The organism is Pararhizobium sp. DWP3-4, assembly GCF_049898205.1.
Lineage (GTDB): Bacteria > Pseudomonadota > Alphaproteobacteria > Rhizobiales > Rhizobiaceae > Pararhizobium.
Genome location: NZ_JAFCXF010000018.1, coordinates 1 through 53240 on the forward strand (window position 1 = coordinate 1; position 53240 = coordinate 53240).

The 53240-nt window shown below is 60.9% G+C and carries 38 protein-coding genes and 1 pseudogene; 16 read left to right on the top strand and 23 right to left on the bottom strand.

Annotated features, from left to right (window positions below):
* Positions 1 to 478 precede the first annotated feature (478 nt).
* The 5 genes and pseudogenes from fdhF to ACP7E6_RS26975 all read right to left on the bottom strand — a co-directional run bounded on the left by fdhF (position 479) and on the right by ACP7E6_RS26975 (position 7309).
* Complete coding sequence (fdhF, locus tag ACP7E6_RS26955) at positions 479 to 3358, bottom strand: formate dehydrogenase subunit alpha (RefSeq protein ID WP_426232890.1); 2880 nt, start codon at positions 3356 to 3358, stop codon at positions 479 to 481.
* Positions 3359 to 3363: 5 nt separating this feature from the next.
* Entirely contained in the window at positions 3364 to 4935 is a 1572-nt protein-coding gene (locus ACP7E6_RS26960; protein ID WP_426232892.1) for a formate dehydrogenase beta subunit, read from the bottom strand.
* Entirely contained in the window at positions 4932 to 5411 is a 480-nt protein-coding gene (locus ACP7E6_RS26965) for a formate dehydrogenase subunit gamma (RefSeq protein WP_426232894.1), read from the bottom strand. The genes ACP7E6_RS26960 and ACP7E6_RS26965 overlap by 4 nt, the downstream gene beginning before the upstream one ends.
* A 228-nt stretch (positions 5412 to 5639) precedes the next feature.
* A complete protein-coding gene (locus tag ACP7E6_RS26970; RefSeq protein WP_426232896.1) occupies positions 5640 to 6533 on the bottom strand; it encodes a LysR family transcriptional regulator in 894 nt (297 codons plus the stop codon).
* 25 nt (positions 6534 to 6558) lie between these two features.
* Positions 6559 to 7309 (bottom strand): annotated as a pseudogene (locus tag ACP7E6_RS26975) (SDR family NAD(P)-dependent oxidoreductase).
* Positions 7310 to 7500: 191 nt separating this feature from the next.
* Between ACP7E6_RS26975 and ACP7E6_RS26980 the strand changes: the two are divergent.
* The 8 genes from ACP7E6_RS26980 (at position 7501) to ACP7E6_RS27015 (ending at position 16071) form a co-directional block, all read left to right on the top strand.
* Positions 7501 to 8265 (top strand): DeoR/GlpR family DNA-binding transcription regulator, encoded by a 765-nt coding sequence (locus ACP7E6_RS26980; protein WP_426232954.1) that lies wholly within the window; start codon positions 7501 to 7503, stop codon positions 8263 to 8265.
* Between the two features lie 105 nt (positions 8266 to 8370).
* Positions 8371 to 9912: a glycerol-3-phosphate dehydrogenase gene (gene glpD, locus ACP7E6_RS26985; RefSeq protein ID WP_426232898.1), complete on the top strand. Its 1542-nt coding sequence runs from the start codon at positions 8371 to 8373 to the stop codon at positions 9910 to 9912.
* Positions 9913 to 9959: 47 nt separating this feature from the next.
* Entirely contained in the window at positions 9960 to 11042 is a 1083-nt protein-coding gene (locus tag ACP7E6_RS26990; protein WP_426232900.1) for an ABC transporter ATP-binding protein, read from the top strand.
* 10 nt (positions 11043 to 11052) lie between these two features.
* A complete protein-coding gene (locus tag ACP7E6_RS26995; RefSeq protein WP_426232902.1) occupies positions 11053 to 12123 on the top strand; it encodes an ABC transporter ATP-binding protein in 1071 nt (356 codons plus the stop codon).
* Positions 12124 to 12125: 2 nt separating this feature from the next.
* The gene (locus ACP7E6_RS27000; protein ID WP_426232904.1) at positions 12126 to 12992 is read left to right on the top strand and encodes a carbohydrate ABC transporter permease; all 867 of its coding nucleotides are present in this window, start codon (positions 12126 to 12128) and stop codon (positions 12990 to 12992) included.
* A 21-nt stretch (positions 12993 to 13013) separates the two neighbouring features.
* The gene (locus ACP7E6_RS27005) at positions 13014 to 13850 is read left to right on the top strand and encodes a carbohydrate ABC transporter permease (protein ID WP_426232906.1); all 837 of its coding nucleotides are present in this window, start codon (positions 13014 to 13016) and stop codon (positions 13848 to 13850) included.
* A complete protein-coding gene (locus ACP7E6_RS27010) occupies positions 13850 to 14269 on the top strand; it encodes a DUF2160 domain-containing protein (RefSeq protein ID WP_426232908.1) in 420 nt (139 codons plus the stop codon). Before ACP7E6_RS27005 ends, ACP7E6_RS27010 begins: the two co-directional genes overlap by 1 nt.
* Positions 14270 to 14352: 83 nt before the next feature.
* Positions 14353 to 16071 carry a carbohydrate ABC transporter substrate-binding protein gene (locus tag ACP7E6_RS27015; protein WP_426232910.1) on the top strand — a complete coding sequence of 573 codons (1719 nt, stop codon included), beginning with the start codon at positions 14353 to 14355 and terminating at the stop codon, positions 16069 to 16071.
* Between the two features lie 125 nt (positions 16072 to 16196).
* On the opposite strand, the gene ACP7E6_RS27020 is transcribed toward ACP7E6_RS27015, so the two are convergent.
* From ACP7E6_RS27020 to ACP7E6_RS27030, 3 genes are all read right to left on the bottom strand, one after another.
* Positions 16197 to 16943 (bottom strand): sugar transferase, encoded by a 747-nt coding sequence (locus ACP7E6_RS27020; protein WP_426232912.1) that lies wholly within the window; start codon positions 16941 to 16943, stop codon positions 16197 to 16199.
* Positions 16944 to 17277: 334 nt separating this feature from the next.
* On the bottom strand, positions 17278 to 18150 hold the full coding sequence (locus ACP7E6_RS27025; protein ID WP_426232914.1) for a DUF6030 family protein: 873 nt from the start codon (positions 18148 to 18150) through the stop codon (positions 17278 to 17280).
* A 498-nt stretch (positions 18151 to 18648) separates the two neighbouring features.
* Positions 18649 to 19455, bottom strand: a complete 807-nt coding sequence (locus ACP7E6_RS27030; protein ID WP_426232916.1) for a potassium channel family protein — start codon at positions 19453 to 19455, stop codon at positions 18649 to 18651.
* A gap of 224 nt (positions 19456 to 19679) precedes the next feature.
* On the opposite strand from ACP7E6_RS27030, the gene mprF reads away from it, so the two are divergent.
* A complete protein-coding gene (gene mprF / locus ACP7E6_RS27035) occupies positions 19680 to 22280 on the top strand; it encodes a bifunctional lysylphosphatidylglycerol flippase/synthetase MprF (RefSeq protein WP_426232918.1) in 2601 nt (866 codons plus the stop codon).
* Entirely contained in the window at positions 22277 to 23656 is a 1380-nt protein-coding gene (locus ACP7E6_RS27040) for a virulence factor family protein (RefSeq protein ID WP_426232920.1), read from the top strand. Before mprF ends, ACP7E6_RS27040 begins: the two co-directional genes overlap by 4 nt.
* 60 nt (positions 23657 to 23716) lie before the next feature.
* On the opposite strand, the gene ACP7E6_RS27045 is transcribed toward ACP7E6_RS27040, so the two are convergent.
* The 5 genes from ACP7E6_RS27045 to rocF form a co-directional block, all read right to left on the bottom strand.
* Positions 23717 to 24133 carry a hypothetical protein gene (locus ACP7E6_RS27045; protein WP_426232956.1) on the bottom strand — a complete coding sequence of 139 codons (417 nt, stop codon included), beginning with the start codon at positions 24131 to 24133 and terminating at the stop codon, positions 23717 to 23719.
* 154 nt (positions 24134 to 24287) lie between these two features.
* Positions 24288 to 24767, bottom strand: a complete 480-nt coding sequence (locus tag ACP7E6_RS27050) for a chemotaxis protein CheW (protein WP_037097448.1) — start codon at positions 24765 to 24767, stop codon at positions 24288 to 24290.
* Positions 24767 to 26557 (bottom strand): methyl-accepting chemotaxis protein, encoded by a 1791-nt coding sequence (locus ACP7E6_RS27055; protein WP_426232922.1) that lies wholly within the window; start codon positions 26555 to 26557, stop codon positions 24767 to 24769. Before ACP7E6_RS27055 ends, ACP7E6_RS27050 begins: the two co-directional genes overlap by 1 nt.
* A 364-nt stretch (positions 26558 to 26921) precedes the next feature.
* Complete coding sequence (gene rocD / locus ACP7E6_RS27060; protein ID WP_426128189.1) at positions 26922 to 28127, bottom strand: ornithine--oxo-acid transaminase; 1206 nt, start codon at positions 28125 to 28127, stop codon at positions 26922 to 26924.
* A gap of 27 nt (positions 28128 to 28154) precedes the next feature.
* Positions 28155 to 29090, bottom strand: coding sequence for an arginase (gene rocF, locus ACP7E6_RS27065; protein ID WP_426232924.1), 936 nt, complete (start codon positions 29088 to 29090; stop codon positions 28155 to 28157).
* Positions 29091 to 29228: 138 nt separating this feature from the next.
* On the opposite strand from rocF, the gene ACP7E6_RS27070 reads away from it, so the two are divergent.
* Positions 29229 to 29672 (top strand): Lrp/AsnC family transcriptional regulator, encoded by a 444-nt coding sequence (locus ACP7E6_RS27070; protein ID WP_426232957.1) that lies wholly within the window; start codon positions 29229 to 29231, stop codon positions 29670 to 29672.
* 28 nt (positions 29673 to 29700) lie between these two features.
* Here the strand turns inward: ACP7E6_RS27070 and ACP7E6_RS27075 are convergent, their stop codons facing one another.
* The 3 genes from ACP7E6_RS27075 to ACP7E6_RS27085 all read right to left on the bottom strand — a co-directional run bounded on the left by ACP7E6_RS27075 (position 29701) and on the right by ACP7E6_RS27085 (position 37931).
* Entirely contained in the window at positions 29701 to 35412 is a 5712-nt protein-coding gene (locus tag ACP7E6_RS27075) for a translocation/assembly module TamB domain-containing protein (protein ID WP_426232926.1), read from the bottom strand.
* Positions 35413 to 35506: 94 nt separating this feature from the next.
* The gene (locus ACP7E6_RS27080; RefSeq protein ID WP_426232928.1) at positions 35507 to 37417 is read right to left on the bottom strand and encodes an autotransporter assembly complex protein TamA; all 1911 of its coding nucleotides are present in this window, start codon (positions 37415 to 37417) and stop codon (positions 35507 to 35509) included.
* A gap of 256 nt (positions 37418 to 37673) precedes the next feature.
* Positions 37674 to 37931: a YMGG-like glycine zipper-containing protein gene (locus tag ACP7E6_RS27085; protein WP_113313822.1), complete on the bottom strand. Its 258-nt coding sequence runs from the start codon at positions 37929 to 37931 to the stop codon at positions 37674 to 37676.
* A gap of 439 nt (positions 37932 to 38370) precedes the next feature.
* Here ACP7E6_RS27085 and hemA point away from each other — a divergent pair, with 439 nt between their 5' ends.
* Positions 38371 to 39588 (top strand): 5-aminolevulinate synthase, encoded by a 1218-nt coding sequence (gene hemA, locus ACP7E6_RS27090; protein ID WP_426232930.1) that lies wholly within the window; start codon positions 38371 to 38373, stop codon positions 39586 to 39588.
* Between the two features lie 97 nt (positions 39589 to 39685).
* Positions 39686 to 40804, top strand: a complete 1119-nt coding sequence (locus ACP7E6_RS27095; protein WP_426232932.1) for a serine hydrolase domain-containing protein — start codon at positions 39686 to 39688, stop codon at positions 40802 to 40804.
* A gap of 7 nt (positions 40805 to 40811) precedes the next feature.
* Here the strand turns inward: ACP7E6_RS27095 and dxr are convergent, their stop codons facing one another.
* Positions 40812 to 42005: a 1-deoxy-D-xylulose-5-phosphate reductoisomerase gene (dxr, locus tag ACP7E6_RS27100; protein ID WP_426232934.1), complete on the bottom strand. Its 1194-nt coding sequence runs from the start codon at positions 42003 to 42005 to the stop codon at positions 40812 to 40814.
* Positions 42006 to 42171: 166 nt separating this feature from the next.
* Here dxr and ACP7E6_RS27105 point away from each other — a divergent pair, with 166 nt between their 5' ends.
* A complete protein-coding gene (locus tag ACP7E6_RS27105; RefSeq protein ID WP_426232936.1) occupies positions 42172 to 42885 on the top strand; it encodes an META domain-containing protein in 714 nt (237 codons plus the stop codon).
* A gap of 119 nt (positions 42886 to 43004) precedes the next feature.
* Here ACP7E6_RS27105 and ACP7E6_RS27110 read toward each other — a convergent pair whose 3' ends face one another.
* The 6 genes from ACP7E6_RS27110 to ACP7E6_RS27135 form a co-directional block, all read right to left on the bottom strand.
* Complete coding sequence (locus ACP7E6_RS27110) at positions 43005 to 44000, bottom strand: ABC transporter permease (protein ID WP_426232938.1); 996 nt, start codon at positions 43998 to 44000, stop codon at positions 43005 to 43007.
* Positions 44001 to 44002: 2 nt separating this feature from the next.
* Positions 44003 to 45031, bottom strand: coding sequence for an ABC transporter permease (locus ACP7E6_RS27115; protein WP_426232940.1), 1029 nt, complete (start codon positions 45029 to 45031; stop codon positions 44003 to 44005).
* Entirely contained in the window at positions 45021 to 46559 is a 1539-nt protein-coding gene (locus tag ACP7E6_RS27120) for a sugar ABC transporter ATP-binding protein (RefSeq protein WP_426232942.1), read from the bottom strand. The genes ACP7E6_RS27115 and ACP7E6_RS27120 overlap by 11 nt, the downstream gene beginning before the upstream one ends.
* A 77-nt stretch (positions 46560 to 46636) precedes the next feature.
* Positions 46637 to 47644 carry a sugar ABC transporter substrate-binding protein gene (locus tag ACP7E6_RS27125; protein ID WP_426232944.1) on the bottom strand — a complete coding sequence of 336 codons (1008 nt, stop codon included), beginning with the start codon at positions 47642 to 47644 and terminating at the stop codon, positions 46637 to 46639.
* Positions 47645 to 47789: 145 nt separating this feature from the next.
* Entirely contained in the window at positions 47790 to 48851 is a 1062-nt protein-coding gene (locus ACP7E6_RS27130; RefSeq protein ID WP_426232946.1) for an ABC transporter permease, read from the bottom strand.
* Positions 48848 to 50329, bottom strand: coding sequence for a sugar ABC transporter ATP-binding protein (locus tag ACP7E6_RS27135; RefSeq protein ID WP_426232948.1), 1482 nt, complete (start codon positions 50327 to 50329; stop codon positions 48848 to 48850). Before ACP7E6_RS27135 ends, ACP7E6_RS27130 begins: the two co-directional genes overlap by 4 nt.
* Before the next feature lie 361 nt (positions 50330 to 50690).
* Here ACP7E6_RS27135 and ACP7E6_RS27140 point away from each other — a divergent pair, with 361 nt between their 5' ends.
* Positions 50691 to 51737, top strand: coding sequence for a substrate-binding domain-containing protein (locus ACP7E6_RS27140; protein ID WP_426232950.1), 1047 nt, complete (start codon positions 50691 to 50693; stop codon positions 51735 to 51737).
* Positions 51738 to 51808: 71 nt separating this feature from the next.
* Positions 51809 to 53020 carry an acyl-CoA dehydrogenase family protein gene (locus ACP7E6_RS27145; RefSeq protein WP_426232952.1) on the top strand — a complete coding sequence of 404 codons (1212 nt, stop codon included), beginning with the start codon at positions 51809 to 51811 and terminating at the stop codon, positions 53018 to 53020.
* Positions 53021 to 53240 lie beyond the last annotated feature (220 nt).

Below are 53240 nucleotides of genomic sequence, written 5' to 3' on the forward strand. Positions count from 1 at the left end.
GGACGGAGACCCTTGCTCTCCCACGGGCTTGGTGTCCCAAAGGTGCGACGGTCTTCCATCCGCCACCGCAACTGGCATTACAGCGCCAAATGCGGAAGAAGGGAAGTTACAAAGGTGGCGCGCAGCGCCGGATGAGGCGCGCGCAGCCGCTTTGCTTGGGTGAAGCGGTTCGGCTTTGTGGGCCGCAATGGTGAGAAGCAGTGCATGCGGGATTGGCCTGTGGCCCCCCTCTTCTCCCCGCTGGGGAGAAGAGGGGGGGCGGGAGGTTTGCTGGATCGAGCCCCTCCCCCTTGTGGGGAGGGGTTGGGGAGGGGATTTCTTTTCTAAAAAGAAAGAACCCCTCCCCTCCGCTTCGCTCCGACCCTCCCCACAAGGGGGAGGGTTAAACCGCGCACGCCTCAGCCACTCTCCCCCCTTGTGGGGGAGATGCCCGGCAGGGCAAAGGGGGGTGAATGCGGCAAACACGATCATCCGAAAATTACTCCGCAGCCTCCAGCTTGCCGGCGACGCGGCGGGAATGGCGGGCCTGTTCGTCATAGTCGATCTGCCATTGCGAGGGGCCGTTGGAGGGCGAGATCTGGACTGCGGTTACCTTATACTCAGGGCAGTTGGTTGCCCAGTCGGAGAAGTCGGTGGTGATGACGTTGGCCTGCGTCGTCGGGTGGTGGAAGGTGGTGTAGACGACGCCGGTCGCAACGCGGTCGGTGATGAGCGCGCGCAGCGTCGTATCGCCGGAACGGCTTTGCAGCTTTACCCAGTCGCCATCGCGAACGCCGCGCAGTTCGGCGTCATTCGGATGGATTTCCAGCCGGTCTTCCTCATGCCAGACGACATTGTCGGTACGCCGTGTCTGGGCGCCGACATTGTACTGGCTGAGAATACGGCCGGTGGTGAGCAGCAGCGGGAAGCGCGGTCCGGTCTTTTCATCGGTTGCAACATATTCGGTTCGGATAAACTTGCCCTTGCCGCGCACGAAGCCGTCAATGTGCATGATCGGCGAGCCGAGCGGCGCTTTCTCGTTGCACGGCCATTGTACCGAGCCCATTTTCTCCAGATAAGCGTAGGACACCATGGCAAAGCTCGGCGTCGTCGCGGCGATCTCGTCCATGATCTGCGACGGGTGCGTATACGCCCAATCGAGCCCCATGGCCTGCGCCAGCTTCTGCGTCACCTCCCAGTCGGCATAGCCGTTGCGGGGCGTCATCACCTTGCGGACGCGGTTGATGCGGCGCTCGGCATTGGTAAAGGTGCCGTCCTTTTCGAGGAAGGTCGAGCCCGGCAGGAAGACATGGCCGTAGTTGGCGGTTTCGTTGAGGAACAGGTCCTGCACGACGACGCATTCCATCGCGGCAAGGCCAGCCTGCACATGTTTGGTGTCCGGGTCGGACTGCAAAATATCCTCGCCCTGGATGTAGATGCCCTTGAAGGAGCCATCGACGGCGGCGTCCAGCATGTTGGGAATGCGCAGGCCCGGCTCGTTGGAAATGGTCACGCCCCAGAGCTTTTCGAAGGTTTCGCGCGTCGCGTCATCGGAGACGTGGCGGTAGCCTGGAAGCTCATGCGGGAAGGAGCCCATGTCGCAGGCGCCTTGCACATTGTTCTGGCCGCGCAACGGGTTCACGCCGACGCCCGGACGGCCGATATTGCCGGTGACCATGGCGAGATTGGCGATCGCGATGACCGTCGTAGAGCCCTGGCTGTGTTCGGTGACGCCGAGACCGTAATAGATCGAGCCATTGCCGCCGGTGGCAAATAGCCGGGCGGCGCCACGAATGTCCTCGGCCGGAACCCCGGAGAGCTTTTCGACGGCCTCGGGGCTGTGATGCTCCTCTGAGACGAAAGCCGCCCAGTCTTCGAATTCCGACCAGTCGCAGCGCTCGCGGATGAATTTCTCGTCGTAGAGGCCTTCCGTGACGATGACATGCGCCAGCGAGGTCACCACGGCGACATTGGTTCCGGGGCGCAGCGGCAGGTGATGCGATGCCTTGATGTGCGGCGAGGAAACGATGTCGGTGCGGCGCGGATCGACGACGATCAGCTTGGCGCCCTGCCGCAGCCGCTTTTTCAGGCGCGAGGCAAAGACCGGATGACCGTCGGTCGGGTTGGCGCCGATAATGATGACGACGTCGGTGTGCTCGACCGAATCGAAATTCTGCGTGCCGGCGGATGTACCGAAAGTGGCGCCGAGACCGTAGCCGGTCGGCGAGTGGCAGACGCGGGCGCAGGTATCGACATTGTTGTTGCCGAAACCGGCGCGGATCAGCTTCTGGACGAGGTAGGTTTCCTCGTTGGTGCAGCGCGACGAGGTGATGCCGCCGATCGATTCGCGGCCGTACTGATATTGGATGCGGCGGAATTCGGACGCCGTATGGGCAAGGGCTTCCTCCCAGCTGACTTCGCGCCAGGGATCGCTGATCTTCTCACGGATCATCGGGTTGAGGATGCGCTCCTTGTGGGTCGAATAGCCATAGGCGAACCGGCCCTTGACGCAGGAATGGCCGCGATTGGCTTGTCCGTCTTTCCAGGGCACCATGCGCACCAGCTCTTCACCGCGCATTTCGGCCTTGAACGAGCAGCCGACGCCACAATAGGCGCATGTGGTGACGACGGAATGTTCCGGCTGGCCGATGGCGATGACCGACTTTTCGGTCAACGTCGCGGTCGGGCAGGCCTGCACGCAGGCGCCGCAGGAGACGCATTCCGATTCCAGGAAATTCTCGTGCATGCCGGGCGAAACGCGGGAGCCGAAGCCACGACCTTCGATGGTCAGCGCGAACGTGCCCTGAACCTCTTCGCAGGCGCGCACGCAGCGCGAACAGACGATGCATTTCGACGGATCATAAGTGAAATAGGGATTGGATTCGTCCTTCGGCATCCATTTGGCATTGATGTCGCCGTTGCTGCGCGCCTTGACGTGGTTGTCGCCCTCGTAGCCGTAGCGCACATCCCGCAGGCCGACGGCGCCGGCCATGTCCTGCAGCTCACAGTCGCCATTGGCCGCACAGGTCAGACAGTCGAGCGGGTGGTCGGAGATGTAGAGCTCCATCACGCCCTTGCGGATGTCTTTCAGCCGGGACGTCTGGGTATGGACGCTGATGCCGGGCGCGACCGGCGTCGTGCAGGATGCGGGGGTACCGTTGCGGCCTTCGATCTCCACGAGACAGAGCCGGCAGGAACCGAAGGCATCGACCATGTCGGTGGCGCAAAGTTTCGGCACCTTGATGCCGGCCTCCATCGAGGCCCGCATGATCGAGGTGCCCTCCGGCACGGTGATTTCGTTGCCGTCGATGGTCAGCGTCACCATCTTTGCCGAGCGGGAGGCGGGGGTGCCGAAGTCGATTTCAGAGACGAGGGGCATGGAAATTACTCCGCAGCTTCGACAAGGGGAGCCGGGCGAAAATCGTCCGGGAAATGATTCATGGCACTGGTAACCGGATAGGGCGTGAAACCGCCCAGCGCGCAGAGCGAGCCGAATTTCATGGTGTTGCAGAGGTCGGCGAGCAGCGCGAGGTTTTTTTCCGGTTCGATTCCCTGGGCGATCTTGTCGGCTGTTTCGACGCCGCGCGTCGAGCCGATGCGGCAGGGGGTACACTTGCCGCAGCTTTCAACAGCGCAGAATTCCATGGCGAAACGGGCCTGTTTCAGCATGTCGGCGGTGTCGTCGAAGACGGTGATGCCGGCATGGCCGATCAGGCCGTCCTTCGCGGCGAAGGCCTCGTAGTCGAACGGCGTATCGAACAGGGCGCGCGGGAAATAGGCGCCGAGCGGGCCGCCGACCTGCACGGCCTTGACCGGACGTCCGGTTGCGGTGCCGCCGCCGATCTCATCGACGATCTGGCCGAGTGTCAGGCCGAAGGCAGCCTCATAGAGCCCGCCATGCTTGACGTTTCCGGCGATCTGGATCGGGATCGTGCCGCGTGAGCGGCCCATGCCGAAATCCTTGTAATAAACAGGGCCCTTGTCCATGATGATCGGCACGGAGGCGAGGGAGATGACGTTGTTGATGACGGTCGGACAGTTGAACAGGCCCTTGTGGGCCGGCAGCGGTGGCTTGGCGCGGACGATGCCGCGTTTGCCTTCCAGGCTGTTGAGCAGCGCCGTTTCCTCGCCGCACACATAGGCGCCGGCACCGGTGCGGATTTCGATGTCGAAGGCCTTGCCTGACCCGAGCACCGAGCTGCCCAGCACACCCGCCTTGTGGGCGATCTCGACGGCTTGTGTCATCGTTGCGATGGCGTGGGGATATTCCGAGCGGATATAGACGAAGCCCTTTGTCGCCCCCGTCGCGATGCCGGCAATCGCCATGCCCTCGATCAGCACGAAGGGGTCGCCTTCCATGATCATCCGGTCGGCGAATGTACCGCTGTCGCCCTCATCGGCGTTGCAGACGATGTATTTGCGGTCGCCCTTCTCACTATTGATGGGCGTATCGAGAACCGTCTTCCACTTGATCCCTGTCGGGAATCCAGCGCCGCCGCGGCCGCGAAGGCCGCTTTCGGTCACGTGGGTGACGATATCGGCCGGCGACAAGGTCACGGCTCTTTCCAGGCCCTTCAGCCCGTCATGGGCGCGGTAGTCGGCAAGTGACAGCGGATCGACGATGCCGCAACGGGCAAAGGTCAGCCGCGTCTGGTTTTTCAGATAGGGCAGTTCCTCGGTCTTTCCGAGACAAAGTGGGTGGGTTCCGCCGGTGGGGAGGCCTGCGTCCAGCAAAGACGCCACATCGGATGCTTTTACCGGGCCATAGGCAATCCGGCCTTCTGCCGTCTCGACCTCGATCATCGGTTCCAGCCAGTGCAGGCCGCGCGATCCGTTGCGGACGATTGTGGCGTCCAGCCCGCGAATTTCGATTTCACGGGTCAGCGCCGTGGCGACCCGCTCGGAACCGAGCGCCAATGCGGCCGCATCCCTTGGAACGAAAATCCGCACGCTCATGTCCGTACCTCTGCAATGAGGTCCCGCACCGCATCCGCATCGAGCCGCCCGTACACCTCGCCGTCGAGCATCGCGGCGGGTGCGGTGGAACAGAGCCCAAGACAATAGACGGGTTCCAGCGTTACCGCTCCGTCGAGCGTCGTCTGATGGAAATCGATGCCGAGCAGGGATTTTACCCGTTCGGCCAGCGCGTCGCCGCCCATCGACTGGCAGGCCTCGGCGCGACAGAGTTTGAGCACATGCCGGCCCGCCGGGTGGTCGCGGTAGTCGTGATAGAAGGAAACGACGCCATGCACTTCGGCACGAGACAGGTTGAGCTCGCGGGCAATGATCGGCAGGGCTTCCTGCGGCACATAGCCGAACTCGGCCTGAATCTCGTGCAGGATCGGCAGAAGCGGCCCCTCGAGCGACTTCATCTCGCTGACGATATCCAGCGTCCGTTCACCGATATCACGGCTTGATACATGCAGGTTCAACGTTCAGACCTCCCGAACTGAAATGAACAATCGTCGTGGTCTGCGATCCCTTAAATCAAACGAAGCCCCTCCAGAGCATCGTTTCATTCGGATCCTGGGTCAAAAAGAACAGGATCACGCGGTTTCGCAGCTTACGCACTGTAAATACAGCGTGTCAGCAGGCGGAAGGAGGGTCAATAGGCGTATTCCGTTAAGCGATAGATGTTTTCTATCAAAGCGGTCGTTCGCTCAAAGAGCTTGGGCGTCGGCCAGTATGCGCGCCTCATGGAGCAGGGCCGACACGAGCGGCGTAAATGGTTCGCGATGCGTGGCGACCAACCCGACCGTGTGCCGGGCATCCGGCTCGATAATCGGTATGAGCTTTATATCGTCGTGAAAACCGAAGGATTTCCCGACGTTATAGGGCATGATGCTGGCCCAGTGACCGGTGCGGACATGGGAAAACAGCACGATCATGGAGTTCGATTCCAACGTCGGCGAGACGGTTACGCCGGCTTCTGCGAAATGTTGGTTGATGATGCGCCGGTTCTGCATGTCGGCCGTCAATAGACAAAGCCGAAAGCCGCCGACTTCCTTCCAGGTCACAGTTTCGCGATCTGAAAGCTCGGTGCCTGCTGCGGTTACGAGATGATAGCGCTCCACTTGCAGCGGCACGCTGGTAACGCGGCCGAGCGGTTCGTTTTCGAGATAGGTGAGACCCGCGTCGATCTCCAGGTTTTCCAGCAGGCCGAGGATTTTCAGCGATGTGGTGGAGAGGATGGAGAAGGTCACCTCCGGATGCTTCTCCTGGAACGGTGCGGTGATGCGCGGCACCATGGCTAGCGTCGTCGGCACGGCAGCCAGCCTGATATGGCCGACAAGTCCGCGCCGGGCAGCCCGCATTTCCTCGTGCATGGTGCGCGAATCACCGACGATCCGCCGCGCCCATTCCAACACGCGCTGGCCTTCCGGCGTCAGGCTCTGGTAGCGCGAGCCGCGATTGACCAGCATGACACCGAGCTGATCTTCCAACTGTTTGATCGCGGCCGAAAGCGTCGGCTGGGTAATGCCGCAGAGGTCGGCGGCGCGGCCGAAATGCCGCTCCTGGGCGAGTGCGATGAAGAATTCCAGCTTGTCGATCAACCGCTACCCTCCCCAATGCCGATGCTCAGCAGATCAATTGACCGCCATTCACTTCCAGCACCTGTCCGGTGATGTAACCCGAGAGCGCGTTCGAGGCGAGGAACAAATAGGCCGGCGCGCAATCCTCGGCGGTGCCCAGCCGCTGCAGCGGGATGGTCTTGCGGGTGGCTTCGAGCTTTTCGGCGGATGAGTAGCGTTCATGGAAATCGGTGGTGATCGACGCGGATGCCCTCCGGTGCCAGCTCGCGGGCAAGCGCCTTGGAATAGGTCGAGACGAAGGCCTTGGTAGCCGAATAGATCGCCGATCCGGCGCTGCCGCCGGTGAGCGCCGAGATCGACACGGTGTTGATGATGGCCGGATGTGTGCCGCGCCGGATCAGTGGCAAGAGCGCGCGGGTGGTCTGCACCACGGAGGTCTGGTTCAGCTGTACCACGGTCTCATATTGTTCGTCGGTCAGGTCACCGGCGAGAAACCGGCCGACCATCGTGCCGGCATTGTTGACCAGAATGTCGATCGCCTGAAATCGCGCGGCGATGCCGGTGGCCAGAAGCTCGATGCCGCCCGCAGTCGAGAAGTCGGCATAGGAGAGAAAGGCCCGGCCTTCGGTCAGCGCGGCATCGAGAAAGTCAGGCAGCGGCTCGCGCGCCACGCGGCCGCCATGCAGATAGACGGTTGCGCCGCAATCGAGAAACTGGCGTGCGACCTCCAGGCCGATACCGCGACCGGCGCCGGTGACGACGACATTCAAGCCTTTGAACAGCGATGGATGAAACATGGTGACTACCTCCCGCAACAACAGACACGCTGTCGCATGACGACCGGAATTGCAACGCGGCCGGCTTTTCTTCTTTGATGCATCTTCCCTAACAGGGGTTCAATTTGGAGCATTCGCTGCGTTTATGAAATTGCGTTGCTTTCGTTTTTGCATATTATGAAAGAAAACGAAAACGACGGGAGGGACTATTGATGTATCTGACGGGGCGCCAGTCGGAAATCCTTGAGCTTGCCAAGACGGAAGGCCGGGTGCTGGTCGATGAACTTGCCACGCGTTTCTCCGTCACGCCGCAAACCATCCGCAAGGATCTCAACGATTTGTGTGACGGCCGGGTGCTGACGCGTATCCACGGTGGGGCAGTCTTTCCGCGTGGCAACGAGAATGTGAAATACGAGGCCCGCCGCTCGATCGCAGCCCTGGAAAAGCAGGCAATCGGCCAGGCTGCTGCCGCGATGATCCCGAACAATTCCTCTCTTTTCATCAATATCGGTACGACGACGGAAGCGGTCGGCGAAGCGCTGCTTGACCATACGGAACTGATGGTCATTACAAATAACATCAACGTTGCCAATCGCTTGCGAGTTTTCCCATCGATCGAAGTGGTGATTGCCGGTGGCGTCGTGCGCGGTGCCGATGGCGGTATCGTCGGTGAGGCGGCGGTGGATTTCATCCGCCAGTTCAAGGTGGATTATGCCGTTATCGGTGCATCCGCGATCGATCATGATGGTGCGCTTCTGGATTTCGATTACCGTGAAGTGAAAGTGGCGCAGGCGATCATCGCCAATGCCAGGCATGTTATTCTCGTGTCGGACTCGACCAAATTCGAGCGCACGGCGCCGGTCCGGATCGGCCATATCACCCAGGTTCACACCTTCATTACCGACATTTGTCCCATCGAGAACGTCCGCAATATCTGCCAGGAGCAGGATGTCCGGCTGATCGAAACTGCGCGCTGACATTGCTGATTTTAGCGGCTGCTTGTTTTCCAAAAACATTCGTTTGACATTCGTAAGGTTTTCGCTTTAATTATTTTTACTTTCGCATCTGCGCAAAATTGTGCAATGCGAAATGTGGGAGGGGAAGCAGTGCCTGCGCAGGATGTACTCGACATTTTCGTGATCGGTGGCGGTATCAACGGGTGTGGCATCGCAAGAGATGCTGCCGGCCGCGGATATTCGGTTGCGCTGGCCGAAATGGACGATTTCGCCTCCGGCACCTCCTCGCGCGCTACCAAGCTCATTCATGGTGGTCTGCGCTATCTCGAGCATTACGAATTCCGGCTGGTGCGTGAATCGCTGATGGAGCGCGAAGTGCTCTGGGCGATGGCGCCGCATATCATCTGGCCGATGCGCTTCGTTCTGCCGTTCCACAAAGGCGGCATCCGCCCGGCCTGGCTGATCCGTCTCGGCTTGTTCCTCTATGACCATATCGGCGGCCGCAAGCTTCTGCCCGCTACTCGCACGCTCGACATGCGGCGCGATCCGGCTGCCAAGCCGTTGAAGGCGCTATTTACCAAGGCATTCGAATATTCCGACGGCTGGGTCGATGATGCCCGCCTCGTAGTGCTGAACGCCAAGGATGCTGCACTCAAGGGCGCGCGCATCATGACGCGCAGCCGCGTCGTCTCGGCGGAGCGTGAAGGCGGCCTCTGGTCTGTGAGCGTGGAGGATGCGGCGACCGGCGCCGTCAGCACCTTCAAGGCGCGGATGCTGGTCAATGCGGCAGGCCCCTGGGTCGACGTGGTTTTGTCGGGTGCCGTGCGCAAGAACGATGTCCACAATGTTCGTCTGGTTCAGGGCAGCCATATCGTCGTGAAGAAGAAGTTCGACGATAGCCGTGCCTATTTCTTCCAGAACCCGGACAACCGCATCATCTTCGCGATCCCCTATGAGACCGATTTCACCCTGATCGGCACGACCGACAACGATTTCACCGGCGACCCGAAGAACATCCAGATCACCGAGGGCGAGATTACCTATCTCTGCAATGCGGCGAGCGAGTATTTCTCCGAACCGGTCAAGCCGGCCGATGTGGTCTGGACCTATTCCGGCGTGCGGCCACTGTTCGACGACGGCGCTTCGAAGGCGCAGGAAGCGACGCGCGATTATGTGCTGAAGATCGATGGCGGCAACAGTGATGCACCCCTGCTCAACGTCTTCGGCGGCAAGCTGACCACCTATCGGCGGCTCGGCGAGCATGCGCTGGAAAAGATCGCCGGCGCAATCGGTGCCAAGGGCAATCCGTGGACCGCGAAAAGCGTGCTTCCGGGCGGCGATTTTCCGGCGACCGGCTACGAGGCCGAAGTGGAAAAACTCACGAGCCGCTATCCCTTTCTGGCCAAGCGTTACGCGCGCCGCCTGGTGCGGCTTTATGGGACACTGGCAGCAAGCCTGCTCGGTAGTGCCGCCAAGACGGACGATCTCGGCCGGCATTTCGGCGCTGATCTCTATGAGGTCGAGGTGCAGTGGCTGATCACCCAGGAATGGGCGCGGCACGCCGAGGACATCCTCTGGCGCCGCACCAAGCTGGGCTTGACATTGACCCAGGCGCAAGCCGCCAGGTTGGAAGAATACATGCGGGAGACTATCCGCAACGTTGCCTGACGGCCGCGCCTGCATGGCGCTGCCGATGGCTGGGAGGAAGCCTGAGAATGCTTGAACTGAAAAACATAACCAAGGTTGTCGGGGCGGATACGCATATCCATTCGACCGATCTTGTGCTGGAGCGGGGCTCGCTGAATGTGCTGCTGGGCCCGACGCTGTCTGGCAAGACGTCGCTGATGCGGCTGATGGCGGGCCTCGACAAGCCGACGACCGGAACCATCTCGTTTGATGGCAAGGACGTGACCGGCGTGCGGGTGCAGGACCGCTCGGTCGCCATGGTCTACCAGCAATTCATCAATTATCCGGCGATGACGGTCTACGAAAACATCGCCTCGCCGATGCGCATTTCCGGCAAGGATGCGGCAACGATCGATCGCGAAGTCCGCAAGGCGGCCGAGCTGATGAAGCTGACGCCCTTCCTGGAGCGGACCCCGCTCAACCTGTCGGGCGGCCAGCAGCAGCGCACGGCGCTGGCGCGTGCCATCGTCAAGAATGCCAGCCTCGTTCTGCTCGACGAGCCGCTCGCCAATCTCGACTACAAGCTGCGCGAGGAATTGCGCGAAGAATTGCCGAAGCTGTTTGCCGCTGCCGGTTCGATCTTCGTCTATGCGACGACCGAACCGCAGGAAGCGCTGCTTCTCGGAGGCAATACGGCAACGCTTAGCCAAGGCCGCATCAGTCAGTTCGGGTCCACCATCTCGGTCTACCGCAAACCGGCCGATCTGGCGACCGCAAAAACCTTTGCCGACCCGCCGCTCAATACGCTCGACGTGGTGAAGTCCGGCACCGCTTTCGAGCACGCTGGCCTCAGCGTCCTGACGGTGCCGGCGCACCTCGCCGATATTGCCGACGGCGCCTATACCATCGCCTTTCATCCCCACCATTTGTCGCTTGCGCGTCCGCACGACACGGCGGCAACGCTGAAGGCGCGCATCATCATTTCGGAAATCGCCGGCTCGGAAAGCTTCATCCATGTCGATTGCGTGGGATCGCGCTGGGTCATGCTCGAACACGGCATCCACGACATCGAGCCGGATACGGCGATCGAGCTTTTCGTCGATACCCGCCACCTGATGGCCTTCGGGGCGGATGGACGCGCGATCGGCGGCCCTGCCGCTCGGGGAGCGTGAGGAGAAAACCATGGCACGCATCAATCTCGACCATATCCGCCACGCCTACGGCCCGAAACCGACGAAGCCTTCCGACTATTCGCTGAAGGAAGTTCACCACGAATGGAACGACGGCGGCGCCTATGCGCTGCTCGGTCCGTCCGGCTGCGGCAAGACCACGCTGCTCAACATTATTTCCGGACTGCTGCAGCCCTCCGAAGGCAAGATCCTGTTCGACGGCAAGGATGTCACCAACCTGTCGACGCAGGAGCGCAACATCGCCCAGGTGTTCCAGTTCCCGGTGATCTACGACACGATGACCGTTTACGACAACCTGGCCTTTCCGTTGCGCAACCGCCGCGTTCCGGAGACGGAAGTCGATCGCCGCGTCACGGAAATCCTCGAAATGATCGGCCTCTCGGACCGTGCAAAGAAAAAGGCGCAGGGGCTGACCGCCGACCAGAAGCAGAAGATCTCGCTTGGCCGCGGTCTCGTCCGCTCCGATGTCAGCGCAATCCTATTCGACGAGCCGCTGACCGTCATCGATCCGCATATGAAATGGGTGCTGCGTTCGCAACTGAAGCGGCTGCACAAGCAGTTCGGCTTCACCATGGTCTATGTAACCCATGACCAGACCGAGGCACTCACCTTCGCCGACAAGGTCGTCGTCATGTATGACGGCGAGATCGTCCAGATCGGCACGCCGGCGGAGCTATTCGAGAAGCCGAAACATACGTTCGTCGGGTACTTCATCGGCTCTCCGGGCATGAACGTCCTGCCGGCAAAGATCGATGGCTCGTCGGTCGATCTCGATGGCCAGAAGGTTGCGTTGTCTTTTGCGCCGAAGTTTGCTGCCGGTGCCAAGACGGAGCTGGGCATCCGCCCGGAATTCGTCCGCCTTGGCCGCGAAGGCATGCCGGTTGTGATTTCCAAGGTCGAGGATATCGGCCGCCAGAAGATCGTCCGCGCCACCTTCGCCAACAAGCCGATCGCCATCGTCGTGCATGAGGACGGCGACATCCCGGCGGAACCGAAGATTACCTTCGATCCCGCAGCCATCAATATCTACGCCGATTCATGGCGTGTGGGCGGGGAGGCCTGATCATGGAAAAGACCTGGAACAACAAGGCCTGGTTCATGGTCCTGCCGGTGCTGGTGCTGGTCGCCTTCTCGGCGGTCATCCCGCTGATGACGGTGGTCAACTATTCGGTACAGGACACGTTCGGCAACAATGAATTCTTCTGGGCAGGCACCGACTGGTTCATCCAGGTGCTGCAGTCCGACCGCTTCTGGGATGCGCTGACCCGCAACCTGATCTTCTCCGGCATCATCCTGGCGATCGAGATTCCGCTCGGTATCCTGATCGCGCTCAACATGCCGAAGACGGGTTTTGGCGTTCCCGTCTGCCTCGTCCTGATGTCGCTGCCGCTGCTCATTCCGTGGAACGTCGTCGGCACCATCTGGCAGGTGTTCGGCCGCGTCGATATCGGCCTGCTCGGCTACACGCTGGCAGCGCTCGGGATCAACTACAACTATGTCAACAATGTCTTCGACGCCTGGGTGACGCTGATCGTCATGGACATCTGGCATTGGACGAGCCTTGTGGTTCTGCTCTGCTATGCCGGCCTCGTGTCGATCCCGGATGCCTATTACCAGGCGGCGAAGATCGATGGCGCGTCCCGTTGGGCGGTGTTCCGCTACATCCAGCTGCCGAAGATGAAGCGCGTGCTTCTGATCGCCTTCCTGCTGCGCTTCATGGACAGTTTCATGATCTATACCGAGCCTTTCGTCATCACCGGCGGCGGGCCTGGAAATGCCACAACATTCCTGTCGATCGATCTCGTCAAGACGGCCATCGGCCAGTTCGACCTCGGCCCGGCAGCAGCACTTTCGCTCATCTACTTCCTGATCATCCTGTTGCTCTCATGGATATTCTACACCGTGATGACCAATAGCGATGCGCAGAGCTGACGGACGGAGGGAGGAAAAACAATGACCACCGCGACACAATCTGCACCCTCGGCATCCGGCCGCAGCTTCTCCTGGCTCGTGCCCACGATCTACATCATCTTCCTGTTGTTGCCGATCTATTGGCTCGTCAACATGAGCTTCAAAACGAACACCGAGATCACCGGCACGTTCTCGCTCTATCCGCATGCGCCGACGCTCCGGAACTATGCGGTGATCTTCACCGATCCGTCCTGGTACAAGGGTTACATCAACTCGATCATCTACGTGGTGATGAACACCGTCATCTCGGTTTCGGTGGCACTGCCGGCAGCTTATGCCTTCTCGCGCTACCGGTTCCTTGGCGACAAGCACCTGTTCTTCTGGCTCTTGACCAACCGTATGGCACCGCCGGCCGTTTTCGCGCTGCCGTTCTTCCAGCTCTATTCCGCCTTCGGCCTCATCGATACGCATATCGCCGTGGCGCTGGCGCATTGCCTGTTCAACGTGCCGCTGGCGGTGTGGATCCTCGAAGGCTTCATGTCGGGCGTGCCGAAGGAAATCGACGAAACCGCCTATATCGATGGTTATTCCTTCCCGCGCTTCTTCATCCGGATCTTCATCCCGCTGATCGCATCCGGCATCGGTGTCGCCGCCTTCTTCAACTTCATGTTCTCCTGGGTGGAACTGCTGATCGCCCGCACATTGACGACGACGGATGCCAAGCCGATCGCCGCGATCATGACGCGCACGGTGTCTGCTTCCGGCATGGACTGGGGTGTTCTAGCCGCTGCCGGCGTGCTCACCATCATTCCGGGCGCGATCGTCATCTATTTCGTCAGAAACTACATTGCCAAGGGCTTTGCCCTGGGGAGGGTCTAATGGCCACGCTGTCCCACCGCAACAATCACTGGCCCCTGGCGCTGGCTGCCGTTCTCGTCGTCTATGCCGCCCTGACCGGGCTGCTCATCATGGCGCTGCCGATCAAGGACGGCGTGCGCGACTGGTTCGCCCCGCTGATACGGGGCGGCTGGATGGCCTGGTCGTTCCCAGGCGCGATGTTCTTCCTCACCATCTTTGCGCTGCTCTCGCTGATGGCGGTCTGGGAGTACGCGCGGCCCGGTGGCAGCCCGCGCGTCGGCATCCTGCGGTTCGAGACGACGCGCGGCGACCGCCTGTTCGTCTCGCTGCTCGGCAGCGCCTTCATTCATCTCGCATGGCTGGGACTTGTCGGTCCCAACGTGTGGTGGGCTCTTGCTCTTTCCGTTGTCTACGCCGTCGGCGTGTTCAAGCTGGTTTGAGGCAAGATTACTGAAACGGATGGCTCGGGGGAGGTTCCAGGGCATCCGAAAATGCAATCGCAAACCTTTAAGGGAGGACAATTATGCGACGGCACCTTTTAACATCGACAGCAGTTCTGCTGCTGGCCTTTACCGGGTCCGCATTCGCGGGCATGGACGAGGCAAAGCAGTTCCTCGATAAGGAAATCGGCGATGTCTCGACGCTCGATCGCGCCGGCCAGGAAGCCGAAATGCAGTGGTTCATCGATGCGGCAAAGCCTTTTGCCGGCATGGATATCAAGGTCGCTTCCGAAACGCTGACGACGCATGAATACGAATCCAAGACCCTTGCCGCGGCGTTTACCGCGATCACGGGCATCAAGGTCACGCATGACCTGATCGGCGAAGGCGACGTGGTTGAAAAGCTGCAGACCCAGATGCAGACCGGCGAGAACATCTACGACGCCTATGTCAACGACTCTGACCTTATCGGCACCCATTGGCGTTACCAGCAGGCCCGCTCGCTGACCAAGTGGATGGCCAATGAAGGCAAGGACGTGACCAATCCCGGTCTCGACCTCGCTGATTTCATCGGCACGAAATTCACGACAGCCCCGGACGGCGACCTCTACCAGCTGCCCGACCAGCAGTTCGCGAACCTCTACTGGTTCCGCTATGACTGGTTCAACGACGAGAAGAACAAGGCCGATTTCAAGGCGAAATACGGCTACGATCTCGGTGTTCCGGTCAACTGGTCTGCTTATGAGGACATCGCCGAATTCTTCACCGGTCGCGAAATCGACGGTAAGAAGGTCTATGGCCACATGGACTACGGCAAGAAGGACCCGTCGCTCGGCTGGCGCTTCACCGACGCCTGGCTTTCCATGGCCGGCAACGGCGACAAGGGCCTGCCGAACGGCCTTCCGGTCGACGAATGGGGCATCAAGGTCAACGAGAAGTCCCAGCCGGTCGGCTCCTGCGTTGCCCGCGGTGGCGACACCAACGGTCCTGCAGCGGTCTATTCGATCCAGAAGTACCTGGACTGGATCAAGGCTTATGCGCCGGCGTCCGCCGAAGGCATGACCTTCTCGGAATCCGGTCCGGTTCCATCGCAGGGCGAAGTCGCCCAGCAGATGTTCACGTATACGGCGTTCACCGCCGACTTCGTGAAGGAAGGTCTGCCGGTGGTCAACGCTGACGGTACGCCGAAGTGGCGCTTTGCTCCAAGCCCGCACGGCGTCTACTGGAAGGACGGCATGAAGCTCGGTTATCAGGACGTGGGTGCCTGGACACTTATGAAGTCCACGCCGGAAGACCGCGCCAAGGCCGCATGGCTCTATGCGCAGTTCGTCACCTCCAAGACCGTCGACCTTAAGAAAAGCCATGTCGGCCTGACGCTGACCCGCGAGTCGACGATCCAGCACAAGAGCTTCACGGATCGTGCGCCGAAGCTCGGCGGTCTGATCGAGTTCTACCGCTCGCCGGCCCGCGTTCAGTGGTCGCCGACCGGTACCAACATCCCTGACTATCCGAAGCTGGCACAGCTTTGGTGGCAGGCGATCGGTGACGCGTCCTCGGGTGCGAAGACCGCGCAGGAAGCCATGGATTCGCTGTGCGCCGAGCAGGAAAAGGTTCTGCAGCGCCTGGAACGCGCCGGCATCCAGGGTGAAATGGGTCCGAAGCTCGCCGAAGAGCACGATCTCGAATATTGGAACAAGGATGCCGTCTCGAAGGGCCACCTTGCACCGCAGCTGAAGATCGAGAACGAAAAAGAAAAGCCGCAGACCATCAACTACGACGAACTGGTCAAGAGCTGGCAGTAAGACAGGAACCCGGTGCCGGATAACACTGGCGCCGGAGCCTCCTCTCGGATTTGGCTAACGAACAAAACCGTCCGAAGAGATGATCTTCGGGCGGTTTTTTCATTTCGGGGCTGGTCGTGTGTTTGCTAACGGCGTTTGAAAGCGCTGATTGCGGTGCGCATCATGACCTTCAGGTCCAGAAGCAGCGAGAACTGCCTGATGTAATCGATATCGGAGGCAATCTGGCGGACCGCCATCCAGCGATGCCCGGCAGGATCGTGGGGGCCGTGGGTCTGGGTAAGCCCTGTCAAGCCCGGCCTCATCAGGTTGCGGTACTCGTAACCCTGCACGAGATCGCTGTAGCTGCGCCCGGTGATCAGCATGTCGGGAACATGCGGGCGAGGGCCGACCAGCGACAAGTCGCCAACCAGCACGTTCCACAATCGCGGCAAAACGTCGAGCCTGGTCCTGTCCAGGAACCGTCCGAGCGGCGTGATCTGCTGATCGCCGGCGATCGGCTGACGGGTGCTGTTGACCTCATCGAGGCCGGTGGGCCTGCAGCGGAACGCCAAAAGCGCGAAGGGAGCTCCGTTGAGGCCGGTGTGCAGTTGCCGGGCGAAAACCGGCCCCTTGCTGCCCAGCTTGATGAGGACGGCAATGATGACAATAGCGGGAGCAAGAACGAGCAGCCCCAAAAATGCACCGGCAGCGTCGATGCTGCGTTTGATTGCAAACTGAACGGGAAAGTCGGGTACGCGAACCGGATGGAGGTAAAATTGGCGGGCGCCAGTCAGCGATCGCCGACCGGGAAGCGTTGCAGCACCGCCTCTGCCACAACCATTTTCCGTTGCCCGAAAGGGAACTGTTCGCTGCGGCCGTGTTTTCTCCGTCATGGACTTACTTCTCTCCGCTTGTGACAGGCAGACCCGCTTTCCTGTGATCGTTAACAGGAAGTACCTCGCCCGGAGATTTGGAGTTGCTGCCGATTACAATCGCGGAATCCCGATATCGGCCATCGCTGCAAGCTGCTTCCGGGTAAGCTTCATCTGCGCAGTGAAAGATGCAATTTTAACGCTTCGTTAAATATACCCGCGTCGCCATTACCTTGCGAATCCAATCCGTTCCTGTGGTTAATGTGCCGCCGCTCGAACGGTCCGGTTTGTTGAGCCCGACAAAGATTGGCGGCTGCTGCGGACCAAAAGCGCGTCTTGCCAGGGAAGAACTGGCTTACGGTGCCGGATCGCCGGATTCGGTGAGGGGTATTCCACCGGCGCTTTCACCTGCCATCATACCGTCTATCATCGGCAGCCCGTCGCTTCCGGTCAGCGCAAACCACTTGCTGCGGTCGAAGTACAGATCTCCCGGCATCTTCTTGCCTCGCGTTATGATTTGATTGGCGAGGAAGTTGTAGCGCGGCGTTTCGCCGAATTCTTTCTTGAACTGGATACGGCTGCCGAAATTGCGGATGTCGAAGGGTTCAAGTGCATGGATCTTGCCGATGATTTCTTCCGGATTGCCCCAGCGGACCTGACGTAGAAAAATGTTTGCCGCCTGCCCTGCAAGCGCCGTGACCTTGGCCGTATCGGCTGCAGTCTCGATGTTCAGTTTGACGCGAAAGGAGGTGACGCGGTTTTCCTCGTCGCCCTTGATGACGATGAAGAGGGAGGATTGTTCTGGAGCGCTGGAAGGAGGAAGCTCGACCGAGGAAGAACATTCCCAATCGTTGTTGTTGGCACGGCTGATAGTCCAGGCCAATTCGCCGAAACCACCGTTCTTCAGTTGCTCGCATAAGGTCTGCGGGTCGCTCTGGATCAGGCGGATGAAGTGCTGCTCCGGGGTCTTCAGGTCGTTAAAGGCATAGACGGGCAGGACCATGCGTGCGGGCGGCAGCCGTATGCTCCTGCTTTGGGTAATCTTGACTTGCTGCGGCGCAGGGTCAGCCTTGATGATCAGATTGGGATAGCCGAGATAGGTCAGCAGCAGATCGAGATTGCGATGGTTATTGGCAAGCAGAACCGTCGCCAGGATGCCGGCAAAGACCAGACCGACAGCGACGACGAAGAATATCTTTCCGGACCGGCCTTTCCGCTGCACATTCATGCCGGCACCTGAACTCCGCAGTTTTCGCCGGCTTCAGACGTCATGGATCCACATGCCTTGGCCATCCTGCGCTTCTCGTCTCACCCTCGGAGATAGGTATTGTCGAGAAAAAATAGACATATCAAGGTATAAAATGCAGGAAGCCATGCCATCGTGCGGCGGCCCGGAGTTTGCCGCAAGAAAAAGACGAAGGGTAGGTGCTCTTGCGCCCGACATTGCGGTCGCGAAGCCGGGCGATCCTCTGGCCGACCGGCCACATACCTGTTGCTCAGCCTTTCGCCCATCGGCAGCTATACTGCGCCGGCATACGCCTCGGCGCGGTACAGGGATATCCACCGCCGCTCAAATTTGAATGTGACTTCGTGCGCAGCCGTTGCCGGACGGGTCTCTGTGTCTTCCCCTTGATGTTGTGCCCGAGGCGAATATTAGCACTCACTCCGGTTGGGAGCGAAGGCCAAATTCGGTCGCTTCCGGGCCTCGTCAGCGGGGGAGTGGCGCCTAGCTTCCTTCATCCGGAATATTCAGAACATGGCCGCAGGCCTTGCAGTGCACTGCGTCGGCGTCGTGCCTTTGCAAGCCGCATTGCGGGCAGGGGAAGACGACCTTGTGCGGGCGCACGATCGCCTGTGCCAGTCGCACGAACAGCGAGATGCCGAATATCATCGTGATGATCGACGTCAGCTTGCCAAGCGTTCCCGGCAGGGTGATGTCACCAAAGCCAGTCGTGGTGATGGTGGCGACAGTGAAATAAAGTGCATCGACAAAACCGACGACGCCCGCCGCCTGATGGTAGAAGAACGCCGTGTAGACGAAACCGGTGACAAGGAACAGGAAGGTCACGAAATTGATGCAGGCACGGATGACGTCTTCCCACACGGCATAACCCGCCCGCTTGATCAGCAGCGTGAACACCTTGCTCTGGCCGAGCGACCAGATGCGGAAGGCGCGCAGGAAGGCGAAGTTGGAAAATTGCGCCGGAAACAGCAGTGTCGCCAGGATTGCGATATCGACCCAGGTCATCGGCCGTGTCAGCCAGCGACGGAGGCTCGAGGCGATCAGCGCCCGGGCAGCGAGCTCGAAGGCGATCAAAGCGGCGATTGCATAGTCGATGATGAGATAAGTGTGGCCCTCAGCGAGATAAGGGCCGGCGAGGAAGAAGATGATGATGGCGACATCTATGATCGCCATGGTGATTTGAAACCGGATCGCCCGGGCACTGGTCCCGAGATAGAGCATGCGCAGCCAGGCGCGCACGCCGTTCAACATCGGCTCTTCAGGCTCGTCGATCTTGGTGTGCTCTGTCATGAGATTGAGATAGGCTGGTGCGCAGAGGCGGTCAATGCTGCCAGATGTCAGGTGCTGGCATTACAACGATCGTCATCCCGCTTGAACTTCGTGCGGCGCGTCCTGCCGGCACAAAACGCCTGGAATCAGGTGTTTGAAGATTACATTAAGTTCACTTTATTTAGCTGCGGCAGGATGTATATCGTCGATGACGTTACAGTTTGAAATGCCCTACCAGGTGCTCCATGTCCAATTCAGCCGATAGAAACGATGAGTCCGACGGCGCTCAGGTGATGGTTCAGCGGGTGTGGCTTCAGGGCCGGCTGCTGACCGCGATTGCCACGATCCTCATCCTTGCCCTTGCGGGTTACGCGATCTTCCACCTGACGAGTGAAGTTCGTTATGAGGACGTGATGTCGGCGCTCGATAACACCAGCGTCACGTCCATCGCGCTTGCCATAGGCTTTACCGGCTTGAGCTTCTTCGCCTTGACCTTCTATGATGTCGGGGCGTTGATTTACCTCAAACGAAAGTTGCCCTATGCGGATGTGGCGCTGACGGCGGCCGCCGCTTACGCGGTCGGCAACACGGCAGGCTTCGGTCCTTTGAGTGGCGGCGCCATCCGCTATCGCGCTTATTCCCGCCTCGGGCTGAAGCCGGAAGAAATCGGCGGCGTCATCGCCTTTGTTACCCTTGCCTTTGGGCTTGGGCTTGCAAGCGTCGCGGCTCTCAGCCTGTTGATGATCGCACCGGAAGTGGCGACTTTGGTGGGAATGAGCTCGGCGGCGCTGCGCGCGATGGCGGTGCTGATCCTGACCGGCCTGCTGGCTTTGATGGTCGCGGGCCGCAATGGCCGTGCCTTGCAGCTGGGGCGATTTTCTCTGCGCATTCCCGATTCGCGCACGGCGTCGCGTCAGTTCCTTATCACCGTCCTCGATCTGGCCGCCTCTGCCTCCGTCCTCTACGTGCTTTTACCCGACGGGGTGATCGGCTGGCCGGCATTTCTCGCCATCTATGCGGTGGCTGTCGGGCTTGGCGTTCTCAGCCATGTTCCAGCCGGCCTCGGCGTCTTTGAGACCGTGATCGTTGCAGCGCTCGGCCAAGCTGTGGATGTGGATACGGTGTTGGGCGCTCTCGTTCTTTACCGCCTGATCTACCATGTCCTGCCGCTGCTTCTGGCTGTCATCTTCGTTATCGGCGCCGAATTGCGCAGTCTCTACCGCAAGCCGGTCGCTTCCAGCCTTCGCCGCGTGGCAGGCCGGCTGACGCCGCTTCTTCTCGCAACGCTGGCCCTTATTCTCGCCGCCATGCTGGTGTTTTCCAGCGTCACGCCGACGCCAGACGACAATTTGGCCTTTCTTGCCGACTACGTGCCGTTGCCGATTATCGAAGGCACGCATTTTCTGGCAAGCCTGCTGGGGCTGGTTCTCGTCATCGTCGCGCGCGGCCTTGCAAGACGGCTGGACAGCGCCTGGTGGGCGGCGCTTGTCGTTGCCGTTATCGCGCTGCTGTTTTCCCTGCTGAAGGCGGTTGCGCTGATCGAGGCCAGCCTGCTCGCCTTTTTCATCGTCAGCCTGCTTGCCACGCACCGTTCGTTCGACCGGCCGGCAAACCTGTCGAACGAACGGCTGACGCTGCCCTGGCTGACGGCGATGCTGGCCCTGTGTGCTTTTGCAGTGATCGTTCTGTTGTTCGTTTATCGCGATGTCGAATACAGCAATACGCTCTGGTGGCAGTTCGAGCTGTCGGAGGAGGCGCCGCGCGGCCTTCGCGCCGTGCTCGGGTTGACGATCTTCTCCGGTGCTGCTGCTTTGTGGAGCCTGTTGCGTCCTGCCAAGGGCCCGAGAGAAGCGTCTTCCGCCGAGGACATCGACAGGGCGATCGCCATTGCACGGGGGCAGGACATGTCGGATGCCAATCTCGTGCGGATGGGCGACAAGAGCCTGATGTTCTCAACCGATGGCCGCGCCTTCATCATGTATGGCCGTCAGGCCCGGTCCTGGATCGCCCTGTTCGATCCGGTCGGCCCGCGCGACGCGTGGCCGGACCTGATCTGGCAATTCATCGAGGAGGCCCGGTCCTGCGGATGCCGCCCGGTGTTCTATCAGGTGTCTCCGGCCGGGCTTTCCTATTACGCGGATGCCGGGCTTCGAGCCTTCCGTCTCGGCGAACTCGCCACGGCGGACCTCACGACCTTCGAGCTGAAGGGCGGCAAGTGGGCCACTTTGCGCCAGACCGTCAGCCGGGCGCAGCGCGACGGGCTGGAATTTGCCGTCGTCGAGCCGGACGGCATCCCGGCGATCATGGACGATTTGGTCGCAGTCTCCGACGCCTGGCTTGCGCATCACCGGGCCAAGGAAAAGGGTTTTTCACTCGGTGCATTCAACCCGGACTATATTGCCGCCCAACCGGTCGCGGTCCTGCGGCTGAACGGGAAAATCGTCGCCTTCGCCAATATCCTCGTGACCGATGTTTGCGAGGAAGGGACCATCGATCTCATGCGCTTCCTGCCGGATGCGCCGAAGGGATCGATGGACTTCCTGTTCGTATCGCTGATGGAATATCTGCGCGACAAGGGGTTCAAGCGGTTCAATTTGGGCATGGCGCCTCTGGCCGGCCTTTCCGGCCGCCGTTCCTCGCCTGTCTGGGACAAGGTTGGCCGCACGGTTTTCGAACACGGTGAACGCTTCTATAACTTCAAGGGCCTGAAGGCATTCAAGTCGAAATTCCATCCGCACTGGCAGCCGCGTTACATGGCAGCGGGTGGTGGTATCAACCCCGTTCTGGCACTGATGGATGCAACATTCCTGATTGGCGGCGGCGTTAAGGGAATTGTGAAAAAATGATCTTGAAGACATTCTGCCAGGCCGCTTTCGCAGCCAGCCTGTTTTTCACAGCATTCCCGGCGCGATCGGAGGATCCTGCCGCCTTCGACACGGGCATGATTCCGTCGCCGCACATTCTGATGCCTACCGGCGATGTCGCTGCTGCCGTGGTGCTGATTTCGGACACGGCCGGATGGTCGGACAAGGAGGATACGCTTGCCAAAAGCCTGAGCGACGGCGGCGCCTTGGTCATAGGCATCGATCTGCCGAGCTATCTGGCATCGCTGGCGAAGGACGACGGCGACTGCATCTACATGGTGTCGGACATCGAAGCGCTAAGTCAGCAAGTCCAGCGGGCGGCGAAGAACAACGATTACCGGCTACCGATCGTTGCCGGCGCCGGCGCGGGCGGCGCGCTGGCTTTGGCCATCGCGGCGCAGACCCCGGCAGCGACAATCGGGCAGACGCTGGCGATCGATCCCGAGGCCGGCATCGCGCTGAGCAAACAACTCTGTACGCCCGCCGACAAGAAAAAGGTGGGCGATCGGATGGTCTACGGTCTGACCGACGGCCCGCTGCCCGACCCGGTCACTGTGCTGTTTACCAAGGATGCACCGGCAGATGGCCGCGCCCACGTTGCGGAGCTGACAAACAAGCACGGCGATATCGAAATCACCGAGACGGATGACGAAACGTGGACGGCTTTTTCCGATGCGCTTTCGGGGCTCGTTTCTGCCTCCGCAGGCGAGGACAATCCCCTCGGTCTGCCGCTGACGGTGCTTGAGGCCAAGCCGACGCGTGACACGATGGCCATCGTCTATTCCGGCGATGGCGGCTGGCGCGATATAGACAAGGAAGTCGGTGACGTTCTGCAGCAGCAGGGCATGCCGGTGGTCGGTATCGATTCCCTGCGTTACTTCTGGTCTGAACGCCAGCCGCAGGAAACCGCCGATGATCTGCATCGCATCATCGCATTTTATGGAAAGCGCTGGAACGTCAAGCATATCCTGCTGATCGGCTATTCCTTCGGTGCCGATATCCTGCCCCGGACCTACAATCTACTGCCACAGGCCGATCGCGACCGCGTTGCGCAGGTGTCGCTGCTCGCCGTGTCGCATCAGGTGGATTACAAGATTTCCGTGCTTGGCTGGCTGGGTGCGGCGGCGGCGCATGGGGCCGGAGATCCGGCAGACGACATAAGCAAGATCAAACCAGCCGTCGTGCAGTGCATTTATGGGACAGACGAGGAGGATGATGTCTGTCCGACACTGAAGGATACCGGCATCGAAGTCATCGCCATTGAAGGCGGCCATCATTTCGACGAGGATTATCCGGCCTTGGTCAAGCGCATTCTGGACGGGTTTGATCGGAGGCTGGCGTCCATCGTAAAGCCTTGATACGCACCTTCATGACAAGATACAGGATCGCCTTTTCCGGCGATCCTGTTTTCCTTGCGCCTACTGTTTGTTTTCGTCTTCAGTGGCGGCGCGACCGCCGGGGATCGTGCTGACGGTGACTGAGACCGGGTCGCTGGCAGGAAAGGATGACTCAAGGCCCTCATCGAGCTGCTCTTCCAGCGTGCCTGTATCACTCGCAGCTCGAGCGCTTCGCAGCGAAATAACGGCCGGAGATTCGCCAGTGGAGTCACTGCCGGAGCCGGACGTTTCGGCTGCCTCTTCCTCAGCGGGCTGGTCGAAGGTCGCCACTTGCAGCATCATTGCCTTGGCCCTTGTGATCGCGTTCAGGCGGTTCAAGCCATCCGATTCGGTCTGGGTCATCTGAACGGAAATCACATCGCCGCCTTCGCCGACAAATTCGACGGTCATCATCCCGGATGACGGTTGCGGGTGCACCTGGGTGCCGATTACTTCCATGACAGTCGCCTCCATGATTGCGTTACCGCTAATAACTGTGTCGGGAGATGTTTTGTTCCGCTTGCGGGCGCACCCCACAACGACCACCGCCGCAGCCTGAACGCAAAAAGAGCGGCCGGAGCCGCTCTTTGATGGGGTGATGAAGCAGCAGCGATCAGGCCGCGACGTCTTCCATCTCGCGTTCCTTGAACATGCGGGCGAGGTTGAGGAAGCAGATCATGCCGGTCTCGTTGGCGATGATGCCTTCCGCGTAGCTCTTGTCGAACGATGTGGTGATTTCCGGGACCGGCTGCACCTGGTCGCCACGGACGGTCAGGATGTCGGAGACGCGGTCGACGACGAGGCCGATGACCATGTTGTGCACTTCGGCAACGACGATGGCGCTGCGCTCGTTGGCAACCGTGCTCTTCATGCCGAGCTTGTGGGCAAGATCGATGATCGGGATAACGGTGCCGCGCAGGTTCATCACGCCGAGAACGTCGGCCGGCGAATGCGGGATCGGGGTGGACGGCGCCCAGCCGCGGATTTCGCGGATCGTCGTGGTCTTCACGCAGAATTCCTGATCGTGGAGACGGAAGGCGATGATCTCGAGCGTTTCATGACCGAAGGTACCTGTAGAGATCGTGTTGTTCATCAAAATTCTTCCCAGCTATCCCGATTGGCGGCAACTGCCACGTTTGAACTAAAGGCCTTCGCTACCCGGTTGGCCATGGCTCGGGCCGGGGAAGCGACTGGTTTTGCGTCCTGCCGCGCTGCCGCCAAGCGACCCTGCGATGCCTCGCCAACCTTGAACTGGCTGAGCAGACCGAAAAGACCGTCCGCTTCCTTCGCCAAGGCGTGGCTGGCAGCCGTGGATTGCTCGACCATCGCTGCATTCTGCTGTGTACCTTGGTCCATTGTATTCACAGCCTGGTTAATTTCTTTCAAACCTGTCGCCTGTTCTTTTGCACCTTCTACAATAGCGGTCACATTGGTGTTGATCTGGTGCACCTGGGTGAGGATTTCTTCCAGTGCCTTGCCTGCCTGGCCAACGAGAGAAACGCCGGTTTTGACCTGATCGCCGGAGGTGGTGATCAGGCTCTTGATTTCCTTGGCTGCCTTTGCCGAGCGCTGGGCAAGTTCGCGCACTTCCTGCGCCACCACGGCAAAACCCTTACCTGCGTCGCCGGCCCGGGCCGCCTCGACGCCTGCATTGAGGGCCAGCAAGTTGGTCTGGAAGGCAATCTCGTCGATCACGCCGATAATGCTGGAAATCTCGCGCGACGAGTTCTCGATCTCACCCATCGCCTTGACGGCGTTTCGCACCACTTCGCTGGAGCGTTCGGCCCCCAGCTTGGTCTGTGCCACCAGCGCGCCGGCCTCTTCGGCACGGCGGCTGCTATCGGCCACAGTTGTGGTGATTTCCTCAAGCGCCGCGGCAGTTTCCTCGATCGATGCTGCCTGCTGTTCCGTGCGTTTTGAAAGATCCACGGCCGCATTGTGGATCTCGCTCGAACCGGCGGTGATCGCCTGCGCATTGGCGCCGACCGCGCGCATCGCCTGTTTCAGTTTGTCGATGGAATCGTTGAAGCTGAGGCGGAGCGTTTCGAGTGCCGGGATGAATTGCCTGTCCAGATGCTGATCGAGATTGCCGCCAGCCAGGTCTTGCAACGCCGCCGCCAATTCCTGGCTATTGTTGACGCGGCCGGTAATGTCGGTTGCGAATTTTACCACCTTCATCACCGATCCGTTCAAATCGAAGATCGGATTGTAGCTGGCTTGGATCCACACCTGCCTGCCGCCATTGCCGATCCGCTTGAATTCGTCGGCGATAAACTGGCCGTTGCGCAGCTTGGCCCAGAAGTCCCTGTATTCGTCGCTGCGGCTATAGGCGGGATCGCAGAACAGGCTGTGGTGCTTGCCCTGAATATCGGCAAGTTGATAACCGAGCGTCGAGAGAAAATTCCCGTTGGCCGTCAGAATGTCGCCGTTCGGGGTGAACTCGATGACGGCCTGGGCGCGGGAGATCGCATCGATCTTGCCGGCATCTTCGGCGCTTCTCAGTTTTTCAGATGTGATGTCGGTGGCAAACTTGACCACCTTGTAGGGCTTGGAACCCCGGAAAATGGGGTTGTAGGATGCCTCGATCCAGATTTCCCGGCCGCCCTTGCCAATTCGCTTGTACTGGCGTCTGTCGAATTCGCCGCGCCCAAGCCGTGCCCAGAATTCGCGATAATCCGTGCTAGCCGCGTCGGCCGGATCGACAAACATGCGGTGATGCTGGCCGACGATTTCCGGAAGGTCATACCCCAGTGTTTTGCAGAAGTTCTCATTGGCAGTCAGGATTTTACCCTGCAGATCGAACTCGATGATCGCTTGTGATCGCTGCATCGCAGACAGGATTGCCTTGGCGTCGCCGCCGAACGGCGATGGGAAACTGCTCATGGCTGTCGGTCCTTATGTCCTTGGTTGGGCAACGCGCGCGCAGAGGCACCGCGCGATCGGGCGGATTTTCGCTGAATGGCAATGCTGACTGTCGGCGAACGATACCGGCGCCTTGCACCTGCGTCGTCCGGTCATGCCGGATAACCGGCTTTGCGCGATAGCTTCATGCTCCGGCGAGTACCGGGCGCGTAGCAATATCTAGGGGGTAAAACTTGAACAGATATTTAAGATTTGGCTATTTCAGGCCGCTGATCGGTATAAATATGATAAATGAAAGTACCCGGCTCAACGCCGGGTATAAAAGCTCACTTAATTGCATTCAAAGGGTGCGGAAAGCCACGTTTCCGGGCTTTCGCGTTGCTGCTCACTGTGCGGTGAGAACGCCTGCGAACTGCTCGACGGCCCAGTCCACCTGGTCTGCGGTGATGACCAGCGGCGGGGCGATGCGGATCGTGTCGCCATGAGTGTCCTTGGCCAGAATGCCGCGTTCCTTCAGCGCTTCGCAATATTTGCGGGCACCACCGGCTTCCGGCACCAGCTCGACGGCGAGCATCAGCCCACGGCCGCGTACCTCCTTGATGATGTTCGAGCGAATATCCTTGAGGCCTGTCTGGAAACGCTCCCCCATGCGGGCGGAATTGCCGATCATGTCTTCCTCGGTCAGGGCCTTCAGTGAGGCGCGGGCAATGGCGCAGGCAAGCGGATTGCCGCCAAACGTCGAGCCATGCTGGCCGGGTTGCAGGACGCCGAGCACTTCGGAATTCGAAAGAACGGCAGAGACCGGGTAAAAGCCGCCGGACAGCGCCTTGCCGATCAGCGTCACATCGGCCTCGATGCCTTCATGCTCTTCGGCCAAAAGCTTGCCGGTGCGGCCAAGGCCGGTCTGGATCTCGTCGAGGATCAGCGTGATGCCGTGCTTGGAGCACAGTGCGCGCACTTCCGGGAAATAGCCCTGCGGCGGGATCATCACGCCGGCTTCGCCCTGGATCGGCTCGATCAGGAAGGCAACCGTGTTTTCGTTGATCGCGGCGCGGAAGGCTTCGATATCGCCGAACGGAACAGTCTTGAAGCCGGGCGCGAACGGGCCGAAGCCGGAGCGTGCGTCCGGGTCCGTCGAGAAGCCGACGATACCCATGGTGCGGCCATGGAAATTGTTGGAGCAGACGATGATCTCGGCCTTGTTCTCGGCAACGCCCTTGACCTCGTAACCCCATTTACGCACCGCCTTTACGGCGGTCTCGACAGCTTCTGCGCCGGAGTTCATCGGCAGGATCTTATGGCTGCCGGTGAGTGCCGCCAGTTCCTCGTAGAAATGCGCAAGCTGATCGTTGCGGAAGGCGCGCGAGGTCAGTGTCAGCTTCTGCGCCTGCTCGACCATTGCCGCCAGAATTTTCGGATGGCAATGGCCCTGGTTGACGGCGGAGTAGGCCGACAGGCAGTCGAGGTAACGGTTGCCATCGAGGTCCCAGACATAGACGCCTTCGCCGCGCGACAGCACGACGTCGATCGGCTTGTAGTTGTGTGCGCCGAGCCGGTATTCGGTTTCGATCAGTGCGTTGGTCGTGTTCATGGTTCCTCCGGTCGTTTTGTTATTGGCTCAGGCGCCGCGCGTCGGGCGATCAAGGATACGGCGGCCGAACAGGCTTGCCGTCAGCTCGACGAGGATGCGGGCGCTTTTGCCGCGATCGTCGAGGAAGGGATTGAGCTCGACCAGGTCGAGCGAGGAGACGAGGCCGCTGTCACACAGCATTTCCATGATCAGATGCGCTTCGCGGAAGGTCGCACCGCCGGGAACCGTTGTGCCGACGCCCGGCGCCAGTTCCGGATCGAGGAAATCGACGTCGAGGCTGACATGCAACAAGCCGTTGGCGGCTTTGATGGTTGCGATGATCTCGTGCATGATATGGGCCATACCGGTCTCGTCGATGGCGCGCATGTCATAGACATTGACGCCGTGTTCGGCGATTTCCTCGCGCTCCCGGTCATCGACGGAGCGGATGCCCACCTGGAAGACGTTCTTCGGATCGACCATCGGGCGGCTCTTGTCGAGGATCGGCGCAAACTCCGCCTGGCCGCAGAAAAAGGCCACCGGCATGCCGTGCATGTTGCCGGAGGGCGACGTTGCCGGCGAATTGAAATCGGCATGGGCATCGAGCCAGAGCACGAAGAGTGGGCGGTTCTGCTCATGGGCATAGCGCGCCATGCCGGAGACCGAGCCCATCGACAGGGCATGATCACCGCCGAGGATCACCGGAAATTTGCCGGTGCGGGCTGCCTGGTGCACCGATTCGTCGAGCGCGCGGGTGACGGCCGCAACGATCTGCAGATTGTTGGCTTTCGGATGGTTGGGAAGGTCTCTGGCAGGCAGAGGCTTCAGGTCGCCTTCGTCGGTGACGCTGTGGCCAAGACCGGCCAGAATGGTGTCGAGGCCTGCAATGCGCAGGGCTGCTGGACCCATTGCAGCGCCGCGACGGCCGGAGCCTTCCTCGAGTGGTGCGCCAATGAGCACGATGTTCTTCTTGGATTCAGCCATGGTCTTCCCCGCAAGTTCGCGTGATGCCGGTTTGCCCGGTTTGTGCGCGAATTATACGGGTTTGTTCGTTGGCAAATAGATGGAAAACTGGCAAATAGGTGGCAATAATTGGCACTATGAGAAGTGTAGATGGACAGAATGATAAGTCTCGATGATCTTGATCATTCCCTGATCAGTGCGCTGCGTCACAATGCCCGTACACCCGTTTCAGCCCTTGCCGCCACCACAGGTGCGTCGCGCGCGACCGTTGCCGCCCGGATCGACCGGCTGGTGGCATCCGGCACCATCGCTGCCTTTACCATCCGCACCGGAGCGGAGCTTTCCGGCAGCGGTGTGCGCGCCATCGTCATGATCGAAATTCACGGCAAGATGGCCGATCGCGTCGCGGCGCAGCTGCGCGGCCTGCCACAGGTGCGCGCGCTGCATTCCACCAATGGCCGCTGGGATTTCATTGCCGAGCTGGAAGACAAGGATCTCGGCACCTTCGACGAAACGCTGCGGCTGATCCGGCTGATCGACGGGATCAACCTGACGGAGACGAATATTCTGCTGAAGACCAGCAAGATTTCGGCTGCGGTTTAGGTCGGATGGTATTGAGCGGCGCCTGCCCTCAGTATTCCTTCTCATAGAAGATACCGCCGCCTGCGCCGCTGGCTCCGGCTTCACCGCGCAGCTTGACGCCACGGCCGACGTCGAGATTGATGATCGCCTTGCCGCCGCCGGCCTCCGCGCCCGATTGAAGCTCAAGATAGGTCCGGTCATTGAGATACTTGCCGGCCGTAACCTTGGCGCCACCGGTCGCATCGGTCGAGACATCAAGATCGTCGACGCCCAGCTTGTTGCGCAGGCCGCTCAGAAGCGAGTTGGAGCCTCCGCCGGCCAGTTCACTGACGGCGGCGGCCAGCTGGGCGATCTGCAGGGCCGAAAGATTGGACAGCGACCGGTTGAAGATCAGTTGCGCCAGGATTTCATCCTGCGGCAGAGCAGGCGAAGACGAGAACGTGATGGCCGGGTTGTTGGCCGGGCCGGCGACATTGACGGTCACCGTCGTCGATCCGGCGGTGGAGGTTGCATCCAGATCGAGCGTCGGGATCAGGTTGCCGCCGAAGCTGATCGTGCCATCGGCGAAGTTGAGGCGCTTGCCGAGGATTTCGAGCCGGCCACGCCGCATCTCGAAACCGCCCGATACGGCCGGTTCTGCAGCGGTGCCGCGAATGGTCAGGTCGCCACCAAGCTCGGCATCGATGCCGCGTCCGCGGACGAACAGTTTTCCAGGCGCGCTGACTGCCAGATCGAAAGCGATGCCGCCGCTTTTGGCACCGCCGCCGCTGACTGTGTCGCTGCGGACATCGGCCTGCATTTGCCGCACTTTGGCCGGGGCATTCTTGTGCTTGATGTTGATTTCCGACAGAGACGCCGGCAGCTTTTCCGGAATGGTGATCGAGGCCTTGTGGATGGTAACCTTGCCGCCCAGCACCGGCGTTGCGGTCAGCGAACCCTTGAGGGTCATTGCACCATCGACGCTGGCTGTGAACAGGCTGCCATCGACATAGGTCGCTTTGGCAAGGCGGATGGCGAGGTCGGCCGGAAAGCCGGAACCGGGGGCGATGCCGACCGTGCCGGTGACATCGAGCGTACCGCCGCCGGCAAGCTTGCCGGAGAGTTTTTGGATATTCGCCTGCTTGCCATCCAGCGAAACATTGGCAGCGAGATCGGTGATCGCCAGGTTGCGCCGGACATCGACGAAGCGGGCGCCCGTGGTGGAGATCGTGCCGGTGACCTGTGGTGCCGTTGCTGCACCAGTGATGGAAAGATCGAAATTGGCTGCGCCGGTCAAGGTAAAGCCCTGCTCGGCCAAAAGGTTGGCGGCGAGACCGAACGGCAAATTGCCGGACGCCTTCACATCGATCTGCTTGTTGCCGGTTATGCCGACTTTGCCACCGGCCTTGAAGGCGAGGCCACCCGCCCCGTTGAGCGTGCTGTCGAGCGTCACGACGTTGTTGGCAAACTGGCCCTTCGCCGCGATATCGAGTGCGCCGACGCCGGCGGATTTCGCCTGCGCGATTGCGGCGTTTGCCCAGCGCAGATCGTAGACCACAACGGGGGCTGCAGACGTTCCGGTGACATCGACCTTGCCGCTGATGGCACCGTCGGCCCCAAGCGACGGCACGAATGTGTTGGCGAGGCTTGCGGGCAGGGCATTGAGATCGACGTCGAGGTCGAGCTTCTCACCAGCCGAGCCGGTCAACGCGATCGTGCCTCCCGAAGCGCCGATCGTCAGTTTCTGCAGGCTGACCCTGCCGTTCTCGATGGTGATCGTCGTCGGTGCCGAAAGCTTCACCGGAATCTTGCGCGGTGTTGCGGCAAAGGAAGCGAGATTGACGGTTGTCCTGCCATTCGCCGTCTCGATATCGGCCCGCAGATTGAGTGGCGCGCCGTCATACTGTCCGTCCAGCGTCACGTCGGTCTTCCCGGCCTGCTGGGTGAAATCGAGCTTCAGGCCGGTGACGCGGTTTTGTCCCTGCGCGAAAGTTTCAACGGAGAGATTGCCCTTGATCGCCAGGGCCTTGAGGTCGGCAATGGTGATATCGGCGACCGGCTTGGTGATGACGAGATCGCCGCGCTTGATGCCGGAACCGCTGGCTTTCAGCGCAATCGAGGTCTTGCCATTGTCGCTGTTGATCGATGCCGATCCGGCCATGTCGCCGGATGCCTTTTCACCGGCCATGGCGGCGAGCAGACCGACATCCGGGAAGGTGAAGTCGATATTGCCCTGCGGCAGGAAATCGCTGGTGAACTGGATCTTGCCGTTCAGTCTGTTGTCGCCGACCTGCACCTGAAGAACCGGAAGGCTGGTGCGGCCTTCCTCGGAGACGAGGTCCGCATTGACGTTGATGGCCTGGCCGCCAAGAGCGCCGGTGGCCTTGATCTTCGCCTGCGGGTTTTTCGGATTGGCGGTCGCATCGGCGGTCAGTTGCAGATCGCTGAGCGTCCGGCCTGCCAGAGTGGCTCCGCTGGAGGTGACCTCGGCCTTGATGCCGAGATTGTCGAGCGGACCGGTGGCATCGACCTTGAAGTCGGCGATGCCACTCGCATCCGCCAGTACCTTGCCGAGATCGGGCAGCGTGCCGGTGACGGCGGCCGTCAGGGTGCCGTCCCTGAGGCCGACTGAGCCTGCGGCCTGGATCGTTCCGGAACCGACGGCCAGTCTGCTGATATCAACCGCGCCATCCGCACCGGTGGTCACCATACCGGACAAGGTGACTGGCGTGTCGAACTTGGCGGAAAGGGAGGTTGGCAAGCCGGCCGGAAGGACGGACAGATTGAAACCGGCATTCAGCGTCTTTGCGGCAATCTCGAACGCGCCATCCACGGTGCCGCCGAGATTGCTGCTGTCGATGGTGACGGGATCGAAGCCGATCCGTTGCGGCGATACGTCGAGAACGGTTTCGACCTTCAGCGGTCCCTTGACCAGCCTATCGAGGTCGGCGCTTGTCAACTGGGTGTTGCCGGTCTCGATACGGGTTTTGACCAGGCCGGTCTGGGTCGACAGGTTGAAGGCATCGCTATGGGCCGTCAGCTTGATCGCTTCGATGCGGCCTTGCGGCAGTGCGAGCTGACCGATATCGGCCCGGACGTCGAGAACGGCGGATTGCATGCTGCCGGTGATCGATGCGGTACCCGTATCGAGTACGATATGGGCTTCGCCATTTTCAAGCGGCAGGCGCGCGTCGATTCCCGCGAGCGTCGCGGTGACATCGAGCTTTTCGCCGGCACTGCCGTTCAGCGTCACCGTGCCGCCGGATGCGGCGATCGCGAGCTCCTGCAGATTGACCGCGCCGTTTTCGATGGTGATCGTCGTCGGGGCCGCCAGTTGCAGCGGGATTTTCTTCGGTGCGGCAGCAAACGACTGGAGATTGATTGTCGTCTTGCCGCCAGCACTTTGCAGGTCGCCGCGTGCAGTCAGGGGGGCTGCGTCATAAATGCCGTCGAGGGCGAAGTTGGTTTTCGGACCCTGTTGCTCGAAGCCGAGCTTGAGGCCGGCCAGGCGCGTGTCACCCTGGCGGACTTCTTCTACCGTTACCGCACCTTTGATGGCCAAAGCTTTCAGATCGGCGATGGTGATGTCGGCAGCGGGTTTGCTGATCACCAGATCGCCACGGGTGATGCCCGATCCGTTGGCTTTGACGGCAACCGACGTCACGCCGTTTTCAGACCTGATGCTGGCCGTGCCCGTAAGGTCACCGGATGCGGTTTGTCCGGCCATGGCGGCAAGCAATCCGAGATCGGGGAAGTTGAAGCTGAGCGCGCCGTTCGGCTGGAAATCCGGCGTCAGGTCCAGCGCGCCGGTCAGCGTGTTCTGGCCGATCGTCGCTTCGATCGAGGGAAGGCTGGTAGCGCCCTTGGCGGAGGCGATTTCGGCCTTGGCGTTGATCGTCTGTCCGTCCAGAGAGCCTGTGGCCGTGACCGTCGCATTGGGGCCATTCTGGCCGACTGTCGCATCGGCGCTGACGGCGAGGTCATTGAGGATGCGTCCGGCAAGCGTTGCGCCGTTTGCCGTCACCTCGGCCTTGATGGCCAAAGCGTCGAGCGGGCCGCTGACATCCGCCTTGAAATTGGCAATGCCCTTGGCGTTTGCAAGGAACCTGCCTATTTCGGGAACGATGCCGCTGACTGCCGCAGTCAGGTTCCCGGTTTCAAGCGCTGCCGATCCCGTTGCCTCGATGGTACCGGACTTGAGGGCGAGATCGCTGACTGCAACGCTGCCATTGGCGCCGGTGTTAAGATTGCCGGTTATGGCGATGGTCGTGTCGAATTTTTCAGCCAGCGACGGTGGCAGGACGGCAGGCAAGGCGAACAGCTTGAAGCCGGTTGCCAGCGTGTTCTCGGCAATCGTGTAGGAACCAGTCAGCGTGCCGCCGATACTGGCGCTTTCCAGCGTCAGTGGATCGAAGGATGCGGTGTCAGGGGTGAGCGACAGGGTGCCGTCGATCTTCACCGGGCCCTTGATCAGGCGGTCGATATCGGCGCTGACGAAGCGGGTCGCCCCGGTCTCGATCGTTGTCTTCAGGGGGCCGGTCTTGGTCGAGAGATTGAAGCTGTCGCTATAGGCGTACAGCTTGATGGCCTCGATCTCGCCCTGCGGCAGCGTCGCCTTACCGATATCGGCACCGATGTCGAGGACGGCCGTCTGCGCGTCGCCGATCAGCGAGACATTGGCATTGTTGATCGAAAGCTGCGCCTCGCCTTTTGCCATTGGCAGGCGGAAGTCGATGGGACCATTCGTACCGGTCAGGCTTGCCTGCAGGTCGTTTTGACCTGCAGTGCTATAGGTGCCGGATGCGGCGAAGGTCAGTGCTCCCGTCGAGAAATTACCCCTGTTGATGCGCATGGTCGTGCCGTCGAGCGCTGCGGACAGGTCGATATCCGTGGTGCCTTCGAACAGCGGTCTAAATGCGGCAGGCAGCAGATCGCTGAACGTGCCGCCGCCCTTGAGCGCGAGGGTGCGGAATCCGTCGGGAGCAAGCGTGTGCTCGCCTTCCACTTTCAGCACCTCGTTGCCGTCAAGTGCTGCGGTTGCCGTGCCGGTCCATTTCGTCAGCGGACCGTCGCCGGTTATGGAAATGCTGACGGCCGGTTCGCCGGGCAGGCGCATGGCCTTGGCGAGCAATCCGCCCTTCGGTTCGTTGATGGTGGTTTCCAGCTTCAGTTTGTTGTCTGCCGGATTGAAGACGATATCGGCAATCGCCTTGGCCTCCGGCCGGTCGCGCTGGGCAACGGCAAGCGCCGCGGCAATGCTGGCATTGGTGGCGTTCAGCTTGCCCTGCGCATTGAGGAACTGATCGACGCCGGCGATATCCTTGCCGATGATGATTTCCTGCAGATCGAAGGCATCGATCTTGACGTCGAGCGGCAGAGCAAAGGTCTGGCGGACTTCCTTGGTTTCCTGCGAGGGGATCGGCAGCCGTTCGAGGCGAACGGATCCGGCAGACAGTTTAGCCGCATCGAAGCGCTTGGAGAACAGCGCCGTCGGCGACCAGTCGATCGCCACTTCACGGATTTCGGCATAGATACCCTTGCTGTCGAACAGCGTCACGCTGGACGCCGTGAAATCACCTGTCAGAAGCGCGCTCGGGTCGTTGATGCGAACGATCTGGTCGGGCGTCGAGGCATATTTCTCGATCATCGCGGCGACAAAGCGAGCTCCTGGCGCGGTAAAGCCTGCGAAAAGCACCAGAAGCACCAGGGCGAGCAAGGCAAAGCCAAGGCCGTAAACCAGCCAGCGCAACGCGATTTTCAGAAAACGGAGCAAACGATTCATAATTCATCCATAGCGCAAGTCGCGTTGCGGTGAAATTGCTTCCTAAACCAGCTCTTTGCGTCCGGGTTCAGGCCGTGATGACTGCGCTTGGCAATCAGAAGGATTGGCCGATACCGGCATAGATTCCATATTTGGTGCCGCCCGGGTACGCATTGAGCGGCACGGCGACGTCCAGCCGGATCGGCCCGAATGGTGTGTTGTAGCGCAGGCCGATGCCGGCACCGGCGCGGATGTCGGAAAAATCCGGCGCGGTCTTGGCCGATACCGTTCCGGCGTCGATGAAGGGCACGATGCCGATCGTATCGGTTATGCCGATGCGCGCTTCCACTGTGGCGTTGACATAAGAGCGTCCGCCGAGGATCTCGTTGTCGCCGTTGCGCGGGCTGATCTCCTGATAGGAATAGCCGCGCACGGTGCCGCCGCCGCCCAGATAGAAGCGCCGGTTTGCCGGAATGGAGGCGAGGCCATCGCCACCGGCAATCACGCCGGCGCCAAGCCTTCCGGCCAGAACGAAGCGGTTTTCTTCGCCGAAGCCGACATAGGCTGCAGCCGATCCCTCGAACGAGCTGAAGAAACTCTGGCCGTTGATCTCGTAGCTTGGCTTGGCGTTGATCGATGCGCGATAGCCTGAGGCGGGGTTGAGCTTGTTGTCGCGGGTGTCGCGGACATACTCGATCGGGATCGACGCGGTCAGATATTCGTTCTTTCCAAACGCGTCCTCGACATCGGCCCACGCCAGTTCGCCACCGGCTGATACAGTGTCTGTATCCGAGAGTTCGAACGTGGCGCCTGCCGCCGCCGTGAAGATCGTTGCCTCGTAGGCGTCGGGATCGAGCAGCTGCGCCTTCAGGCTGGCATTGAATGTGGAGGCAGGGCCGAACGCCCCGGGCTTGGCAAACAGCAAGCCGGCCGAATAATCGAGACTGCCGACATCGGTGGTTTCGCCGATGCGGCTGACCGAGCCCTCCAGACGCAGAGATTCGGCCCGGCCGAACAGGTTACGGTGGCCCCAGTAGCCCTGCAGACCGAAACCGTCGGTGGTGGAATATTGCGCACCTGCGCCAAAGTAACGGTGTTTGCCTTCCGAGACCTCGATAGACATCGGAATGGTGCCGTCTGGTGCCAGCTGATCAGCTTGCTTGATGGTGACACTGGAGAATACGCCCAGCTGCCGCAGCCGGTCGGACGCCTTGCGCAACGCTTCCGGTGAATAAGGCTTGCCGCCGTTCAGCCGGGAATAATCGGCAACGAAACTCGGATCGACGGTCTTGGTGCCATTGACTGTAACGGCGCCCACCGGTGCGACGGGCCCGCCTTCGGCTGCGATCGTGACATCGACGGTATTCGTCGCGTGATCTGCGACAACGCTGCGTTCCGTCAGTTTGGCAAGTGGCCTACCTTCTTCCTTCAGGTCTTCGACGACTTTTTCGCCGGCCTTGATGATGAGGGTGGAATCCGCACGCGCTCCTGGTTTCAGATACTGGTCCGGCCGGCGCCCGACGGCATCGCCTTTGAGAACGACGTCACCCAGGGTGAACACAGGGCCGGGGCTCACGGTGATCTCGACCGGCACCGGCGCACCATCCGGAAAGACGGGATCGGGCGGCAGCGTGTCGATGTCCTGACCATTCACCTTGACGGCCACCGTACCACCGTAACGGGCCTGTTCGTAAAGAGCCGCCAGCAGGCGGTCGCGATCGTCGCGGGCCTTGATGGCAAGGCCAAGATCGCCGGAAACCGGCTTGTCCTTGTCCTGATACAGCCGGGAGCTGTTTTTCAACGCCGTCTTCAGGTCGGCATCGCCGGAGGATTCATTCAGTGTCAGGCTGAAATTGACGGGGTCAACGATATCGTTGGGCTCTTCTTCTTTTTCGAAAAACCGCATGCCGAAAATCTTGAAGGCATAGGCGTCGGTGACCGACAGAGGTCCGCAGGCAGCCAGAGCCGCGACCGCCAAAGCAGCACCAACCTTCCGATACGCAACACTCATAGTCGGCAAACGCATAATTTCCGCATTCCGCTGTTCAGGCCACTTCGAACACCTGCCTGCCATCACGGCAAGGGTACAATCGCATGACAAGGTTTGCCGTTTGTTAACGATGACCCTACACAGCATTGGCCGGGGGATGAAGGCTTTTGGCCGTCTTTTTGTGGAAAACCCCTGCCGGTGTGGCATGAGGGAAACAAAAAGCCCCGGATTTCTCCGGGGCTGAGAGTGGAAAAGCGGTGTAATACGCCAGTTTTCGCGGTTTCGCCTGCAATCAACGCGGGCAGCTGTCGATGTAGCGGCGGCCGTAGCGGTCGCGGTAGTAGCACTGGCCGGGCTGTTCGGACACGTTACCGATGACAGCACCGGAAACACCACCGATGGCTGCGCCAACGGCCGCGCCACGGACGTCGCCGGTGATTGCTCCGCCGATGATAGCGCCGGAAACCGCCCCGATACCGGCACCCTTTTCAGTCTGCGTGCAGCTCGCGACGGATAGAGCGAGCAGGACAAGCACGATGGCCTTCTTCATTTGTTTCTCCAAATCTGGACGCGGGAACCGAATTCCCGGACGTCCGTTTCTCCCCAAGGACGGAAGATGGACGATCAGGTCCCCCTCCGGTCGAACTACACTTTAAAAGATAAATGCCTGTCTGTGAAAGTCTACAGATATCCTGCAAAATCCCCTCCGCACAGGTAATGCTATTCAACCTGAACGGAAGCTGAAGGCTGTTTCTTGTATGCCTGGGATTACTGCTGATTCCATTGAAACAGAATATAAGGAGCGGATGCTCCGTCCTTTTCGCATGGCCTTGACTCAGATCAAGGTTAAGTGGAATGAAATCCATGACGGATAGTTTGGAACTGTTCAAAATTAGGGGCCTTTTGCCGCACATGGCCGCGATGACCTTCGTAAAGGTTGACGCCGCAGCGCTTTGGATCAAAAAGACGGCAAGGTTCTGGAGACAATGATGGATTTCGAGAGTTTCTTTAAAGGTGAGTTGGACGGTCTGCATCAGGAAGGCCGCTACCGCGTTTTTGCCGATCTGGAGCGCCAGAGCGGGCAATTCCCCAAGGCGACCCGTTACAATTCGGCCGGCAAGAAGCAGGATGTCACCGTCTGGTGTTCCAATGACTATCTCGGCATGGGGCAGCACCCCAAGGTTACCGAGGCGATGAAACTTGCCATCGACCAGTGTGGCGCGGGTGCTGGGGGCACCCGGAATATTTCGGGTACCAACCACTACCACGTTCTTCTGGAGCGCGAACTTGCCGATCTGCATGGCAAGGAGTCGGCGCTGCTGTTTACCTCCGGCTACGTGTCCAACTGGGCAGCGCTCGGAACGCTCTGTTCGAAGATTCCCGGTGTGATCGTCTTTTCGGACGCCGGGAATCACGCATCGATGATCGAGGGCATCCGCTATTCCAAATGCGAGCGGGTCATCTTCAAGCACAATTCGCTCACCGACCTCGAAGCGAAACTCAAGGCCGCCGATCCGCGTGCGCCAAAAATCATTGCGTTCGAATCGGTGTATTCGATGGACGGCGATATTTCGCCGATCAAGGAAATCTGCGATCTCGCCGACAAATACGGCGCTATGACCTATCTCGATGAAGTGCACGCCGTCGGCATGTACGGCGCACGCGGCGGCGGCATCGCCGAACGCGAAGGCCTGATGCACCGCCTGACGGTGATCGAAGGCACGCTCGGCAAGGCGTTTGGCGTGATGGGCGGCTATATTGCGGCGTCCACGGCGTTGTGCGATTTCATCCGCTCGTTTGCCTCCGGGTTCATCTTCACGACGGCGCTGCCGCCGGCGCTTGCTGCCGGGGCGGTCGCCTCGATCCGGCATCTCAAGGAAAGCCAGGTCGAACGCTTCGCCCACCAGGAACGCGTCCGCCGGTTGCGCAATCTGCTCGACAAGAACGGCATTCCGCACCTCGACAATCCCAGCCATATCGTGCCGGTGATCGTCGGCGACGCCTCCAAGTGCAAGTGGATCTCCGATCTCCTGCTCGACAATTGCGGCGTCTACGTTCAGCCGATCAACTATCCGACGGTGCCGAAAAAGACCGAACGCCTGCGCATCACCCCGACGCCGCTGCATTCGGATGCGGATATCGATCATCTGGTCGGCGCGCTGCACCAGCTCTGGTCGCGCTGCGCGCTGGCAAGGGCCGTCGCGTAAGGCAGCGGCTCACTGGCAAAGGCTTGAATTTACAATGCGGATTGTCGAAAGATGATCCGCATTTTTGATTCTGAACGGTCTTTCGGGAGTTCTCCGCATGGGTATCGAGCACAGGCTCAATCAGGTGATCGACCGGTTTATCGGATCGGGGAAAATCACCGGGACCGTGGTGCTCGCATACCGGAATGGCCAGCCGCTTTTTCGCCGCGCCGCCGGTTATGCCGACCCGGAAGCAGGCAAGCCGGTTGAATTCGACACGATCTTTCGCCTGGCTTCGCTGACCAAGCCCATCGTTGCGGCAACGGCGCTTTCGATGATCGATCGCGGGCTCCTGTCTATATCCGATCGGGTTGCCCGGCATCTGCCCTGGTTCCAGCCGAAGACGCCGGATGGCGTTGCGGCCAATATGTCCATTCACCATCTGCTCACCCATACGTCGGGTCTGGTCTATGACGTGGCGCTCGAGCATCTGCCCGACGGGCAAGCCATCACTTGCGGATTGCTGAACACCGATCTCGATTTCGAGGCCAATTTCAGCCGCCATAATGCCGTGCCGCTGGCGTTTGCTCCGGGGACTGCCTGGGCCTATTCCTTTGCCACAGACATTCTGGGCGCAGTGATTGCCAAGGTTCATGGCGGGACGCTGGAAGATGCCGTGGTGACGTATGTTGCCGGTCCCCTCGGGATGGCCGACAGCCGTTTTCATGTCACCGACCCCACGCGCCTTGCCGTGCCCTATGCCGACGCACACCCAGCCGCCATCAGGATGACCGATCCCTATTTCGCGCCGGGAGAGGCAGGCTGGACGCTCGGGTTTTCGCCCTCGCGGATCTTCAATCCTAAGGCGTTCCAATCCGGTGGTGCCGGCATGGTGGGAACGGCCGGTGATTTTCTTGCTTTCCTTGAGGCATTGCGCACAGGCGGCGGTGTCGTTCTCAAACCGGAAACGGTGGGTCTCGGCCTTTCCAACCGTATCGGCGCGCTGGTCTCAGACCCTGGCTGCTCCTTCGGCTATTTCGGTGCGGTTGTCGAGGATCCGGCAGAGGCGGAGACGCCGCAAGCGGCCGGGACCGTTCGCTGGGGCGGTGTCTACGGTCACAGCTGGTTCATCGATCAGGCCAACGGGCTGGCGGTGCTCAGCATGAGCAACAATGCGCTTGAGGGCTGTATGGGCGAGTTCCCCGGCAAGATCGTCGAGGCGGTTTACGCGGCGTAGCCTGGTTTCAGGCCGCAGCGGCGTCACGCTCGACGATTGTCTTCGCAATACGCCGGGCTTCGCCATCGACGGCAAAGACATCGTCCATGCTGGATGCTGCGGGTATCGCAGTCATCGCCTCCATGACGGTTTCGGTGATTTCGGCCATTTGCAGGAAACCCACTCGCCCATCGATAAAGGCTTCCAGCGCCACTTCCTTGGCACCATTCAGCACTGCGCTCTGCATGCCGCCGCGTTGCATCGCCAACCGGGCAAGACGCAAGGCCGGGAAACGCTCCTCATCTGGCGCCTCGAAATCGAGCCGTGACAGTTTTGCAAAATCCAGCCGCTCGACATCAAGTGCCGGCCGTGCCGGATGCGACAGGGCGTAACCGATGGCGGTGCGCATGTCCGGGCAGCCGAGTTGCGCCAGCACGGAGCCGTCGCTATAGCCGACCATCGAATGGATGACCGATTGCGGATGGACGATCACTTCGATCTGATCCGGCCGCATGCCGAAAAGGTGCTTGGCCTCGATCATCTCGAGCGCCTTGTTGAACATCGACGCGCTGTCGATCGAGATCTTCAGGCCCATCGACCAGTTGGGATGGGCACGGGCTGTAGCGGCGGTCACGTCGCGCATCTCGGTAAGCGTCGATTGACGGAACGGGCCACCGGATGCGGTGAGAATGATGCGTTCGACGGCATGGCGCTGATGTTCTTCCAGCACCTGATAGATGGCATTGTGCTCGCTATCGACCGGCAGCAGCTTGCCGCCGCCGGCATGGACCGCGGCCACGAAAAGATCACCTGCCGAAACCAGGCATTCCTTGTTGGCAAGCGCGATATCTGCACCGCGGCGGGCTGCGGCCAGTGTCGGGGCAAGGCCAGCCGTACCGACTATGGCGGCCATCACACAGCTGGCGTCCCGCTGCGCCGCCTCGATCAGACCGCTGCGGCCAGCCGCGACTTCAATGCCGGTTCCTGCCAGCGCTGCCTTGAGATTTTCATACTGGCCCTCATCCGCCGTAACGGCGAGTTCGGCGCCCGCTGCCTTTGCCTGTTCGGCAAGCAGCGCGACATTGCCGTTACCGGTCAGTGCAGCAATTTCGAAGGCGCCGCGTCCACCGAGCTGACGAATGACGTCGAGCGTGTTGGTGCCGATCGAGCCCGTCGAGCCCAGAATGGTCAAGCGGCGTTTGGCTTGCGCGCCGGAGGTCATGGCCAAGTCCCGTTGTTTTTGTTTTTCATGTTAGCCTCTACAGGTGAAAGCGCATGCCAACAAGGGTAGCTTCGTTCCGGGTGGTGGCGATAGGGTCGCAGGTGCTGCGAATCAATTGCCGCAGCGGGCGGGGCGGACGCTGCCGTTTGCCGGAAAGGATGTCCTCATGCTGAAGCTTGCGCTGTTTCTTTCCTGTTCCTGCGTGCTGATCGACGCGACATCGGTCACGACAATTGCTGCCGAATCGGTGCCGGCCGAGCTGGTAGGGACATGGCTGGCCGAAGATATAGGCGGCGGCGGCGTCATGGACTATCTGCAGACGACGCTGGAAATCAACGATGATGGTACCTATTCCGGCTTTGCAGGCTGCAACAGTTACACCGGCACCTTCGACCTGACGGATGGAGAGATTGTCTTTGGCCACGCAGGTTCGACACGCAAGATGTGCGTGCCGGCGGTGATGGACCAGGAAACGAAGTTTTTCGCGGCCTTGAAGACCGGGCTTTCCTGGAAGATCGAGGAAACCAAGCTGGTTCTGGCGAAGGCCGATTCGAAAACCGCCCTGCGGCTTGCCCCGCACACCGTGTCGTCAGATGTTCTGATCAATATTCCGGGCGCCCGCACAGTTGACCGGCAAGCTGTGCGTTACGATTGCGCCGGCAAATTTGTTGCTGCCGAATATATCAATGCCGGTCCGGTCTCGCTGGTCACGCTAGCCATCGGCAGCGAGTTCGTGATCGCTTCCAACGTGCTATCGGGATCGGGCGCGAAATATGCGGGTGGGCAATATGTCTGGTGGACGAAGGGTGACGAGGCAACGCTGATCGACACCATGAAGAGCGACAATGACCCGGGCGTCACATGCTCTAAAGCAGAGTGAACCCGGCCCACCGGCGGTAAGTGCCGGTGGTTTTCCTGTCGCCCTGATCCGTTGACCGAGCGTCGCCAATTTTGCCCATCCATATACCCCGCTGACGATAGTCGCCGCTTCTCTTGATGTCAGGCCGAGGCCTTGCGCCGGGTGATGAAGCTCAGAGCCAGCACTGCAAAGATCAGCAGGCCGGTGCCGACCTGCTGCCAGTAGAAATTCAGGCCGGTGAGCAGCAGGCCGTTGGCGACGATGCCGAGTAGCAGCACGCCGAGCACGGTACCGGGGACATTGGGGCGGCCAAGGCGCGAGAGCGTCGTGCCGATGAAGGTGGCGCCGATGGCATTGAGCAGGAAGGCGCTGCCGGAGGAGGGGATATAGACGGTGACCGTTGCCGACAGGATCAGCCCGGCGACGGCAGCGATCAGACCGGCAAGAATGAAGGCCACGGCCACATGGGCACGCGCCGCAATGCCGGAATAGCGCACGACGCTCGGCTGGATGCCGATCGCGAGCGCGACGCGGCCGAAGCGGGCGCGGGTCAAGATGATGATCGCGCCAAGGATGATGACGGCGGCGATGACGAGCGGAACCGGAATGCCGGCAATGGCGCCGCGCCCGAGAAAGCGGAAGGCTTCGGGAACGCCTGACGGCGGCAGATAGACCGGGTTGCCGCCGTTGGTCAAAAGCTGCTGGATGCTGCGGCCGATGAACAGCGTGCCGAGCGTGGCGAGAAACGGTGAAATACCAATGCCCGAAATCAGCACCGCATTGAAAGCGCCTACCGCCGCGCCAGCGCCAAGACTGACCAGGGCTGCGACCACCACCGGCTGGCCGGCAAGAACCAGGGAGACAAAAGCAAAGCTGGCGAAATCGACGGCCGTGCCGACCGACAGATCGATGCCGCCAACCGAGACGGCAAATGTCATGGCGATGGCGACGATGGCAAGCAGCGTGAAATTGTTGACGAGAATGCTCTGCAGGTTGGCGATGGTGAGAAATGTCGGGCTCGCCAACGAGAAGATGGCAAATACGGTGATGAGCGCCAGTACGAGGGCATTGTTGACGATCACGCCAATGATGGCGCGGGGGACGGATGGTTCGATTGCGGACGTCTGCAGGGTCATGATCAGGCCTCCTGCCTGCGCAGCAATGTCGTCGCCGAAACGACGAGCAGGATCAGCAATCCCTGGACGCCGCTGACCAGCACGCTGGAGATGTTGAGGAGCTGGAAACCGTTGACGAGGAAACCGACGAACAGAGTGGAGAGCAGGGTGCCGATCACCGTCGGCACCAGCCGCCGCGAGAAGACAGAGCCGAGCAGGGCGGTTACCACCACCGGCAACAGCATCTCGCCGGAGCCGGTGGTGCTGCCGCTGAGATTGGAGACCGACAACACGCCGGCAAATCCGCCGCACAGGCCGCTGGCGATGAAGGCGCCTGCGACCAACCGGCGAACCGGCAGGCCTGCAGCCCGGGCCGCATCGGGAAATTCGCCGACGGCGTAAAGCCGGAGCCCGGTCGGGGTGTATTGCACGATGGCTGCGGCGATCAGCGTGAAGACGAGCAGCACATAGGCGAGTGCCGGAATGCCCAGAGGCCCAGATGACGACAGAGCCGAAAGTAGCGGCGTCGAGGCGGGAATGACGGTGTTCTGCGTCAGCACCAGTTCGAGGCCAGCGACGATATTCATCACGGCAAGGGTTGCGAGCAGCGGCACGATACCCGCGCCGACGACGGCGATGGCGTTGACTACACCGATCAGAACGCCGGTGAGGAGAGCGGCTGCAACCGCCGTCGCGTCGTCATAGCCGAGCTGGGCTGATGTCGCATAGACGGCGGCGCTCAAGCCCATATTGGCGGCGAGCGACAGGTCTATTCCGCCGGTGACGACATTGGAACCGCCGGCGATCAGCACGATGGTCAGGCCGATGGCGAGGACACCGGAGATGGCCGACTGGCCCAGCACGTTGCCGATATTGCCGACGCTGAGGAAGTAAGGCGCGGTCAGTGAAAACACGAGAAGGATGGCAACGAAGGCAACCAGCGATCCGGCGCGCAGCGCACTGGCCGCGAGATTGCCGCCCCGGCTCGACTTGAATGCTGCTGCGCCCGGTTCAAAATGGATGACGGGGGCAAGCTGGATATCAACCGACATGGCGGAGAACCTCCGAGGAGCCGGTGGATGCGGCAAGCACGTCGTCCGGTGACGTTTGAGACGAGATGAACTCGCGGACAATGCTGCCACGGAAGAGGACGAGGATGCGATCGGTGATGCCGATCAGTTCCGGCAGGTTGGATGACAGCACGATGATGCCGGCGCCACGGGCGGCGAGGTCGCCGATCAGATTGTAGATCTCGACTTTCGAGCCGATGTCGACGCCGACCGTCGGTTCATCCAGCAGATAGATTTCGGAATGGCGGCTCAGCCATTTGGCGATCGCCACTTTCTGCTGGTTGCCGCCCGAAAGCGTGCGCACAAGCGCATTGCGTCCCGATGTCTTGACCTCAAGGCGGCGAATGAGATCATCCGCTTCGCGCCGTTCGCTGTTGAAATCCAGGAAACCGAGGCGGGTGAAACGCTTCAGCGACGACAGCGTGATGTTTTCCGTGACGCTGAGATCAAGCGCGACGCCGTTGCCGCGCCGGTCTTCCGGCACGAGCGCAAGGTGCTGGTCAACGGCCTGGGCGGGATTGGCGGAACGTGCCGGTTTGCCGTCGATCTCGATCTGTCCGGAAGTTGCGGTTTCCAGGCCGAACAGCGTGCGGATCAGGTCCTTGGCGCCGGAGCCCAGAAGGCCGGTCAGGCCGAGCACTTCGCCACGCCGCAGCGTCAGGGAGATATCCTGGTATTTTCCATGTGACGACAGGCTGTCGAGCGTTAGGATGTCCTTGCCGAGTGTGACGCTGCGTTTCGGGAACATATCGGCAATGTCGCGCGCCACCATCAGCCGGGCGATGGCCGCAGCCGACGTTTCGCCAAGCGGCAAGGTGGCGACGTCTTCGCCATTGCGCAACACCGTGACGGTGTCGCAGAGTTCTTCGATCTCGTTGAGGTAGTGCGAGATATAGATGATCGTCACGCCTTCGTCGCGCAGGCGGCGGATCAGCCGGAAGAGAATATCAGCTTCGCGGCGCACTAGCGCTGCCGTAGGCTCGTCGAAAACGAGCACTTTCGGCTGGTCGAGCAGCGCGCGGGTAATCTGGACGATCTGTTTTTCGGCCGTGGAAAGCTCGCTGATCAGCGCACTGTTGGGCAGCTTGACGCCGAAATAATCGTCGAGGATTTCGCTGGCACGGCGTTGCATCAGGCGCCGGTCGAGAAAGGGCGTGCTGGCGATGCGCGGTTCGCGTCCGAGGAACAGGGCTTCGCCGACCGTGAAGGTCGGAACTAGCAGGCGATCCTGGTGGATGAAATGGATGCCGAGTTCTTCGACCCGGTGTGGGGTGAGCCTGTCATAGGCCTGGCCATCGATCTCGATGCGGCCTTCGTCGGGTTGATGCAGGCCGGCGAGCAGCTTGATCAGCGTCGATTTGCCGGCACCGTTCTGGCCGACGAGACCATGCACCGTGCCGCGCCGGACGCGCAACGAGGCATGATTGAGCGCCAGCGCGCCATCGAAACGCTTGACGATATGGTCGAGATGAATGGCGTCGCCGGTTTCGTCTGGTGAAGCTGCGCTCATGGCAAAACTGTCCTGCTGATCGACGGTGTGGAATGGCGATCCGGTATCGGCCCGGATCGCCTCAGGGCATGAGGGCGTTAGCCGATACCGAGTTTCTTGGTGACTTCGTTGACGTTCGCCTTGTTGGCGATCAGCGCATGCACGTAAGTTTCGCGCGGCAGCGTCTGGCCAGCGAGAAGCTTGGCGACATTCTGGATTGCCGTGCGGCCGATTTCGGCCGGTTGCTGCGCCACGTCGGCGCCGGCCGGTGAGTTCGGATCGGCAACGAGCTGCAGCACTTCAGGGCTGCCATCGACGCCATAGGTGCGGATCTCATTGCGGCCGGCGGCGGCAACCGCCTGCGTTGCGCCGAGCTGCGGAATGTCCCAGGCCGACCAGATCGCCTTGATCGAGCCCTTCTCGGGATATTTGTTGAGAAGTGCCGTGATCTGCGTGAAGGCGTCCTGCACCGTGTTCGGGATGACGTCGCGCAATTCCGGCTCAAGGATTTTCACCTTGGGGAAGTATTTGACGACATTGACCAGCTGGTCGTAGCGGATGGCGCAAGGGGTGACGCCGTAAAAGCCGTTGAAGACGACGATATTGCCTTCGCCGCCGATGTCGGAAACCAGCTGAAGCGCCAGGTCCTTGCCGATGCCCCAGTTGTCGGAGGTGGTGTTGTTGATCGAATGGGTCGAGCCGACATCGACGGTCAGAACCGGAATACCCGCATCGCGCGCTTTCTTCAGCCAGGGATCGATGACGCTGAGCGTGCCGAGGATCTGGACGATAGCGTCGGACTTCTGGGCAATCAGCGTCTGCAGCTGCGATACCAGCTTGCCATCGTTGCGGCCGGCATCGACCGCGATCGGTTCGCCGCCGAGACGCTTCACCTCCTCGATCTGGGCGTTATAGGCCTGCAGGTCGAAGAAGTGATCGGTGCCGGTGGCGCTGATGGCGATGCGTTTGCCCTTCAGCGAGAGTTCCTCTGCCGCCGCTGTGCGGCTGCCGATGAGGCTTGCCCCGGCCAGTGCCGCCCCTGCGACTGCCGAGAGTTTCAAAAGGTCGCGGCGGCCGACGCCCTGTGCCGGTTTTTCCTGTGTCATGGTCAATCCCCGATTAAATAATATCTATAGAATAAGTGTATTATAAGGATTGCCGAGGAAGAAATTTCCAAAGATGAGGTAGCGGCCGGAAAACTTGGGCTTGGAAGCCATGAAGATGGGCGAAATCCCGGCGGGCCGGTCCATGTCAGGAGGATGTGCTGCGGACAGTGCCGTAGGTCAGCGCCAAGGCCCCGACGAGGACGGCGCCCTTGACGAAATCCTGCGTGTAATAGGGGGCATTGAGCATGGTGAGGCCATTGAGCAGGACGCCGACGAAGACCGCACCGACGATAGTGCCGAGAACATTCGGCCGCCGTTTTCCAAGCACGGCGAAGCCGATCAGCGCGGCGGCCACCGCGTCCATCAGCAGCGAGCCGCCGGAGGAGACATCGCCACGTCCGACGCGGGCGGCAATGACGATGCCGCCAAGGGAGGCAAGCGTGCCGGAGATCACATAGGCGAGCGTCTTCAGCCGCGCCGTCGATGCGCCAGCCAGCCGCGTGGCTACCTCATTGCCGCCGGTAGCAAACAGCAGGCGGCCGATACGGGTCCGTTCCGTCAGAACGAAGAGCGCAATAGCGACGAGGGCCATCAGCACCACAGACACCGGGACGACGCCGAACAGGCTGGCGCGGCCGATCAAAAGGAACGCGGGATCATAGGCGCCGGTGGCGGTTGTCCCGTTCGGCAGGATCAACCCGGCAGAAATCGAGCGGCCGGCGGTCGGGATCAGCTGCAGGCCGGAGAGCAGGAACATCATCGACAGCGTGGCCAGAAGATCGGGAACCTTCAGCCGGACGATGAGGAAGGCGTTGACAAGGCCGATCAGCGCCCCGAAGGCAAGCACCAGCGGTACGGTGGCGATGGCGTCGAGCCCCCAGACGATCATCGCATAGCTGGCGGCCATGACGCTGGAGGCGGCAATCGCGCCGATCGACAGATCGAAACCACCGACGGCGAGCGTGACGGTGACGCCCGCACCCAGGATGGCGACGACGGCCACGGCCTGCAGGATGCTCATCAGGTTGCCGAGATTGGCGAAGGCGGGCTCGGCAGTGGAGAATCCGGCGAGCAGCGCGGCAAGCAAAATGAACACGGCGCCGGATCTCAACGTTGTGCCAAGATCTGCAAGCCAGGTCGATGTCGCGGCGTTTATGTTTGCGCTGCGCGGCACCGGCGGAGCGGTTTCGTCAATGATCGATGTCATGCGTGGATTTCCTGCAGGAGGTCGGATGGCGCGCGCCGCGGCGCTGCGACAAGGCTGTGGTGGTCGATGATGAGAATGCGGTCGGCAACCTCGTGGGCCTCCTCCGGATCGGAAGTGGCGATCAGGGTGGCACGGTCGCTACGGCTGCGGATAGCCTGGATGATATCGTGGCGGGCGCCGACATCGACGCCCTGGAAGGGTTCGTCGAGCAGCAGAAGCCGGCTCGGTTCGGCTTCCCAGCGGGCGAGAACCACTTTTTGCTGATTGCCGCCGGAAAGCGAGGTTATCGGCGCCAGCGGTCCAGATGCCTTGATGCGCAGGCGGTCGATTGCCTTTACCGCCTCGCGCCGTTCGCGGCCGCCAAACAGCAGGCCGTGCGGATACCATTTGGCAAGATGCGGCAGGCTGATGGTGGCTGCCAGCGAGCTTCCCGGCCAATCGGCCGGCATCAGCGAAGACCGATGCCGGTCCTCCGCTGCCATGGCGACACCGGCGGCAATCGCCTCCGCCGGTGTTTGTGGCCGGTGCCGGCGGCCGTCCAGATACATCTCTCCTGCGGCAAGGCGCCCGGCGCCGAAGATCGCCGAGAGCAGGCGGCTCTTACCGGCACCCAGCACACCGGTGATCGCCACCACCTCGCCGGTATGGACGGTGAGATCGAATGGCGCGGAGCCGGGCAACAGCCGCGCGTCGCGGAGTTCGAAGACCGGCGCCCCCTCAGCAAGGCGAATGCCGGGCCGCGCCGATTGCAGTTTGCGGCCGATCATCGTCTCGATCGCCGCAGCAAAATCGATGGGGCGCTCGAAGGCACCGGCGACTGCGCCACCGCGCATGACGAGCACCCGGCTGGCAATTGCTTCCAGATCGGCGGTCCTGTGGGAGATGTAGAGGATTGCAAGGCCACCATCGCGCAGGCGCTTGAGAATGCTAAACAGGCGCTGGCTTTCGGCAATGGAAAGGCTGGCGGTCGGTTCGTCGAGGATCAAGAGGTCCGCCCGGTTGGCGAGTGCGCGGGCAATGGCCACCAGCTGACGGTCGGCAGCAGTCAAGTCGGCGAAGTCGCGGTCCAGCGGCAGATCGAAACCGGCGATGTCGAGGATCGCCTGGGCCTGACGTCTGATACTGGCGCGGGAGACAAAGAAGGGCTGGCCGCGCTGGCTGAAGCGCGTCAAAAGCAGCGTATCTGCAACAGTGAGCCCGGCAGCACCGACAAGATCAGTCGATTGATGGACGGTCACGACGCCGGCGGCGGCGGCTTCTGCCGGAGTGCGCGGGGCGTATGTCTGCCCGTTCAGCGTGATCGCGCCGCTATCGGCAGGCAGGACGCCGGAGAGGATTTTCACCAGTGTCGATTTGCCGGCGCCGTTTGCTCCCATCAGCGCGACGATCTCACCGGCATCGATCGTCAGCGTCGCATTTACGAGGGCGCGCGTGGACTGAAAACTGCGGCTGAGCGCATCGATGTGAAGCAACGGCATGGATGGAAATCCTAATGTCCTCATAGTCTATGTAATTTGTCATATATTTCTCGCTGAAGACAGCCGAGTGGGCGGAACAGCTTTGCGAAGTACCGGCTGCGCCGGTAATTTCTTTGCGGATGGATAGGCTACGGCAGAACGTTCGCGCCGGAGCGGCAAACTGGACATCATGCGGCAGCGTGCCGGTAGGACTTTGTCGCGCAGGCCAGTTCCCGCGAAACAGGTTTCTCTCCAAGCCGGAAAAATGGGACTAATTAGTCTATTAAATTTATGGATTGAATATCTAATAGGTAGTGCGTCCCCAGAAGGGCTGGCTGCTTGCCGGTGACGTGTTCGATTGTCTTCAGAAGGAACGCATTCCATGAAAACCATACTCCGTCTGGCGGCAACCGCCGCTCTCATTCCCTTCCTGTTCGTCTCCGCCGCCAGGGCCGACGGTGTCGCCGGCGCTCCCGCCCCATTCGACAAGGGCGGCGTCAAGCTGGCACTGATCAGCTACATTTCCGCTGGTGATTTCTTCCAGGCGTATCAGGCCGGAGCCGAGGCGCAGGCGAAAGCGCTTGATATCGATCTGCGGGTCTTCCCCGGTCGCCAGAACGCGGCGGAACAGCGCGAGCAGATCCTGCAGGCGATCAACCTCGGCGTCGAAGGCATCGTCATCGATCACGGCGTTCCGGAATCGCTGACCGATGTCGTGCAGCAGGCGCTCGACAAGGGCATCAAGGTCGTCGCCTTCGACGTCAATCTCAACAATCCGAAGGTGCCGCAGGTCGAGCAAAGCGACCATGCGCTGGCAAAGCAGGCGCTTGAGCAGGCGGTCAAGGACAATGGCACCAGCTTCAATGCCGGATACGTCTATGTCGCCGGATTTGCGCCGCTCGATCGCCGCAACGAGGTCTGGGACACGTTCAAGGCGGAGAACAAGGGTGTCGTCGAAAAGGCACGCTTCGGCAATGTCAGTGATACGACAGCGACCAGCACGGCCGATCAGGCAAAAGCCGCGCTTCGGGCCAATACCGATATTACCGTGGTTTTTGCGCCCTATGACGAATTTGCCCGCGGCGTAAAGCTGGCGGCGGCCGATCTGGGCATTTCCGGCAAGCTGAGGATCTACTCTGCCGACGTTTCGACCGCCGATATCCAAGAGATCATTGAGGAAGGCAGCCCCTGGGTCGCAACGGTCGCGACCAACCCGGCCGTGGTTGGCGCCGTCTCCATCCGCGCCGCAGCCCTTGAAATTGCCGGACAGGACGTTCCCCGCCAGATCACCGTCGAGCCGACGCTGCTGACCCAGAAAAGCCTGAGAGAGGCCGGTGTCAAAACCATCGAGGAACTGGCAGCCAAGATCCCGGCCTTCAGCGTCAGCGATGCCGTCACGGCGAGCTGGATCCCGTCCAAGCTGTTCTGATCCTTTGCATTGCGACGGCGGAACCACTGATGGTTCCGCCGCTCTCCTCCTTTTAAAACTGGAGCTTTCCCATGAGCCAATCCAATGTTGTCTATGCAGCCAGTCTCGGCGTCACGCGCGACAGCCTGTTTGCCAGCGCCGCCGAAATCTCCCGCGATCTGTCGCTGCACGCAGCGGACCTCGACAGGGAAGGGCGTCCGCCGATCGGCGAGATCGTCAAGCTGAAGAAGGCCGGCCTGCTCAATGCCCTGCACGGGCGTGAGATCGGCGGTGGCGGACTGAATTGGGTCGACGGCCTGAAACTCGTCCGCATCCTGGCGCGCGGCGAAAGCTCCATCGGCCAACTGCTCGGCTACCACTATGTCAACAGCCAATCGATCTACTGGTCCTTCGCGGATCAGGCACGTGCTCAAGCGCTGGGCACTGAGACCGTGGCGCAGAACCTTTACTGTGGTGCTGCGGTCAATCCACGCGACCCCGGACTGACATTGACGCGGCGTGGCAGCGGTTATGTGCTCAACGGCCGCAAATTCTTCTCCACTGCCGCGCGGGTATCCGACTATATCAACGCCACTGCGAAGCTAGAGGGCAAGATTGCCAATTTCGCCGTGCCGACCGATCGGCCGGGTTATGTCACCAATGACGACTGGGACAATATCGGCCAGCGGCTGTCCGATTCCGGCAGCGTCGAATTCCATGATTTTCCGGTTTACGACGAGGATTTCATCGCGGCGCCTGCCGATGAGAACGACCCACCGCCGGTTCTGGCCACTTTCAACACACCGTTGATCCAGCTGGTCTTTGTGAATTTCTATCTGGGAGCCGCCGAGGGCGCACTGGCTGCTGCCGTCGATTATGTCCGCACCACCACCCGTCCTTGGGTGACATCCGGCGTCGAGCGCGCGGCGGATGATCCGTATATTCTCGAACGTGTTGGCGAGTTCACTGCAGCGTTGAAGGCATCCGTGGCTCTTGCGGATAGTGCAGCACTGGCGGTGCAGACGGCCCTTTCTAAGGGACCGGACGTCACCGCGCGTGAACGTGGCGAAGCAGCAGCCGAAGCCTACGCGGCCAAGGTTAACGCCACCCATACCGCCCTCGATATCACCGCCCGCGTCTTCGAAGTGACCGGCGCCCGCTCGACGGCGGAAAAATACCGGTTCGACCGCTTCTGGCGCAACGTGCGCACTCACACGCTGCACGATCCGGTGTTCTACAAGGCCAAGGAAGTCGGCGAGTTCGTGCTGAACGGCAAGGTCCCGGTGGTGAGCTTGTACAGCTGAGCGGGGTGCAAAACTGCCGTTCGCATACTCGAGGATGCAGCGTGAGTGACGCAGTATCCCCGGATGCGAGCAGGGCCATCGCATGGCCACTGGCGGCGGCGTCCCTCTTCTCCCCAGCGGGGAGAGCGACTGTCTTGTTCGTCAAGCGTTTTGCCATGGTTTATTGTCCCGGATGATGGCATTGAGAATGGTGAGAAGCTTGCGCATTGTCGCAACGATG

What these genes read in the sequence shown, in the direction of transcription:
- fdhF (WP_426232890.1), bottom strand. Translation starts at nt 3,358, where the DNA reads ATGCCCCTCGTCTCTGAAATCGACTTCGGCACCCCCGCCTCCCGCTCG.
- ACP7E6_RS26960 (WP_426232892.1), bottom strand. Translation starts at nt 4,935, where the DNA reads ATGAGCGTGCGGATTTTCGTTCCAAGGGATGCGGCCGCATTGGCGCTC.
- ACP7E6_RS26980 (WP_426232954.1), top strand. Translation starts at nt 7,501, where the DNA reads ATGTATCTGACGGGGCGCCAGTCGGAAATCCTTGAGCTTGCCAAGACG.
- glpD (WP_426232898.1), top strand. Translation starts at nt 8,371, where the DNA reads ATGCGAAATGTGGGAGGGGAAGCAGTGCCTGCGCAGGATGTACTCGAC.
- ACP7E6_RS26990 (WP_426232900.1), top strand. Translation starts at nt 9,960, where the DNA reads ATGCTTGAACTGAAAAACATAACCAAGGTTGTCGGGGCGGATACGCAT.
- ACP7E6_RS26995 (WP_426232902.1), top strand. Translation starts at nt 11,053, where the DNA reads ATGGCACGCATCAATCTCGACCATATCCGCCACGCCTACGGCCCGAAA.
- ACP7E6_RS27000 (WP_426232904.1), top strand. Translation starts at nt 12,126, where the DNA reads ATGGAAAAGACCTGGAACAACAAGGCCTGGTTCATGGTCCTGCCGGTG.
- ACP7E6_RS27005 (WP_426232906.1), top strand. Translation starts at nt 13,014, where the DNA reads ATGACCACCGCGACACAATCTGCACCCTCGGCATCCGGCCGCAGCTTC.
- ACP7E6_RS27010 (WP_426232908.1), top strand. Translation starts at nt 13,850, where the DNA reads ATGGCCACGCTGTCCCACCGCAACAATCACTGGCCCCTGGCGCTGGCT.
- ACP7E6_RS27015 (WP_426232910.1), top strand. Translation starts at nt 14,353, where the DNA reads ATGCGACGGCACCTTTTAACATCGACAGCAGTTCTGCTGCTGGCCTTT.
- ACP7E6_RS27020 (WP_426232912.1), bottom strand. Translation starts at nt 16,943, where the DNA reads ATGACGGAGAAAACACGGCCGCAGCGAACAGTTCCCTTTCGGGCAACG.
- ACP7E6_RS27025 (WP_426232914.1), bottom strand. Translation starts at nt 18,150, where the DNA reads ATGAATGTGCAGCGGAAAGGCCGGTCCGGAAAGATATTCTTCGTCGTC.
- ACP7E6_RS27030 (WP_426232916.1), bottom strand. Translation starts at nt 19,455, where the DNA reads ATGACAGAGCACACCAAGATCGACGAGCCTGAAGAGCCGATGTTGAAC.
- mprF (WP_426232918.1), top strand. Translation starts at nt 19,680, where the DNA reads ATGTCCAATTCAGCCGATAGAAACGATGAGTCCGACGGCGCTCAGGTG.
- ACP7E6_RS27040 (WP_426232920.1), top strand. Translation starts at nt 22,277, where the DNA reads ATGATCTTGAAGACATTCTGCCAGGCCGCTTTCGCAGCCAGCCTGTTT.
- ACP7E6_RS27045 (WP_426232956.1), bottom strand. Translation starts at nt 24,133, where the DNA reads ATGGAAGTAATCGGCACCCAGGTGCACCCGCAACCGTCATCCGGGATG.
- ACP7E6_RS27050 (WP_037097448.1), bottom strand. Translation starts at nt 24,767, where the DNA reads ATGAACAACACGATCTCTACAGGTACCTTCGGTCATGAAACGCTCGAG.
- ACP7E6_RS27055 (WP_426232922.1), bottom strand. Translation starts at nt 26,557, where the DNA reads ATGAGCAGTTTCCCATCGCCGTTCGGCGGCGACGCCAAGGCAATCCTG.
- rocD (WP_426128189.1), bottom strand. Translation starts at nt 28,127, where the DNA reads ATGAACACGACCAACGCACTGATCGAAACCGAATACCGGCTCGGCGCA.
- rocF (WP_426232924.1), bottom strand. Translation starts at nt 29,090, where the DNA reads ATGGCTGAATCCAAGAAGAACATCGTGCTCATTGGCGCACCACTCGAG.
- ACP7E6_RS27070 (WP_426232957.1), top strand. Translation starts at nt 29,229, where the DNA reads ATGATAAGTCTCGATGATCTTGATCATTCCCTGATCAGTGCGCTGCGT.
- ACP7E6_RS27075 (WP_426232926.1), bottom strand. Translation starts at nt 35,412, where the DNA reads ATGAATCGTTTGCTCCGTTTTCTGAAAATCGCGTTGCGCTGGCTGGTT.
- ACP7E6_RS27080 (WP_426232928.1), bottom strand. Translation starts at nt 37,417, where the DNA reads ATGCGTTTGCCGACTATGAGTGTTGCGTATCGGAAGGTTGGTGCTGCT.
- ACP7E6_RS27085 (WP_113313822.1), bottom strand. Translation starts at nt 37,931, where the DNA reads ATGAAGAAGGCCATCGTGCTTGTCCTGCTCGCTCTATCCGTCGCGAGC.
- hemA (WP_426232930.1), top strand. Translation starts at nt 38,371, where the DNA reads ATGGATTTCGAGAGTTTCTTTAAAGGTGAGTTGGACGGTCTGCATCAG.
- ACP7E6_RS27095 (WP_426232932.1), top strand. Translation starts at nt 39,686, where the DNA reads ATGGGTATCGAGCACAGGCTCAATCAGGTGATCGACCGGTTTATCGGA.
- dxr (WP_426232934.1), bottom strand. Translation starts at nt 42,005, where the DNA reads ATGACCTCCGGCGCGCAAGCCAAACGCCGCTTGACCATTCTGGGCTCG.
- ACP7E6_RS27105 (WP_426232936.1), top strand. Translation starts at nt 42,172, where the DNA reads ATGCTGAAGCTTGCGCTGTTTCTTTCCTGTTCCTGCGTGCTGATCGAC.
- ACP7E6_RS27110 (WP_426232938.1), bottom strand. Translation starts at nt 44,000, where the DNA reads ATGACCCTGCAGACGTCCGCAATCGAACCATCCGTCCCCCGCGCCATC.
- ACP7E6_RS27115 (WP_426232940.1), bottom strand. Translation starts at nt 45,031, where the DNA reads ATGTCGGTTGATATCCAGCTTGCCCCCGTCATCCATTTTGAACCGGGC.
- ACP7E6_RS27120 (WP_426232942.1), bottom strand. Translation starts at nt 46,559, where the DNA reads ATGAGCGCAGCTTCACCAGACGAAACCGGCGACGCCATTCATCTCGAC.
- ACP7E6_RS27125 (WP_426232944.1), bottom strand. Translation starts at nt 47,644, where the DNA reads ATGACACAGGAAAAACCGGCACAGGGCGTCGGCCGCCGCGACCTTTTG.
- ACP7E6_RS27130 (WP_426232946.1), bottom strand. Translation starts at nt 48,851, where the DNA reads ATGACATCGATCATTGACGAAACCGCTCCGCCGGTGCCGCGCAGCGCA.
- ACP7E6_RS27135 (WP_426232948.1), bottom strand. Translation starts at nt 50,329, where the DNA reads ATGCCGTTGCTTCACATCGATGCGCTCAGCCGCAGTTTTCAGTCCACG.
- ACP7E6_RS27140 (WP_426232950.1), top strand. Translation starts at nt 50,691, where the DNA reads ATGAAAACCATACTCCGTCTGGCGGCAACCGCCGCTCTCATTCCCTTC.
- ACP7E6_RS27145 (WP_426232952.1), top strand. Translation starts at nt 51,809, where the DNA reads ATGAGCCAATCCAATGTTGTCTATGCAGCCAGTCTCGGCGTCACGCGC.